We start from the raw sequence: 57,671 nt of genomic DNA on the forward strand, positions 1-57,671 counted from the left end.
GGTATCCCACGATGTTCAAAGCGTGGTACAGTAGGCTAGTGGACATGCCTTGCCCTCCTTCCAAGACTTTTCAAACCCCGGAAGGATCAAGCATGTCCTCTTTTATTTTTCAACTACACGTACGCAAATGCCGGATGAGCCTCACTATGAGCCAAGAGCAGACTTGACCCCTTTGTTTGTCCGGTTGGTATCCCAACTCTCCCCCAGTAGGTCGTTCCGGTGTCGGGGGTCCGAAAAGCTTGTAGCTCTGATAATTGTACAACCAACTGTAGCCCACCTTCTTGTTAGTCACTTCCATGATTATTTGTGGTTTGGCCATCCTATACCTCCTATGGACTGAATGCCAAAATACGTCTGCTCAGCATGAATTGAAATAGCTACCTTGCTAATAACGTCACATCCGCTTACTGAACAATCGTCTTGAATACCCCATAGACCTTGATAGTTTTCGGATTTCTACCATATTCTTCAATCCATTTGGGGTGGGTTGCCTCCTCCACACATTCAAACACGATTCTCCCCTTGATCGTGTCACCTTTGCGATAGACCCGCTTATCCAGAGTCAACTCCTGCTTCTTGGTAGTCCATATCAAGTCACCTTGCGTGACGGCATTGTTATATATTGTGACAGCTTTGTACCAAGTGGAATATTGACACCTAAATATTCCATTTCTAATCTGAACGTATAATTTGTCGGAAAACGATGGTGTAGAGTCATGAATGAGGAGATCGATCGTATTCACATCAAGCAATCTGGCCTTACAGAATCTCATCCTATGCTCGGCCCCGAAAGAGTTAGAAATGCATTTGGCTGTATGCTTCAGCCGAGGCAGGTCCTTTCCCTCTGGCCACATTCCGTCGACGACAAATTGACCGCCATATGGGTAGCTCCACTCATTTGACTTGAAGAACGGATCAGTCAGCTCGGGATCGTAATGAACCTTGGACCGCATCTGATCCGTTTGCCACGGCGAAGGAACCGGCCATTCAGCGCGATACCCATGACCGAGGAGCAAAAAGGCCAAGACCAGAATCACAGCCAGCAAACACTTTGTGACGGCGAGAATTGGTCGAGTCTTCATGAAGAATCTCCGGTTCATGGTGCAAAAGCGCGGGGGCTTACCGCGGAGAGCGCGGAGGACGCGGAGGGAAGAAAGAGAAAATTATTTTCTCTGTGATCTCTGCGGTGAACAGACTTTTCCCCTGCTTTATTCCCGTTCCTGGTTTGTTTTGAAAAATCCTCGTATCCCATAACGACAACAACTCCTTCCAGAGGGATGCCAAGTTGAAAAGCAGTGGTGAAACAGTTAAGATTACGTAGGATCAAGGGGTCACGTCTGCTCTTGGCTCATCTCGACAGGCTTCGGCGGGCACAGCCCGCCTACAAGAAGGATTGCAGCCCAATGGTAACGCGGGCCGTGGCCGCCATTTGTGACTATTAGACGCTGTCATCCGGGATGCCCATAATCTCGCGTTTTTTGGCTCCGCGCTTGTCCAGCCATTCCTGGAAGCCGGCCAGGTAAGAATAAACCACCGGTGTCAGGTAGAGCGTGACCACCTGCGAGAGCAACAGCCCGCCGACCACCGCCAGACCCAAGGGCTGTCTGGATTCCCCGCCGGCCCCGTACCCGATGGCAATGGGCGTCATGCCGGCAATGGCCGCTATGGTGGTCATCATTATCGGACGGAATCGCACCAGAGAGCCTTCCACCGCGGCTTCAAGGGGCGTTTTGCCTTCACGCTCCGCTTCCAGAGCAAAGTCAACGACCATGATGGCGTTCTTCTTTACAATGCCGATCAGCATGAAAAGCCCGACAAAGCCGTATAGATTCAGCTCCATGCCGAACAGCCACAGAGTCAGCAAACCTCCGAAAGCTGCCGAAGGCAGTCCCGCGATTATGGTCAGGGGGTGCAGAAAGCTCTCATACAAGCAAGCCAAAATCATGTAGATGATAAGAAGGGCAACAATTAGCAGCACGGTCAGGCTTTTCATCGTCGCCTCGAAAGCCTCGGCAGTTCCGCCGAACTTGTACATTATCGAATCCGGGAGCATCTGCCCTGCCAAAGCACGCAGAGCTTCCGTGGCCTGGCCGAGGGAGTGCCCGACAGCCGTATTGAATGAAATGGTCACAGACGGCAACTGGCCATAATGATTGACTGTGAGCGGCCCCACATGAGGCGCCACATCAGCTAACACGTCGAGTCGGATCATCTCACCACTATTGCTTTTCAAGTACAGCGACGAAAGCTGGTCCTCGTAGCGCTGGTACTTTTTGTCTATCTCCAAGACAACTTTGTATGTATCCGTTGTTCCGTAAATGTTGGAAATTTCCCGGTCGCCGTAGGCCGAAAACAATGCTTGTTCCACTTCTTCCGCTGTAACACCCAGTGAGCTGGCTTTGTCCCTGTAAATGTTTATAAACGCTTCCGGGTTGTCTATGTAAAGGTTTGAATTGACTCCTGTTAGCTGAGGCATTCCATACATGGCGTAGTTGAGTTTCTGAGCATTTTTGAATAGTGTCCTGGTGTCCGCGGACTGCATGATGAACAGGTAAGGACTGGCCGACATCTCGGTGCTGACTTCTATAAGAGGCGGCACCGTGTAAAAGGCCAGCAATCCGGGCACGGAGTTCACCACAGGCGCCAGGTCAGCCATTATCTTTTGAGCCTGAACTTTGCGAGGAGGCCGATCATTGAGGAAGGCAATGGTAAAACCCTGATTGCGCTGAGGGTAACCCGCTACGTTTAGAACCGACCTCACATTGGGATTGGACTTCACCAGAGGTTCCAGTTCCAGCAGTTTCTGCTCCATAGCCTGCGGTGAAATGCCCTGCCCGCTCACACAAAAGCCGATTAGATAGTTCATGTCCTCAGGCGGCACAAACCCCTTGGGCAACACCATAAACAAGTAAATGCTGGCTGCCAAAATGAACACCGAGACCAACATCGTGGCCCCGCGGTGATGCACGGCCAGGCCGAGCGTCCGCTTGTAAAACTTCAGCATGGCCCCGAATATGGGATCGGATTCGGCCAGCCTGGTCTGAGGCCGCAGCAAACGGCTGCTCAGCATAGGGCTCGCTATCAGGGCCACAACGCCTGAAATGATAATCGCGACGGTTATGGTTACGGCAAACTCGTTCAGAACCCGGCCGTAGATCCCTGCCATGAACATTATCGGCACGAACACGATGGCCAGACTTGACGTCATCGAGACGATAGTGAAGACAATCTGCCTGGCGCCGTCCACAGCGGCCTGAAAAGGCTTCTTGCCCATCTCCAGGTGCCTGACGACATTCTCAAGGACTACAATCGCATCGTCTACGACAAAGCCCACCGAGAGCACGAGGGCCATAAGAGAAAGGTTGTCCAGCGAAAACCCGAACATGTACATGATTGCAAAGGTGAACACTATGGACAACGGAATTGCTATGCTGGCAACGAATGTAGCGGCGACATTACGCAGGAACACGAAGACCACGGCAATCACCAGTATGATTGCCAAAATAAGAGTGAGCTTCACATCGTGCACGGACGCGCGAATGGATTGGGACATGTCGTACACGACTTCGAGCTGGACCGTGGGTGGAAGCGAGGCTCGTATCGTGGGCATAAGCCTTTCGATTTCATCCACGATGTTTATGGTATTTGATCCGGGTTGCCGCTGAACTGCCAGAGCTACACATTTTTTCCCGTTGTAATAGCAGTAGATCTTGTCCGCATAAACGCTGTTCTCAACGGTAGCGACTTCGTCTAATCTGACCGGCTGGCCTTCCACATACGAAACAATTACCGGCTCGTAAGCTTTGGCATCCATCAATTGCCCGGAAGCCTTCAGTGTTCTTGTGTGGTATTGCCCATCCAGGGTGCCCAAAGGAAGGTTAACGTTTTGGGCAACGATGGCGTTTCTTACTTCATTGATACCTATTTGCTTGGTAGCTAGTAGATCCGGATTTATGTATACCCGCACCGTGAATTTCTGTTGGCTGTAATTGAGGACCTGAGCCACCCCCGGAACCAGGGAAAGCGAATTGGAGACGAATGTCTCGGCGTATTCATTCACTTTGTACAACGGCATGGCGTCCGAGTGCATGACCATGTAGTAAATCGGCCTCTCAGCCGGGTTTACCTTGCTGAAAGTTGGCGGGCTAGGCATATTTGGTGGAAGAAGTCCGCTCGCCTTTGATATGGCCGCCTGCACATCCATGGCAGCAGCGTCGATTTTCCGGGAAAGCTCGAATTGAAGATTGATGGTGGTAGTCCCCTGGCTGCTCGTCGAATTCATGGTTCGGAGGCCTTCTATCGACGAGAACTGCTTCTCCAGCGGGGTGGCGACGCTCGACGCCATGGTTTCGGGGTCGGCTCCAGGCAAAGCCGCTCTTACGGAAAGGGTAGGAAAATCCACCTGAGGCAGGGCCGACACAGGAAGGTTGAGATAACCGATGACGCCGAAGAAAATCATGGCGATCATAATGGTGGTCGTCATGACCGGGCGTCGGATGAATAATTCGGTGCCGGTCATGATCCTTGACTATCCTTCCCTCGATTCGTGCGTTTATCCGACGGGGGAGCCTTCTCGGAAGGCGCCTTGCCTCTCATCTTTTCCATTTGTTCTCTGGTGACGATCGTCGCTCCGGGGCTTAACAGGAGCTGTCCGTCCGTCACGACGGTTTCGCCCGCCTTCAAGCCCTCGGACACAACTTCCATGTCTCCGCTTCTTCTGTCGATTTTCACCGGTTGCATGGTCACGGTCTGATCCGGTTGCACCAGCCACACGTAGCGCCCTTGCGGTCCGTCCAGGACTGCTCTGTGCTGAACCAGGATTGCGTTTTGCGTGACAGTCAGCCTCAATTTTATTCTTACAAACTGGCCCGGCCACAACTGCGCTTCCGGGTTTGGAAATGTGCCTTCAATTGTGATCATACCCGTTTTCAGGTTGATGACATTGTCAATCATGGTTAGGGTGCCGGTCTCCGGCTTGTCGCTACCGAGAACGAGCGCTTCTACCGCCAGCGGGTCACCTGAACTGTATTGTCTTATGCGATCGAGAAACTTTCCCGGAACGGAAAATTTTACCTTTATCGGGCGTATTTGCTTGATTGTGACCAGTTTGTCCTGATTGGCATTGACGATATTGAAATTGTCTATGTATCGCTCGCCGGCTTCACCGTCCAGAGGGGATTCAATTGAACAATAGCCCAGGTTGAGCCTAGCGCTTTCCAGTTCCGCTTGATTCAGCTCGACCTGATGCAGCTTCGAATTCATATCAACTTCTTTATTCTCCAGTAATTCCTGGCTTACCGCTTTCTCGCTATAAAGGGCTTTGAACCGCAAGAACTCCCTCTTTGCGTGCTCGAACTGGACTTTCGATTGCTTCAGCTTGGCCTCGCTTTCCTTCACCTTGGCCTGGAACGGGGCCTGATCGATGGTAAAAAGCTGCTGCCCTTTTGTCAGAAAGTCCCCTTCCTTGAAGAAGGTTTTGACAAGCTCCCCGGTCACCCGTGATTTCACGTCCACGGTGTTGTACGCAATAACGTTGCCGATGGCCTCTATAAAAAGCGGCGTGTCTTTCGCAACCACGCCGGCTGTCTGTACCGGAACCGGCGGGCGCTCCTTTTTGTTTGCTTGTTGCGAGTTTCCGCATGCCGTCAGAACAGCGGACAGCACGCAAAGGAGCAGAAGCCACGTCATATGACGGGGTTCGCAAATTCGCCTGGCATGGAGACTTCGTTTCATGATACCCACTCGGTTGGTCAAAAGGTTTTGGGTGATGCCACCGTGCACTGAAAACCAGAAGGGACACCCATTGGATATATGCTGGTGCGGCCACGTACCGGCATGCCGCTACGCGATATGGCCCTAATCAGGCGTCTTTTTTCTTCAAGGCCCTGCTGTCCGGCACAAAGCTGTACAAGATACTGACAATCACCAACGCGGCTACCCCCACGTACCAGAGGGACCGAAAATCATCCGGCCCTGAAAGACGGGACGGCTCCGCTTCTATCACCAAGCCTAATAGCTGCGTCATGACGCCCGCGCCCAGCACCGTGAACAGGTTGACCGCTGTTATCGCCCGAGCGACCATGGAGGGCGGCAAGAGTTCCTTTATGTGGGCGTACATGATTTGGCCGGGAGCTGACATGACCCCCAACACGAAAAAGACCAACAACACATACCACAGCGGAGTGGACGGCGCCAACCACACAAATGAAAGCGTGACAAAACAGGAAGCAACCAGGCTCCCCAGCACGATCTGTTTGCGGGACCGCAGGACGCTGTCGCTGAGCGAGCCGCCGAGCGGCAGGCCGACCATGTACCCGACTCCCATTATCAGCAGAGCATTACTCGCTGCAATTTCCCCCAGACCGAGGCCGTAGATCAGGAACGGCCCTGCCCAGAGGGCTCGAAGCGCGGCAAAATACCCGTAGCGAACGAAGCTGCCTAGGCTGATAGCCCAGTAGCTATACATTTTCGCTAGTTCCGCGAGCCCGCCGAAAAGGGACTGCTTTTCGGATGGGGCGGGGCTGTGCCCCGGGGGATGATCCCTCATCACGAAAAGAAGCGTTCCCACCACGATCGCATTTATCGCGGCAAACACCAGGAAACTTGCCCTCCAACCTATCGAAAGGCTCAACAAAGCAAGCGGGGTGGCAGCCAGGAGGTCGCCGAGGACCCCTACGGCCACGACCAGCCCGCTGAGGAACGCAAAACGGTTGACCGGGAACCAGGTGGCCAGAAGGGCCAAGACCACCATAAGGTTGCCGCTCATACCGATGCCCAGGAATACGCGTGCAACCACCAAATGTGCAGGTGTCGACCCTGTCGCGAACAGCAGAGCGCCACCAACTGCGGCCAAGGCCAAGAAGGCCATGGTGATCCTCGCGCCGACGCGATCCAGGGCCACCCCTATGGGCAACTGGCTCAAGGCAAACGCATAGAAGAAAACAGCGGCAAGATCGCTTAACTGCGCGTTGGTGAATCCCAGGTCATTGATCAGAGAAGGGCTGATAACCGCGGTCGAAACACGGTAAAACATGGACACGACAAAATTGAGGCTCCCTGCGACAAGGATGGCCCAACGTCTCCGACTGCCCGGTGCTGGATCGGCAAACTGTTTTATGACAATTACTCCGTGAGATGAATTTTCCGGGTCCGCGCCAATCGCGAAGACCGGTCAAAGAGGCTAGCGGAAACCGGCGGGTAATTCAACAGGCACGATGCGTCCAATTGCTAACATTCACTGATGCGCACGGAGAGCACCGTTGGTGGCGATTTTGGGGAGTCGTGGGGCAGTCCGCCTCCCGAGAGATCGAGCCTTTGCCAGCCATTTAAATTCGTGCTCGTCATTCCCTGATTGACACCTAACCTCTACTATCCTTTGGGAGGCGGCTTTTTTCGCGGCAGTTTCTCCAATTCCATCTTCTCGATCTGGGCCAATATCCTGTCCACTTCATCGGTGATGGTTTCGCGTCGCAAGCCTTGGGCCTCCAATTGGCCGAGCACCGAATCCACGGCCTTGTCGTAATCATTGCGAAATTGTTTGTTGATCTGTTTCCACGGTATTCCCGACAACATGTCAGCAACTTCTCTTTTGAAATGCAACCGTCCTAACAGCATAAGCACAGCGATTATGGGATAACCCATGTACCCCTGCCAGAACGAAGCATTGTCATTGGACGTGATTCCGCTCAAGTCCTCCGACCATTCCACGAGATACGTCTTTGCTCCGCTGGAAGACACGACTTCCGCTTGCTGATCCCCTTTCGGTGATACTCTGCCATCCGCGATGGCGCTAAGCGCCTCGTATATCTTCGCCTTGGGAGGAATTTTCCACATTGCCACTTTGTCCACCCTTGACACGCGATCTGTCGCGTTCGTGACAATATTGAGGCCCCGGCAAGTCCGGGCCTGAGTCATAGTAGCACCGTTTGGAATCCCACGGCATGCATTTTGGTGCGACAGCTAACCGCAAAATCCAGGAATTCCATGCTAGAGTGATCGCTTAGGCTTTTTTGCATTGACAGTCCGTCAAGAATCCTGACAGTAGGCTTCATGGACAGTTCTACGATGTCTGCCGTGCAGCAAGTTGCGCCCCCGGTTTTGGCGCACCAGGATTCTGTCATCGTTGGCACGGCCATTGCTCCATTCTGGCCTGACAAGCCGACGGCCGCGGTCCGCGATTCGAAAACGGCTCCTGACGAATGGCGTGAACAGGGTCTTTTTCCGACGATCACATGGCATCCGGAGACGACATGACCATGAGAGGCAATGAATGAACGTAGCCGAATCGTCCGTGCGATTCCCGATTACAGTGATTGTCAGAGTATTGCTGGTCATTGTGTTCGGTTACGTTTGCGTCACATTTCTGAGTGTCGAACTCAAGCCGGATACGGAACAGCCTGTTCTCGTGGTCAGCACCAGATTCGCCGGCGCGGCGCCCGAAGAAGTTGAAGGAGAAATAACCACCCGCTTTGAAGAAAACATCAGCGGGGTCTCGAATATGCTCTATACGCAGAGCTTTTCGCGCCACGGTGAGTCTCTCATTGTCATTTTCTACAAGACCGGCACGAATCTGGACCTTGCGGCATCGGAACTTCAGCGGAATATCGACCGTGTCCGGGACCTGCCCAGAGAAGTTGAAAAGCCTCAGATCGTTAAAGCGAGCGACCGTGTCAGCCTTCCTGTTTATCAGTTCGCTCTAACAGGGGAAACTGACCTTGTGACCATGTCCACATGGGCCGACAAGGAGATAGCCCCACGATTAAAGACAATTCCGGGAGTCGGAGACTGCCAATTCGACGGGTATCGAAACCGCGAGATGAGAGTGGTCTTCGATGCGGAACGCCTCAAGGCCAGGCGCCTGACCGTCGCGGACATAAAGCGTTTCATCGATCGAACCAACCTTAACCAAAGCGGAAGCTATTTCACCCACGGAACATGGGAGTGGACAGTCCGTACCGTAGGTGAGCTTCTCACAGCCGAAAGCTTCCGCCGAGTGCGAATTTCAAAACCGAATGAAGCGGTGGTGTACCTGTCTGACGTGGCCACGGTCGAAGACCTGTACGAAAGGCCGGAATCGCTTTGTCGGATTAATGGAGTGCCGGGCATAATATTCAACGTTTACAATCAGGTCGGCGCGAACGTAATCCAAACAATCGACCAGGTTGAAAGCCAACTCAGAATTTTCCAACGCGAATACGGTCCATTAGGAGCCAGATTCCAAAAAATATACGATCAGAGCAATTACATCCGTGACGCGGTGCAAATTGTCAAAGAAAGCCTGATACAAGCCATAATACTGGTGCTCCTGGTATTGTTCGTGTTCCTCAAGAACTGGCGCAGCATTTTTATCGTTGCGACCTCCATACCGGTCTCCATCATCGGCACATTTATCGGCATGTACCTGCTCGGGTATTCCATAAACGTTCTCTCACTTGCAGGACTGGCCCTCTGCATAGGACTGATAGTAGACGATGCCATTGTGGTTCTCGAGAACATCTACCGACACCTTTACCAAGAGAAGAAAACCATAGTGGCTGCCTGTGTGGATGGGACCCGAGAAGTGGGAATGGCTGTTTTCATGTCCACACTGACTACGGCCGCCGTGTTCGTGCCGGTGTTGATGCTCAAGGGAGAAGTTGGAACGCTTTTCGGGCCGGTGGCATTCATAGTTTCGTGTGCGATATTCCTTTCGCTCTTTGATGCTTTCACGGTAGTGCCGATGCTCGCTTCCAGATGGATGAGGGAAGAAAAAGAGCCCGTCGGTTTCGTGAAGACCATCATGTCGCCCCTCAATTGGTTGGACGCAATAGGGCGAACAGCTTCCGAATGGCTCTTGAAAACCCTCCAGTTCTTCCTGAAAGCCGCGGGGCGCAAAGTTCTCCTCATTCTCGCAGTTCTTGTCCTGATGGCCATCTCGTACATCACCTTACCGGGCATGGGCTATCTACCCACCGGAGGAACCAACCTGCTGCGGATTCAGGTCGAAACCTACGAAGGCATCAACCTCGAAGAAAAAAGCCGCCTCATGGAAATCCTCGAAGGCCGATGGAAAGACATACCAGGAGTGCGCCACGTGGTTTCGACTCCAAATCGACACATGCCGCGCAATCAAATATTCCTGGTTTGCGATCAGGAAGAAGACAGTGGTGTGCCGATCCAACGGATCGCGCAGGAGGCCTATTCAAGTTCGAAGGACCTTCCTTTGAAAGCGGTCAATCCGATCCGATTCCCTTTGTTCGGCAACATGTACTCGCGATCAAACGTGGTGGACCTTCGGATCAGAGGGAAGAGCTACGAGATTATAGACGGCATCGTTAACCAGATCATGGAAATAGGCCAAAACACCAGAGGAGTCATTTTCAGGTACACGGATTTGTACCTCCGCAAGCCTCAGGTGGAGGTGCGGGTCAATGATGAGAGGGCCGCGCATTTCGGTTTTGATGTGAAGGACATAGCCGACGCGGTGGAGGCCGCGATTGGAGGCCAACGGACAACGTCTCAGTACGATGTGGAGGGACGCTATTTCTATATTCGGGTTATGGGTCAGGAGAAGGATGTTTCTACCGTGACCGACATTGGAAAGATAATCCTGACCTCACCTCAGGACCCGCGAGTCCAAGTTCCGTTGACCAGCCTCGCGTCGGTGATCACCACCTTTGGGCCGCTCCAGATCAATCACTATAATTCAAGGCGTAATGCCAGGGTCCAGTTCACCATACAGGATCGTCCTTTGGGGGAAGTCTTCGATGAGGTGGTTGCAAGGGTAAATGCATCGGTCGCGTTTCCCATAGGCTACAGCTTCGTTCCATTCGGCGCGGTAAACGAACTGCGCAAGCTCAGGGATGCGATTAAATTCGTCCTCCCCTTGTCGGTTGTGGTTGTCTACCTTTTGTTGGTAATGCAATTCCAGTCGTTCTTGCGGCCGTTGGCAATATTGTTGAGCCTTCCGCTTTCAATAATAGGGGCAAACTTCATCGTCACACTCACTGGTACACCGTTCGATTCGTTCACCATGCTGGGTTACATAATGTTGGTGGGGCTGGTGGTAAAAAATGCCATTATCTTGATAACGTACGCTGTGCAACTCATCGAGGAACACGGTGTGCAGCGAGACGAGGCGCTGGTGCTTGCTAGTCGGCGGAGAATGCGGCCCATATTCATGACCGCGATCGCAATGATCCTCGGTATGCTGCCTCTGGCTCTAAAAAAAGGTGCCGGAGCCGAGATTTACAATGGCCTTGCGATGGCTGTCGTGGGGGGCCTGGCATTTGCGACACTCCTTACACTGATATTCATCCCAGTGGTCTACACTGTTTTGGATGACATCAAGACCCGTTTCTGGAAGGTGCGCCCCATCGTTTTTGAGGACAATCAACACAAATGAGAACTGCGCCTGATTCGTCTTGATTGAACTGATTGAGTCCGATCAAAGGATGGGCTTTTCATGGGCCTCAGGGCTTTCGAGGATGTTTCGCAGCTTAGCCAGTCCGCGGGAGAGCTGCTCCCGGTTGCGTGGAGCGGTCAGCGAAACGCGTATTGCCGCCGGAGCGGAAGCATGGCCCACGGTGAACTGCTCCGCGCCGACCACGGCAATCTGATGGCGGAGAGCCTCGTGCTCAAAAGCGGACGCATTCCAATGGTCAGGCAATTCGAGCCACAGGAAGTATCCCGTCGGCTTGCTCCGGTATCTCAGCCCCGCGAACTGTGTTTCCGCTATAGCATTTCTTTTTCTCGCTTCTTCCCGTTTTGCCCGCAGCACACTCTCGGCGGTTCCGTCCTCGATCCACATGGCGGCAATCTCTGCCGGGATCGGCGAAGACATCCAGATCGTGTGGGTTACAGCGGACGACAGATGGCTGACCGTCCGTGCAGGCGCGGCCAGAAAAGCCACTCGAAGGCCGGCCGCCACTGTCTTGGACAGACTGCCGATGTAGAAAGTGCGCTCCGCAGCGAATGCAAAAAGCGGTCGAGGGACGTCTTCGAGCGTCATGCCGTAACAATCGTCCTCAATTATCCAAAGATCATGCCGCTTGACTATCTCTGCGATTTGTTGTCGCCGCTGTTCGGAGAGCGTGGCCGCTGTTGGATTCTGCAAATTGGGAATCGTATATAGCGCTTTGACGCCTTCCTTGGCGCAAGCTGCTTCCAAAGCTTCGGGGATCAGGCCGTCTGCATCCATCTCTACGGGCTCAAGGCGTAGCCCCAACATTTTGGCCAAGGTCTTCAGGCCTGGATATGTCAACTCTTCCGTAAGAATCCTGTCTCCAGGTTTGAAGAGTGTGCAGAGAATTACGGTGAGAGCGTGCTGCGCGCCCGAACAGATCAGTACGTCATCGGCCTTTACCTGCACGCCCGCTCGAGCCACCCACTTTACGCCGGCCTCCCGATGCCGAGTCATCCCCGCAGCAGGCTGATATTGAAGGAACTCTTGCAAGTGGGCTCGACGGATCATCTTTTCAAGGGCAGCTTTCAAGTCCGGGTCTTGCGCGTACGGCGGAAAGGCCAGGCTCAAATCGACAAAATCTGGCCCCGCACCTTCCTGAAGCGTCAAGAAGTCTCCTGTTCGCACATCAACGGCAATGTAACTCCCTCGCCCCACGTCTCCCCGAACAAGTCCCCGCCGAGCGGCTTCGGCGTATCCACGGGTCACGGTGCCCACGGTCACACCGAGCAAATCAGCCAGGTCACGGTGGGGGGGGAGTCGGTCGCCCGGATTAAGACGACCTTGGTGGACGTCCTCGTCGATTGAGTTGGCGATAGCGAGATATTTCGGCTCGTTCTTGCGGTGTATGTCGGGATGCCAGATTGTCATGGCGACAATAAATACATTGACTACATGATTGTGTCAAGTGTAATCGTGATTGTGTCAACGACATTGACTCACATGGGGAAAAGCTCAGCATCACCAAGAAGCGGCCATTGCATGATCGCATCTGGTGCGCTCGTTATCCTTTCAGCTTGAGGGGAATGGGACATGGGTACAATTGGCCAGTGTATGCGTACACGTTCAAATAGTGCCGAGATGATCACCCGGACTATCGCGATCACCTGCGCCACAATCCTGGTGCTGGCGGGCAAAGCCTGGAGCGCCGAGCCCCTGCGGGTGGGCGTGCTCTTGAGTCTCAGCGGAGTCTTGGAGCAAGAGGGGAAACAAGTCCTCGGCAGTATCCGGCACAGTCACGAACTCCGAAGCATAGCCCTGGGCCGGCCCGTGGAGCTTGTCATTGCAACCGCCGGATCGGATCCGGCTCAAGCAGCTTGCGCCATGTACCGACTCATCGAGCGAGACCGCGTGTCAGCGGTGATCGGCGATTTCATGTCGAGCACAACCACGGCTGCGGCCCGTATCGCAGAACAGAAACGAATTCCGATGATTGCGCCTGTAGGCCTCGTCGATTGCCACCACACAGATCAGGGGTATTTCTTCGCCATCGGCACATGCGTTCGAGAAGAGGCGTTCGCCGCGGCAGATCTGTGCCGCCGCACCTTTGGTTCGGAAAATGCGCTTGTGGTGACGGACATCGCTCAGGAACTCAGCATTGATCTCGCTGAGGCCTTTAGACGTGCTTTCACAGGGATGGGAGGCCGGATTGTGGGAAGCGTCCGTATCAGGACGGGCCAAGGAGCGTTCCACGATGCGCTATCGCGGATCGCAAGTACAAAAGCTGACGTGATTTATGCCCCGGTGTTCGGGTCCGAGTGCATGCTAATCGCGAAACAGATTCGCGGTCTCGGACTGGTCGTTCCCATCGTCTCCGGTCCGGCTGTGGGGTTGGAAGCGATCATGCAAGCGGGCTCGCCTGAAGGGCTGTATGCAGTCTCTTTCAAGGGACCACCCGCAGCCAGAACTGCTATGGCCCCGGCTTATCGTGCGAACTACCGCCGGCAGGGGTACGGTAACGCACTTGCCACCTCCGGAATAGCCTCGGAAGCTTACTTCATGCTCCTGGACGCGGTGGAAAAGGCGGGTTCCGCTGAACCGGAAGCAATTCGCGGCGCTTTGGCCGAACTGCGGAGCGTCAACGAGAAAGACCGGATCGCTGAAGCACTCTCGGCCAAATAGGTCTGGCCGATTTGCACTCAAATGTTGACCGTGAAAACGAGGAGGCATGGCCTCTTCTGCATCAGGGGGAGGCGAGTTGTTCCGTGAAAGCGCCTTTCATCACATGGCCGCTTCGTGAAATCACCCAGTCGAAGATTTCGGGTTCACTTATACGGATCATGCTACCTTGCTGAAGGTCCTTGCGCAGCACCGGGGCGTTCTCCAAATGCCCCTCGATCGAATCTCCTCGCCACGATTCCAAGGAGACCCACATCCATTCGTACGCGCCTCCCGGAGCTGGAAAGCCGACCTTCACCGCATGGACGTTGCCGTCGGCGTCTTTCTTCGTCTGAAAGCTTTTTTTGAACACCGGCAGCTCGCTGAGGGCCTTCTTATGAGCCGCCAGATATTGTTCTTTCAACGCGGCAATCTTTGGATCTACAGGCTGTAACGGTTTCTTTTCCGGCCCCGGCGCCTCGGACCGGCGGCCCGCGGTCACGTGGGAACGATATGCGGAACAAAACATCTTAAGAACGTGTTTGGCGGCATCCGGCCTCTGAAGATCGTAATCAGGCATATGAGGCAGGATCTTGAGACTCCCGGCCGGAAAGTGGCCTTCTTCGTCTTTGGGTCTCGATTCCATAGCAAAAGAAAACGGTGTCGCCGGGATATTCATCTTGGCGCGGAAATCCAATCCTCGGTCTCTGCGCGAGACAAGGGACTCTGCCACCATGATGAGCAAATCTTTTCCCGCTGAGGCCAAATCGGGCGGAATATTTTCCATTTCCAGGTCCGGGAGGCCGAACTTCTGCATGCCATGACTATGAATCCAGACGGTCTCGCCTTCATCGATGATTTCAAGCTGCACGTGCGACTGGATGAGTTTGTCGGCCGGACGTTCCGTGTGGGCTTGCCATTCCGGTGTCCCCCAAAGGATGTGCGAAATCGCGTCCTGGACTACGCCGTGAGTGAGCGAGCGAACCGCTTCCACAAACCGTACCATGAAGGCCAGATAATCCGTCCCCGAAAACCGTTTCAAAGAAAGTCGGAGGCGAACAATCATTTGTGCATCTCTGAGGCGCTGCAGGTCTCCGGACCCCATTTCCCGGGCATTGCGGGGGATAACTTCATCGGGGTAATCGAAGATGTCTTTGGCTTCTTCCCTCAGTATGTACTCCAGCGTCAAATCGTTTCCGGCTATTAGCGATTCCACGAGCTTGAGAGTGCGTTCCCTTTCCATCGTACGCGCGTGCAAATCAGCCAGACGATCCCTCACATCTTCCCATTTTGGGATGTCGCCGGCCGGCGCATAGACCCAATATTCCAGCACTACCGGCAACCTGTCCGGCCGAGGAGGAGCGACCGACCCTCCCTTCTCCGCCGTGGAGGTCCGGGGACTTGCGGACCGGCCGCGACCGGCAATTCCTTGTCCCGGGGCCGTCTTGATCAGGCTGCGAGCTTTTCCGCTTAGTGTTTTGAGCTTTTCCTTCCCAGCCGCTTCCAGCAGACGCGAGAGTGGATTCATCCCGTGGAGGAGCCTGCTGAACCTGCCGCGCGCTCCTCGGACGAGTTGTTTTCGTGCCTGTTTCACCACGGGATTGCGGGAATCGAGGCCGGGATGTGAATCCATCAAGGTCTTTGCCTCCCTGGCGTTTCCAGCGCCGAGCAAGGCCAGCGCCAGACCGGCTATGTCCTCGTCTTCCGCACGAGGCTGCTGGGCCTGCACCAGCGATCCACCGACTTGTACAGCCTCCTCGAACCGCTGATCCGCGAGAAGAATATCCAGGAGGCACCTGAGTATTTCGGGGTCGTCAGGCGATTCTTTTCTTGCTTGCGCCAGGAATTCTTCAGCCTTTTTTTTATCGCCCAAGCCCGCATATCCTATGGCCAGCGCCTTTGCCGCCTGTTCAAGCGGCCCGTAACGGTGAACCAGGGACTCCAGAGCAAGAACCATGTCCCTCCCCACTTCGCGGCCGTTGAGTATCCGACGGGAAAACGCTAGCATCTTATGATGAGCCTCTTCCGGAACGGCCTCGGTGGTTGACGGTGTCCATTCCTTGGGGACTCGGGCATGGCAATGGGGGCAATTAAGGAAGTTTTCAGGTATGGAAAGAAAGCGCTCTTCGGACAGTGTTTGCAGGTATCCGCATTCAGGGCACCTAACCTGTATCATTATCAGCTCCTCACACTGAATCGACTCAAGCCTGCGTAGCCGCAGGATGTTACGGCTGAACACGTGGAACAACTTCCATAAAACGTCTCAACTGTCAAGAAAAACGAGTAAAATTTTGAATAATTGAAGTAATGAATCCCATTAAAAACATAATATAGCGTTATCAATATGATAATTGTCGAAAACAGCATGAGGGTGATTTTGAAGACCGGCTAAGCACGAGTCATCCGACAAATCTGATTTGATTGACTAATGCACCTTGAATGTGCATATTTATACATACGTTCTAGATGAGAGGCACATAGCGATGAGAACCACACTGAACATCGAAGACACTTTGGTCGAGAAAGCTTCGGAGCTGACCGGGATTAAGGAAAAGACAACGCTGGTGAAACTTGGCCTGGAGGCACTAATAGCCAGAGAGAGCGCCAAGAGGCTGGCGAAACTGGGGGGAACAGAGAGGCAATTGAAGGCCGTTCCCCGCAGAAGAACCGCAGAGCGGCGAAAATGATTCTTGTAGACACTTCGGTGTGGGTGCGCCACCTTCGGGAGGGAGATCCGGACCTTGAACGGCTGCTGAACAATGGAGAAGTGATGTGCCACCCGTTCATTATTGGCGAGCTTGCGTGCGGCAATCTCAGGAACAGGCATGAAATCCTTTCACTCTTGCAACTTCTTCCACTGGCAACGCAGGCAAAGCACGAAGAGGTCCTCCACTTCATAGAGCAAAACCATCTAAACGGAATGGGACTCGGTTACATTGACCTCCATCTCTCTGCCTCCGCCGTATTGACGGGTGTACCGATGTGGACCGCTGACAGAAGGCTAAATGAAGCCAACGAGAGGCTTGGCATAAGATACAGGCCTGTGCTACGCACATAACAGGGCAATGCAGCCGGTTCGTTACGCTCGCGGCCGATTGGGACTGACGCTGAAAAAAATCTTAACCCAGGGGGTAAGAAGAAGGCCGGTCATGACATCTGACAGATAGAGCGACCGTAAAGGCCGCGGCAACAAGCAGAGTAGCAACAACAACGGAAATAGAAGGATCAATGTCATGAACAAATTACTATATTTAATTGCATCAATCGCAACATTGGGTATGCTCACCACATCGGTGTTCGCCGGGGACCTTGTAAATGTGGCCGGCGCCAGCGGCATCGCGTTGAGCGGGTACGATCCCGTGGCCTTCTTCACCGACAAGAAGCCCATGTACGGTGACCCCGCCATTTCGGCAACCCATGACGGAGCTATGTATCTTTTCGCGTCCAAGGAGCACAAGGCCGCGTTCGAGGCGGATCCGCAGAAGTATGTTCCGCAGTACGGGGGTTATTGCGCTTTCGGCGTGGCTAAGGGACATTTGTTTCCCGTGGACATTAGCACATGGCAGATCAGGGATGGAAAACTCTATCTCAACTTCAATCAGGCGGTGCTGGATCTGTTCAACAAGGACCTGAAAGGCTACATCGCGGACGCTGAGAAGAACTGGCCCGACCTGGTGAAGAAAAACACCAAGTAATGCGAATGAACGTTCAACGGATGAAGGCAGGGGCGCCGTCCCGCGCCGACGCGGGATCGCCCGCGGGCCAGGCGTGCCTCGCAGTGTTGACTCCAACAGAGTTAGAAGCGGTTTCAAAACCTCGTGGCTAAAAAGACCTCACACTTACCTGTAGCATGCCATTGTCGGCCCTGGCGACAATGGCAGAAAATCATGGGAGTTTTTGGGGAGGGGTCTGGAGACCGTCATTCCTGCGTACGCTAGGAATCGTAGGGCCGGCGTCCCTGCCGGCCAAAATGTGCACCGGCACGGAGGCCGGTGCCTACAAGGTCCCGGCTTTCGCCGGGACGACGGATGCAAAAACGCCCTCCCCGGATGCTCTTCCGGAAAATTCCGGGTTTTGAACCATTATGAGCAATCCCGAGCACGAATGGCCGCAGCGTCTGGCACCCAAAAGCATTGATCGCGAAGCCTCGCTGGGTGAGTTACGCGTCTTCTTGCTTAAAGGCGTCCGCAGCGGGTTGTCCGGCCGCCCCAGAACCGACGAACAATTCATTGAGGACGTGGTCCAGACGGCGCTGGTTCGCATTCTGGATAGTCTGGACAGGTTTGAAGGACGCAGCGCTTTTACTACCTGGGCTCTCGCCATCGCACTGCGGGTCGCATATTCGGAACTGCGGCGCAGGCACTGGAACAACGTCTCCCTGGAAGAATTGAGGGAGAAACGCGGTTTTTTGCCGGACGAAGTCGACACATCGGCCAATCCGTTCGAGGCCATTGCGTTTAACAGTCTGATCGCTCTCATGCATCGGTTGGTCCGCACCAAGCTCACAGAGCGCCAGCGGAACGTGCTGCTGGCCGAGCTTAACGAGATGCCGCAGGATGAGATCGCGCGGCAAATGAGTATCACGAGGAACGCTGTTTACAAACTCTCTCATGACGCGCGCAAAGCGCTAAGGCGAGCCCTAGAGGCTGCCGGCTATGAAGTCGAACAGGTGCGTGATGTTTTGGAGAGTCCGACGAGGTAGAATCCCATGTCACTAACCTTTGATCAAATAAAGCGCCTCGTGCAAGGGCTGAGCATGACGCGGGATCATGAGTTAAACTGTAACGAGTGCCTCGACAAGATGGCGGAGTTTGCAGAGTGCGAGCTTACAAGCAAGCCGATTCCGGACTCGCTTGAAGCAGTGCAACATCATTTAAACATCTGCGGCGAGTGCGACGAGGAATATGAGGCTCTGCTCACAGCCCTCCAACACATGAACAAAGATGAAAGCGGCCCCCAAGAACATGACAATCTCCACGTGGAGGATGACGAGTGAAAGACTATCACATCAACCTGTTCCACAGTGAAGAGGATGAGGGGTACATTGCAGACATACCCGATTTGAAGCACTGTTCTGCTTTCGGCGAAACCCCGGAAGAAGCCCTGCATGAAGTTCACAAAGCCCGGGCCGCCTGGCTTGAGGCAGCACGCGAGCATGGCAAGCCTATCCCAGAACCTCGTTATCGTCCTGTCATTTATCAAGTCGCGTGAGCGGCTGTCAGTGGGTAGGATGCGGTGACCAACGGGAACCGCATCGCTCGCGTTTCGAGGCTCTGTTGCTGCGAGCGATGCGGTTCGCATTGCTCACGACATCCTAGGTGATTGGATGTTTGGCGTAGAGGTCCGAGAACTACCATACAAAACACCATATAAAGGTATGGCATAATCTGCCTGGCGATGATAAACTAGGATTATGATAAGGGCGTATTTCGACTGGGACCTGAACAAGGACCTGGAAAACCAGGAGAAGCACGGGGTCTCCTTCGCTGATGCTCAATACGCTTTCGCAGACCCGCTGCGTGTCATCGCTGAGGACTCGAGTCACAGCGACAGGGAAAAACGCTACTACTGTTTTGGAAAGGTGGGTGGCGGAGTTCTTACTGTTCGGTTCACGTTTCGCGGCGACGTGATCCGCATAATTGGGGCCGGTTATTGGCGGAAAGGTAAGGCGATTTATGAGCGCAAAAATAAAGTACCACGATGAACCGTTGGGCGACGTCAAGATAATCCCTGATTTTCTCCCGTCTCCTTCTGAACTGGCGTTTCGAGAGGAGTCCGTCAAGGTAACCATTTCCCTCAGCAAGAAGAGCGTCGATTTCTTCAAGTCTGAGGCAACGAAACATAATACGCAGTATCAGCGCATGATCCGACAGTTGCTTGACGCTTACGTCGAGGCACAGTCGGAGGCTCGACAGCGTCGGTCCGCAAAGATCGCCGGCAATCGCGCAAATGGGTAGTTGAAAGATGGTGCAACGGCAAAGGGCTTTTCTTGTATTAGTCGTCCTGCGCACGGCAGTTTTTACAGAAACGGGAGCCCCGGAACCTTTTCATCCTCTCATCCTTCACGGGCCGAAGCGTCTCCAGCCTTTCCGGTAGTATTTAACCAAAACTTGATTATCCAGGCGGTTCGCCTGTATTTCCGGAGGGGGTGAGGAGTCCTTGGGGAATGCAAAAAGAGTGGGCAGAAGCTCATTCGTGAGGAATCTCAACTGTATTTCTTTGGACAGGGACAGTTTCTTGGGATCGACCTCGCGGCGGGAGGCCAGCACAAAGCCCCAGTCCCCGAAAGACGGGACATAGGCATGGTACGGATAGACCTTGAAGCGCGCCTCCCCTTCCGGTCCCAGAGGTGCATCGGCCCAGGTACGAACAATGCACCAGAATGCTTCCGCCGCGTAAAATGGACTTGTTGCCTGGGTGACGGCAATTCCGTTTACGCTAAGGTGCTGGGATAGCAGCTTGTAGAAGCTCCTTGTATAGAGTCTGGCCAGGGAAAGGTTGTTGGGGTCGGGCAGGTCAAGGAATATGACATCCCATGAGTCGGCCGACTGTTCGAGGAATTTGCCCGCATCCTCTACATGAACCTTGACCTTGGGATGCAGGAGCGCTTTTTCCGAAAGTTCGGCAAGCACAGGCCGTTCCCTGAAAATCCGAATCATTTCCGCGTCCAAATCCACCAGATCGACAGTCTCGACCCGTGAATACTTGAGGACTTCCCGTGCGGTCATACCATCGCCGCCTCCCAGGATAAGGACCCGCTTGGCCCCCGGCGACGCGGCCATAGCCGGATGAACGAGCGCCTCGTGATACCGATGCTCGTCAACAGAGGAGAACTGGAGGTTTCCGTCAATAAACAACCTTGTGTCGTTGTGCCATCTGGTGACGATGATTCGCTGATAAGGGGTCTGTCGGACCAGAACGATGTCGTCTTGATACAGGAGCGTCTCTGTCAGAGACGCGAAAGCTCCGGAGCCGACAAGTCCTACAGCCAACACGACACCGGAAAAGCAAGCCAGGACCGCGAGAATCCTCTTTCTTCGCAGCATGTAGCCCATAACACGGAGGGCAACCCCAGCGACTGCAACGTTAATCAAACCGAAAACGAAGGAGGTTCGCAATAGTCCTAGATGAGGGACGAGGAGCAGCGGAAAAGCGCAAGACGCAATAAGAGCGCCTATATAGTCCAGCGCCAGCACATTGGAGACGGTCACCCTGAGCGCCTCCTGGCTCCTCAATATTCTGATCAAAATGGGGATTTCCATTCCTACCAGGGTGCCTGTGATGGCAAGCACTCCGATAAGAATCGGCAAGTACGTAGGCAGAACGGAAAAGGCTGCGAGGAGAACCGCGGCGGAAAGTCCTCCGGACAGACCGATACCGATCTGAATTGCTACGAACGCGTCGGCAAGGTCCTTCTTCAGGAACCGGGTCAGGTACGACCCTATTCCCATAGCTGTCAGAAAAACACCTATCACCAGGGAAAATTGGGTGATGGAACTGCCCAGCAGATAGGACGAGAGGGATGCGGCAATCAGTTCGTAGATCAGGCCGCAGACAGCGACCACAAATACCGCGGCAAGAAGAAAGATCCCTGGAAAAGATTGATTCATCAGAGTTGAGCCTTGAGGGCCTTCTCAGACATGAGTCTTAAAGCCCAACAGACTTTATGCTGCAACCGCAGCCGCTACCTTATTGCCGCCTGAATAATTATGGCCAGGGATATGAAAACCGATCCAATGATAATAGCCAGAGCGATGTTCTGGTCCTGCTCTATTTCTTTCCCTATGGAGAAGGGAGTGACCTTCTGCATAATGAAAAGAGCTATCGCAAACACTCCCAGGCCGATGACGGAATAAACCACGGTGCTCAATACAGGCCAAAGCGCCAGATGGTATGAACCTTGTTCCATATTACTCCTCCAACAAAGGGATTACCTGTTGACGACAATCGAGGTCGCGGCTACTTTCCGCCGCGGTACCCCCCTCCGTAATGCGATCTGCCTCCGAGAAAATAAACCCCGTACCCGCGGGTTTGGGCCCTGGTCGAACCGTCCCTCAAGCTGACCGGTTTGTCGAGCTGGCTCGGCAGAAACCAGCCGTGAAACGCGGCCTCATATGCCGTTACGGTCACAGCCAGGAGAAAGCCGGCCACCAGCAGTTTTGCCAGGAAATTCTTCAAACCACCTCCGGGAATCGTCCCGTGACCTTGCACTCAGAAAACAATGTCTCGGCGCAAATGCTCCAACTTACAGTTATCTCGAATTGTCATCGCGAGGAGAGAAACGACTATGCAACGCATTTCCCCTGGGACGGCATCCTGCTGGTGGGACCGGCATCTTGCCGGTCATTCAAATAGACAGGCTGGAAGCCTGTCCCACCAATAGAGATTGCTTCGGACTAACGCCCTCGCAATGACAGTTAGCGCGGCGTCACAGGTTTATCGAAGGTTCATTTCTTTACGGGCAGTCCCAGCGGCGGGGCGTTCGTTGCAAGCCGCTGCTCGATTCTCATGCCTCGCTAACTCTCTCCAGTCGATCATAGTTCGTATCAGTCGTCGTCTCCCGAATCATCATCCCCTGATCCGCTGACGGCAGACCATCGTCGAGTCTCGAAGCTCCAGCGGAGCATCGGTTCTACCAATCCCACCAAAGCCGCAAGGATAAGGGGAATAATGAAATACCAGGAAATCGTATTGTCCGCGGTCAAGCTCAGCTTCACGTTCTCGTTTTTTGAAGGTCCGCTGGTTCCGCTGCCGCCGGTCCCGTGCACGAGCAGTCGATAATTGCCGGCCTTATTAACCCTGAAGTAAGAACCGAACGAAGCGGAGCCTTCAGACCAGGAGCCTTCCGAGTCTTGCCCGTGGTAGTAAGACGACTCGTCATAAAGCTCGGATATCACACGATCGTCAGTGTCCACGAGCGCAAAGTCGAGCGCCAGCCACGAGTTGTTCACCGGAGCCGACCCCGAGAGGCGCAAAATGCTTTTATCACGGGGAACCTTGAAAGGGGCGGTCATCTGTTCCTGGGAATACTGGGCAGAGGTAACGGTTTCCTGAAGGATCGGTGTGGCCTTGCCAGCCATGAGGCTGTAGAACAGCAGGAGGATATTTACCAGTACAAAGATCGCGCCGATCGTTCCTATTCCTTCGATCCACGCAGATGGGGCGTAAGGCTGACAGGAATAAATCCCGCGAGGTTCCGGGAGCCTGGTTTCCTTGGGAACAGCGGCCAGCATTTCGCCGTGATCGACGTAACGCCCCCGGAAAAGCTCCACCTCCTTGCCGGTAATTTCCTGATCGACATATTCCGGCGGCTTGATCATATGCGTGTAACGGGTCGACTGGCCTATTGCGGCGACCCAGGGCAAAGCTCCGTCAACCCATTTAATGGCCATTGTGCCGCTTTCGAATATCTTGAAGGTCTCCGACCCAACCCGCACGGCCATCTTGGCCACCGGAATCGGCGGCACCGCGACCCGTGAATGCACCACGCGGCTTATGGTGAAATGGCCGCTTTCCTCGGACAGCCACAGATACCCCTGCTGCGCATTGTATAGGACATACTCGAAAGACCCGTACTCAAGCCCTTCTTCAACCTCCGCGTAGTAGAGGCGCCCCATAACCTCGTATTTGATCCCTTCCAGGGTGACCGGAGTACCGACATTCAGAGAAAAGCCCGGTTTCTTGCCGGGGTTCTTGCCAACGACCCGAAGCTGTGCTTCATCCAATTGGAGCGCAGATCCACAGGCCGCGCATACCACCATCTTGGTGGATTCGGCCCTGGGTCCCTCGTAAGGCTTTCCGCAGGAGGTGCAGCGTATGATTTCGCCAGTGCGTTCGGCCGGCCCTTCGCGATCCTCCGGTCTTACTTTACTTTCCTTTATGTCGAGGATTTTTCCGATAAACGCGCTCGGCTTCCCTGTCTGAGCATCATATTCGAGCCCGAAAGAAAAACTGCCGTCACCCCCCGCGCCGTCTGCATAAGGATAGGTTTCCCCGATTTCAACCTGGAAGGGGATCTGGCCCTCTCCTCCAAGGCACTGGGCCTTTCCGATTTCTTCCACAACCCCCACCTTGTCGTTCAGGGTGATCTGCATTCCCGGCTGCAGCTCTTCGAAAGGCGGCGCCGGAGTCACCAGTTCCAGTGGAGTTTCGAGAAAGAGTTCGCCCTCGTCCTCTGTGAGCCACATAATTTGCCCGTCTTGCATCTCCACGAACCACTCGTGCCAGACCCCCTGGTCATGAGCATAAGTGAGTCGTCCCAACACAGTGAACGAACGCCCTCTGATCTTTCCGGTCGCGCCGACCTTGAATCGCGCGGATTGGGGAAGATCCATGGACTTGTTGCCCGCTCGTAAAGCCGATTCCTTGTCCCAATAGATCGCGGTCTTGCAGTAATCGCAGATCTTCATCAGGATACCGGGATTGGTAACCTTGTTGGCTCCTCCACAAGACGGACATTGAAATTTTCTTTCCATGGTCTCCGAGAGTCGAAACGGTTTCAAAATCCGGGAGCTTTGAGAATAATTTCCGGGGAGGCCATTTTTGCAAAAAGGGCCTCCCCGGACCCCTCCCCAAAAACTCCCATTATTTTAGACCATTGTCGCCACGGCGACAATGGTGTGTGTAAGAAACTCTGATGTCTTAACCTCGCGGGGCCAACCGCCGCTTGTGTGAATCAGTCCTGAAGAGGGTAGGTCACAGCGGAAGCTGTTGTTGGTGAAGCGGTTTCCGCCGTGCGCCTCTCAAGAAACCCTATATTTCGTGGTTGGCGGCTTCCGCTGCCAGCGGAAACCGCCAACCACGCAGGATATAGAATTTTTTGGAGAGGGGTGCGGGGAGAAACCTTTTTACAAAAAGGTTCTCCCCGCAAAACCCTTCTTCCCCTACTTCTGCTGCGCCAGCTCGTCTCCTCGTCGTGTAGCGGCTTCTACCGCGTCCATGATGATTCCGCGTAATCCGCCTCGTTCTATCACATGCAGGGCGGCCATTGTAGTGCCGCCCGGAGATGTTATACGATCCTTCAATTCACTGAAAGGAACCGTCCCCTCAGCCATTGTTGCGGCGCCCATTACCGTCTCCACGGAAAGTTGTCTTGCGGTGGGTCTATCCATTCCCATGCGGACAGCCGCATCGGTCAGCGCCTCCATTATCACGAAAAGATAAGCCAGGCCGCTGGAAGAGAGGGCTGTTACCACGTTCATCATTTTCTCTTCCAACGCCACAGCGGCCCCCACAGCGCGAAAAAGACCGAGAGCCATTTCCAGGTCTGCCTCATCCGCGATTCCGGCTTTGCACAGAGCCGTTGCGCTCCGGCCGGCCATGGCCGCTGCATTGGGCATGGCTCGGATGACTCTGGCCGGCTTATTCAGACAGGACAATATGAAGCTTGTGGGTATTCCCGCGGCAATAGAGATAACCACCAATTTGTCATGGATCTTGTCAGCCACAGAGCGCACCACTTCGCCGATTGTCTGAGGTTTCACCGCCAGCAGGAGCATTGAGGTGTCAGGCGCCAGAGTGTCTTCCAAAGACGCTACCGCACGAATCCCCAGTTCTTTCTCCAGCGACTGCGATTTAACCGAGTCCGCGTCAAAAACCGATATCATGTTCGCGGCGGCTTGTTTGGAGCGGACCAGCCCGCGGATGAGTGCAGAGCCCATATTACCTGCGCCGATGAAGCTTATCTTATTCACTTATTTCTCCTGCGATCGCTCGGTCTCCAGAGGTCAGCACGATTTCATGTATAGACATGTCCTATAGGTACGTGTATACTCTGAGCAACGAATACTACCACGGAATAACAAGACAAAGGCATAAAATTTGTCCGAAACAGACGTGGCGGATCGGGCATATCTCGCCCACGAATTCGGCTGGGTGACTTTCAGGAGGAGGAAGCGATCATGGCGAACATTCTTACTGTGGACGCAAGGGGCCTTTCATGCCCTCAGCCGGTCCTCGAAACAAAAAGGGTCATCGATGAGCAATTGTCCGATCATTTCAAGGTGCTCGTGGACACCGAGACATCCAGGGAAAACGTGAGCCGTTTTGCCCGCAACAAGGGCTTTCAGGTTGAGATCCGGGAGAATGGTCAGAGCCAATTCGAGATTGATATACGGAAGGCGGAATCAAATGCCGGCCCGGAATCGCAGGAACAGCTTATCCCATGCCCGCTTCCGGAGCCATCCGCTCAGACGCGCAACGTGGTCTACGTCGCGAACGCCTGCATGGGGCGCGGAGATGACGAACTGGGACAGAAACTGATGCGCGGGTTCCTCAGGACTTGGATTGACATTGACCCGAAGCCGTGGCGAATGGTCTTCATCAATTCCGGCGTCAAGCTTACCACTGTTGACGATGAAGCGGTCGAGGCCGTATCCATGCTCCAGGAAAGAGGCGTGGAAATATTGTCCTGCGGAACGTGCCTCCAGTTTTTTGGTCTCGAAGACAAATTGAGGGTGGGTAAAGTGACCAACATGTACGAAGTGATCGAGTCAATGAATGCGGCTACGAAAGTGATTTCCCCGGATTGATAACTGCTTCTGGGCGGTGGTCGCCATTTCCAAAAGGTGGAAAGCCATTTCTGGAATGGTTCTTTTTTATAACAATTACATCTCTACCTGGAGGCCTTCGTACGCTGCTGTTGTGTGAGGGAATTTCTCTCGCGCTTTCTCTTGGATCTCATCCACCAGGCTATCCTGGTTGCCGTGGTGGAAAAGGACCAAATGCTTGACACCGGCTGCTTTGGCGATCTCGACCGCGCCTTCCCAGGTGCTGTGTCCCCAATCGCGGCGGCAGCAATTGTCTTCGGTTCCCAAATATTGCTCGGGAGTGAACATGCTGTCGAAAATGAGAATGTCAGCATTGGCAGCGAGCTTTAGCATGGTTGTGTACAATTCTGCGACGAGTTCCGTATCCGTAGCGTAAACCAGGCTTTTCCCCTCGAATTCAACCCTGAAACCCAGGCTTCCGCCTGGATGACTCAATTCCTCGCTAAACACCATCACATCGCCGATTTGAACTCTTTCCCCTGATTTCAAATCATGAAATGTAATAGACGCGCTCAGCCTGTCCAATGCCACTGGAAAGTTGGGCTCAGACATCTGGTCACGCATCAGCTTCTCAAAAGTGTGGTCCAATTGCTGGGCGGCATAAAGATGAAACTGATTGCCGCTTATGTATGCAGGAGCGAAAAAGGGGAATCCTTGAATATGGTCCCAGTGCAAGTGTGAAAAAAAGATGTGACCCGTGATCCTTTCGTCCTTATCGCCCGATTTCTCGCAGCGTTCGCACAGGTCTTCTCCCAGGTCTCTGATTCCGGTACCGGCATCAAAGACGATAAGCGTCTTGCCACAACGAACCTCGACGCAGGCAGTGTTTCCGCCGTATTTGAGTGTGGTGGGTCCGGGTCGGGGCAGGCTGCCGTGCACACCCCAGAATTTGACCAGCATGAGTTATTCCACGTCCCGACACGATCATCGGGTGGTTGCTGCTTTGTCGGCCGAAACACACAGACAGTGCTTTGAAGCTACGAGTATTATTAGCATATTTCCATCATGAAAGTCAACAAAGACCCTCTCGAAGCCACAGATCCCATAGCAAATCATTTGGACAGGTCCTGCGAACCCGATGTACGGAAATCCGCGAGGAAACCTTAGGTACTTAAACATTGGATCGAACAAGGCTTCCTCGACGCACTGCCGGGGTTATGCGCTTTTCACCATAACGTTTCGGCTGAGATTTTGCGGGAATATTGCAGGATGTTCACAGGTTGCCGAGCTACTTCCGAATTAATCTTGACCACTTTTGGCGATTATGTCATGACAGACATAGGTGCAGATCATTCTTGACTTATTTTTCGTTGCTCAAAAACCGCTGATTTTGATGAGACCCTGATTCCGTGGCGGTCACGGATCTCGTGACGCGTTCTGCCCGGAAAGAGGACCAAGGGTCGGGGACCGTCCGGTTGTCCGCTGAGGCAATCAGTCTCGTCATAGCCGCGTGTTGTCGGGCAGCGCATCCATCCATGCTCTGGAACATCATCGAAAGGAGGTCGTTCACATGGATTTGACTCGCCGGGACTTTCTTGTGATCTCCGGCGCGCTAGGAGCTGGTGTGGCGCTCTCTTCATTAGGGCTGGATCTTGGGCCGGTGAAGGCGTATGCCGATGAACTCAAGATCGACAAAATGAAGAGCGCGAAGAACACCACATCCATTTGTCCGTACTGCTCGGTGGGGTGCGGCCTCATCGTGAGTACGGACACGAAAGCCGGAAAAATAATCAACATCGAAGGCGACCCTGACCATCCAACCAATGAAGGGTCGTTGTGCGCAAAAGGTGCGTCAGTCTTTCAGACCACAGCGGCCAACCCGAACCGGTTGACCAAAGTCCTGTACAGGGCTCCTTTCAGTGACAAATGGGAGGAGAAAAGCTGGGACTGGGCCATCACTGAAATCGCCAAACGGGCCAAGACCACCCGTGACGCCACCTTTGTCGAGAAGAACGCCAAAGGTCAGGTGGTCAACAGAACCGAGGCCATTGCACACCTGGGCAGCTCCAACATCGACATGGAAGAAATCTGGGGCCTGAACGCGATGGTTAGGGCCTTGGGCATCGTTTATATGGACCATCAGGCCCGGGTTTGACACAGCCCAACAGTTGCGGCTCTGGCAGAGTCGTTCGGGCGCGGCGCAATGACCAATCACTACGTGGATCTGAAAAACAGTGATTGCCTCCTGATCATGGGCAGCAATGCTGCCGAAAACCATCCCATCAGCATGAGATGGGTGATGAAGGCCAAGGAAAACGGGGCAACCGTCATTTCCGTGGATCCCCGTTTTACGAGAACTTCCGCAGTCGCGGACATCTATGCCGCGTTAAGGTCCGGCACAGACATCGCCTTTCTTGGTGGGATGATCAACTATATTCTAGAAAAGAACAAGTATTTCAAGGAGTACGTGGACAACTATACGAACGCCTCCTACATTGTTGGAGACAAGTACGACTTCAAGGATGGTCTTTTCTCAGGGTACAATCCCCAAAACCGGAAGTACGACGCGTCCACGTGGGGCTTTAAGCGGGATGCCAAGGGTGTTCCCGAGACGGACCCGACCTATAAGAACCCTCGGTGCGTGCTTCAACTCCTCAAGAAACACTATTCTCGGTACACGCCGGAAAAGGTCTCGGAAATCACAGGGACCCCGGTGGAGGATCTCCTGAAGGTGTACGAGGCGTATTCCTCTACCGGAGTGAGAGACAAAGCAGGGAGCGTGCTGTACGCGCTGGGCTGGACGCATCACACCTTTGGGACTCAGATCATCAGGACAAGTGCGATCATTCAGTTGTTGCTTGGCAATATAGGCATTGCAGGCGGAGGCATCAACGCGCTTCGGGGACAGCCCAACGTGCAGGGTTCCACGGATGGGGCACTTCTGTTCCATCTTATTCCCGGGTACCTCAAGGTTCCCCGGGGGGCGCAGCAGACCCTCGAGCAATATCTCAAGGACAACACACCGAAAACAGCGGAGGTGCAATCCGTCAACTGGTGGTCAAACACGCCCAAGTATACCGTGAGCCTGCTCAAGTCGTTCTATGGAGACAAGGCGACCAAGGAAAACGACTTTGGCTACGCCTGGCTGCCCAAGGCGGACGACGGAGTGACCTATTCCTGGCTCGACATGTGTGACGTCATGTACCAGGGAAAGATAAAGGGCATGTTCCTCTGGAGCCAGAATCCGGCGGGAAGTCACCCTAACACCAATAAAACTCTCAAAGCTCTTGCGAACCTGGATTGGTTGGTACACGCGAACATTTTCAACAATGAGACCGCTTCCTTCTGGCACACTCCGGGGATGGATCCCAAGAAGGTCAAGACTGAAGTATTTCTCCTGCCCGCGGCTTGTTCGGTGGAACGTGAGGGGAGTCTCACCAATAGCGGTCGGCTGGTTCAATGGCGCTACAAGGCGGTCGAGCCGCCCGCGGATGCCATTGCCGACGGAGAGATGGTCAACAGGCTGGTTCGGAAGCTGAAAGAGCTTTACCAAAAAGAAGGCGGCAAGTATCCCGATCCCATTCTCAACCTCAAGTGGGACTACGTGGACGACAAAGGAAAGTTCGACCCCCACAAGATGGCCAAGGAATGTAACGGCTATTTCCTGAAGGATGTGACGCTGAAAGATCCCGCGGGCAAAGATGTCACTTATAAGAAGGGAGATCTGGTCCCGGCGTTCCCCTTCCTACAGGCAGACGGGAGCACCTCCTGTGGAAACTGGCTCTTCTGCGCGAGTTACACCAATGCAGGGAACATGATGGCCCGCCGCGGAAAGGAAGACCCGACTGGCCTAGGGCTTAATCCAAACTGGGCCTGGTGCTGGCCGGTAAACCGGCGAGTGCTTTACAACCGGGCTTCCTGCGATCCCAGCGGCAACCCGTGGAATCCGAAAAGGCCGTTACTTAAATGGGAAGGCGGCAAATGGGTCGGCGATGTCCCGGACGGACCGGCGCCTCCCATGAGCGACAAGGAGAAAGGGAAACTTCCTTTCATCATGAAGCCGGACGGCAGGGCGTTCCTCTTTGGCCCCGGCCTGGCGGACGGACCCTTCCCCGAGCAGTACGAACCCTATGAAAACCCGCTCGGCAAGAACCCAATGTCAGCTCAGGTGATCAATCCCGTGTTTAAGATCTTCAAGAGCGACATGGACAAGGTGGCTTCAGGAGACCCGAAATTCCCTATCATATGCAGCACGAACACCATCACTGAGCATTGGTGTTCAGGTTCCATGACTCGATGGCAGCCGTGGCTCCTGGAGGCTCAGCCGGAGCTTTTCGTCGAAATGAGTCCGCAGCTGGCCGGAGAACTCAGCATCAAGAACGGTGATCGAGTGAAAGTTGAGTCGATAAGGGGCGAAGTGGAATGCGTCGCCATGGTGACACCTCGCATTCGACCTTTCAAGGTGGCCGGCAAGGTCCTGCATCAGGTGGCCTTACCGTTTGCTTTTGGATGGCTCATGCCCAAGTCCGATAAGAACTACTCAACCAATCAGCTCACTCCCGGAGTGGGCGATGCCAACACCATGTGTCCCGAATACAAGGGCTTCATGGTCAATGTCAAAAAAGTTTAAGGGGAGGTGTAAGAGATGTCGCAAGGATATTCAATACTCGTGGACACCTCCAAGTGCACTGCCTGCCGAGGTTGTCAGATTGCCTGCAAGCAGTGGAATCAGTTACCGGCCACAGCAACTAAAAACTGGGGCAGCTACCAGAATCCGCAGGATCTGTCCGCCGACACCTGGAAGCTCGTGAGATTCGCGGACGGAGTTAACGGGAACGGCAAGGTGTACTGGAACTTTTTCACCGATCAGTGCAGACATTGCCTTTCTCCCGGGTGCATGGCTGCTGCAGAGAAGGAAGAAATAGTTCAGGACGAGAAAACCGGTGCGGTTCTTTTCACCCCCAAAACCAAAGACCTTAACTTCAAGGAGACCCTGGAAGGCTGCCCATACAACATCCCTCGGCAGGACCCTAAAACCAAGCAGCTGTTCAAGTGCACCATGTGCTTCGAACGGATCTCCACCGGTCAGATTCCGGCCTGCGTGAAGTCATGCCCGACCGGAACGATGGCATTCGGGGAAAGGGATAAGATCGTTGAGCTGGCAAAGAAAAGGGTGGACGAACTCAAGAAATCTTTTCCCAAAGCCGCGGCCCTCAACGCCGACGACGTAAGAGTGATCTTCATCGTGAAAGACGATCCCAAGAAGTATTACCAGTACGCCGCCGGGAAATGATGTTTGCATGGAAACGGAGAACCGCCCCTGTGGTTTATCAGGGGCGGTTCTCCGCCTATTTCACAACGCCCCGACGGGCGGCCTGAGGACTTCCAGGATGACTGTCAGGCTCCGCTGCAAAGTCTGGATAGAAAACGAAGGCGGAAAGCCCATAATCGGCGAAGGCAGGCTGCGGATTCTCACGGCTGTTCGGCTCACGGGTTCGATAAGCAAGGCGGCACGCAAGCTGAACCTTCCCTTCCGCAGCGTTTGGGCAAAAATCAAGGATGCAGAGCGGCAGGTGGGATTCAAGATCGTAGATACAAATAGTTCCGGCTCAAGGCTGACGGCTGAGGGAGAAAAGCTCTTGGCGCAGTTTGCCGAGCTTCAGAGGAGTTGCACGCGATCAGCCCACGCGAAGTTCAAGAAGGTGTTTGTGGACAAAGGCTAGTCCGGCATGTTTGCGGCCAAGGGCTAGCCGGACGTTACCAGCTCAAACAACCCCGGATAGTTGATTACGGCCCCGGACGCCAATACGCTCAGCGTTCCGGAGTAGCCTACTGTTGGAGCTTCGTATTCGTACTCGGTGGGTCCAATCCGCAAGTAGGTTTGCGGGAGCATCACGAGCCGCATCTCGGGAAACTCTAGATAGGCGGCTGGTGCTTCCGCGCGCTGTCCCACCTTCAGCGACAGACGTCTTAGGGCAATCCTGTTCGTGGCCGGCGTGAAGCCCAGATCAACGTCCACACATCCTCTCACGCTCTTCTTTGAAACGCCGTTGACCTGCCATTCTCCAGCCCCGACCGATCTAATGCTCAGGTCGATGGCCTTCTTGCCCAAAAAGCCCGAAACACTTGCGCTTCGCGTCCTCCACGCCCCGTCCGCAGATACTTCGTAGCGAAAATGACACGGCATCCCTTCGTCCCAGAAGACGGCCGCTCCGGAAAGGCTCCACCCATCGGATAGCTTGAAGAGGCGGCAGCTATCATGGCCGGGGTGGTCCACTTTTCGCCAGAAGAACATGGCGGTTGGCGTCATCATTTTCTGCGCATCCTTCAGGGGCACTTATGGAGGCAAGTTGCCTACAAATGATTATACAGTCCGTAACAGCGTGGGAACACAGACCGTTTCATTCCCCGCAAGGAGTCCCCTCTTCTTCTTCTATTTTCGCATAATATCGTTCATTTCAACCATTTGCCAGTTTCTTCCCGATGAACCTTTTCCGGTTTATGCAGACTGCATGAGCCCCGTCTACGAAGGCTTCATACCGTCTCGCTTTCAAACTGTGAAGGCGTCTTCGCAGCAAAAGCAGCACTGACCTGGTGCCCAGGTCAGTGGCACCCGACAGCCCATCAATATCGGCCCCGGGGGTGCCATGGATCTTGGTCTTGGCAGGTCCGTGTCCGATTCACCGCATTATTCATCGTTTGGCCGAGCAGTGGTATCACGGAGTTTTCCCGCGGAGCCAAGGGATTCTGCCGGGTGCGCAGGGCGTGGGTTTCCGATCAGAGCTAAAGTGAAGTACTAAGGAATTGGTACGGTAATAATCGAATTGTTACAGTCTGGTAAATAACTTTGTTGACAAAATGCATCCAAATTTGATATATTCACACCTGATAATTCTATCTAAACTCATATGGAACGGCTAATACCTCCTGCGCCAGCCGGTTTCCAGAGTAATGGTTAAAGGAGAGGTTCATGACCAGAAAGCGCATCGCTCCGGTTCTGACCATCGCCGCACTGCTTATTGCCGCATGGTCTTTACAGGCTTTCGCCAACATGCAGCCTATGCCCGGTCCCATGGGGCCGCCGATGCAAATGCCCATGAAAGTAGGACCCAAGAAGTGCTCCGCACCTCCCCCGGCCTGCATGCCCCAGGGGTGCGGGCCAGTGGGCTATCAGGCCCCCGGTTGCGCGCCGATGCCGTGTCCTCCTCAGGGCTGCGCACCAGCGCCTTGCCCGCCACAGGCGTGTGCGCCGGCACCTTGCCCTCCGCAGGCTTGCCCGCCGCCAATGTGCCCTCCCCCCGGATGTCCTCCGCCAATGTGCGGACCGGGATTCGGTGGAGGCGGAATGCTGGACAGCCCGAGGGATTGTTTAGGTGCAATTCTGGGGATAATTGGCACCCCGTTTCGTTTGCTCGACAACATTCTTTGCGCTCAGAAGAAGCCCTGCCCGGTGAAGTGCTGCCCGCCGCCCCCGTGTTTCCCCATGGCGTGTGCCCCTCCGGCCAAGGTATCCAAGCGATCCGCGGCTCGGGCGTCAATGCCAAACAGCCCCGGGTTCATGCGATAAGGAGCAATGGCCGATTCTGAGTTGTCTCGTCTTGTGGAAGCCGGAAAGAAGGCTGTAAGATCCCCTGCAGATCGCTACTATGGTCAAAATGTCTAGGCGGGCCCTTTGTAGAGGGTCCGCCTAGACAAATGCTTTTAGGCGAGAAACTACGAGATAGTTGCATAGCCTTTCCCGGCTTTGGCCGGTTCGACCGCAAACAGCGTTTCTCCTTATCCCGTCCTGGAAATCACGCCCGTCTCTTGTCGAAATTGCTCGTGCCACTCATTGAAAAAGATCAGCAGCCAAAGCCTGTGAGTATGATCGGCCCGTCCCAGTTGGTGCTCTTTCCAAAGGTCTTCAACACCCTTTTTGTCGAAAAGACCGTGGGTACTCTCCATCAGCCGCTGTTCGCCCCAACTCTTCAGCCTACCCTTGAACCAGGAGCCAAGAGGTATTTGGAACCCATACTTGGATCGCCCTAGTATCTCGGCCGGGACGCGTCCCTGTGCAGCATCGCGAAGAATCCTCTTGGTCCCGACGCCTCTTATCTTGAACCTCAACGGCATCCGGCCGGCAAGCTCGACAACTCGATAGTCCAGCAGCGGGCTGCGCACCTCCAGGGCGTGAGCCATGCTCATTCTATCCACTTTGGTGAGGATGTCCTCTGCCAAGTATGTCTGAAGGTCGGTCAGCATCATGCGGCTGACTGGATCCAGTCCCATCCATTGTCTCGCGGCTGAGATTACGGGGTCCAAGTCAGCTTGATAGTGCAGACCGGTCAATCCCGCGACTTGTGGAACCGAAAAGGTCCTGGGCACCACTGCTAGAGGGTTGTCACGAATACGTCCGGACGCCTCCACGAAAAGAAGCAACTTCTTGGCCGCGCTGGTTCCGTAATAGTCCGTGGTCGCAGGCAAACTCCGTACCAAGGGTTCTATGACCTTGCGTCTCAGCGCGGTTGGCAACAGATCGTAGATCAGTTGAACGCGGCGGGCCAGATACCTTTCGTACCCGCCAAAGAGTTCGTCGCCCCCATCACCGGACAGGGCCACGGTAACGTGCTGCCGGGTCATTTCGCAAAGGCGCCAGGTAGGGATCGCTGATGAATCCCCGAAGGGCTCACCAAAATGGCGAACCATCTTCGGCAACAGGTCTTCAACACCGTAATCAACCGGTTGCTCGCTGTGATCGGTTGCTAGAGCCTCCGCGGCCAGCCTGGACCATTTAGATTCGTCATGGCTGGTTCCCGGAAAGGATATGCTGAATGTCCGTACCCTGTTGGAAACGTTTTCGCGCATAAGGGCCGTGATCAAGGTGGAATCCAGGCCCCCGCTGAGAAAAGAGCCCAGGGGCACGTCCGATATGAGCCGCAAACGAACTGCATCTTGAAGCAAGTCCAGCAGGGCGCTTCTCTGGGATGGGTAGTCGTTCGATTCCTCAGGAAAAGGGGGCTCCCAGTAACGCCAAACGCGAAATCCCCCGGCATCGAAGATCGCCGCATGAGCAGCGGGAAGTTTGAACACTCCCTTGAAAATCGAGTCCGGAGCCGGGATGAAGTCGTAAAGAAGGTATTCAAAAACCGCCTGATTATTCAGGTCTCGAGGAACGGCCGGATCTCGAAGCAGAGAATAAAGCTCAGACGAAAAGCTGACTCTGTCCTTGGCATGAGTGTAATAAAGCGGCTTCTTTCCTAAACGATCGCGTGCCAGAAACAGTCGTTTCTCGCGATCGTCCCATATAGCGAAGCTGAACATGCCGTTGAGGTCATCCAGCATGGCTTCTTTTTTTTGGAGGTACAGCTCCAACAAGACCTCAGTGTCCGATTGGGTCCGGAACCTATGGCCTTTGCTTTCCAGGAACTTGCGGATTTCACGGAAGTTGTAGATCTCGCCATTGAAAACCACCGCGGTGGTTCCATCTTGTGACAGCATGGGTTGCCCGGCGGAAACGGAAAGATCGATTATTGACAGCCTTCGGAACCCGAAAACACACGCGGGAAAAGCATGAGTCCCGCCCATGTCGGGACCTCGGTGCTTCAGGCTGGAGGTCATAGCCTCAACCGTTCCACTGAACGGTTTCTCTGAGAAGTCAACAATTCCGCAAATTCCGCACATTCGGACGCCCTCGGATGCCGTGGTTCGGCCGGCAAATGGGAAAATATACCAAACCGCGGCTTATTGGAAGCGAAGCAGTCTGTTCCGTACCCAACTGGTGGAATGAGTGGTGCCAATGCGCGGTCAAACAGGTGACAATGGGTGCAGCCGACCCTGGCAGGTCTCTGAAGCGAAGTCAGGTCAGGCGTTCGTAGCGGAGGAGATCTGCCAGGGTCGGCAAGGAACCAACTTTTCAATGGTACTCATTTGAAAGCGCATAGGCACGAGTTCACCGGAATGAACACCGCAAGGCCAGAACTCGCTTCCATCTTCGTTAAACCTTGACTTGATACCGGTCGTTCATTATTCTTTAACGTGTTGAACAAAATACAACATCGTGAAATCGCTTCTACCGGAGACACTCATGGCCGAGCAAGATAAGGCTAAAAGAAAGTCGTTCGCAGCGGCTTCTGAAATGAAAAGACTGATGGCCGATCATTTTCACTCGCTGGATGCAGCGAAAAAGGCCGGCCGGCCCAAAGTTGCCTGGTGCACTTCCGTAGGACCCGCGGAACTCCTCCACGCTATGGGATTCCTCGTCTATTATCCTGAAAATCACGGCGCTCTTTTGGGCGCGACTCGCATGGCCACGGATTTCATTCCGGTAGCCAATTCAATCGGGTACTCGCCGGACATCTGTTCCTACCTCACGTCCGACGTGGGCGCCTACCTCAAGGGACAGACGCCGCTGACCAAGTCCTATGGGTTGGAATCCATCCCAAAGGCCGACATTCTGGTCTATAACACCAACCAGTGCCGAGACGTTCAGGACTGGTTCGCCTTTTACGCGCGTGAATGGGATGTTCCGCTCGTGGGAATACACACGCACCGAAACATTAAGGCGGTCCAACAGTACCACATCACGGATCTGGCAGCTCAGATGAAAGCCATGATCCCCACCCTGGAGCAAGTGTCCGGGAATCGATTCGACGTGGATCGGCTCCGTGAGGTCGTATCGCTTTCCCTGGAATGCACCAGGCTCTGGCGACAAGTCCTGGAATGCGGAGCTGCCAAGCCCGCGCCGTTGACCTTTTTCGACGCCAGTATTCATATGGCTCCGGCGGTGGTCCTCCGAGGATTGCCCGAAGCAGTGGAGTACTATAAGTTGCTCCTGAACGAACTGGACGAGCGCATTGCACAAAAGACCGCGGCAATAGACGGCGAACGCCACAGGATCTACTGGGACGGCATGCCCATCTGGGGGAAGCTCAGGGATCTGAGCGACCAGTTTTCATCGCTCAAAACAAATATCGTCGCGTCAACCTACTGCAATAGCTGGATCTTTGACGCATTCGACCCCGCGGAACCCTTCGAGTCCATGGCCAGAGCGTACACGGAGCTTTTTATCGTTCGAGACGAATCCTATAAAGAGGCGTACATGGACCAATGGATCGAGCGCTTCGGGGTGGACGGCGTGATTTTCCACGACGCGAAAACATGCCCGAACAACTCCAACAGCCGTTACTCCATGCCCCAACGCATGACCAAACGCCTCAAGGTCCCCTCGCTGGTAATCCAAGGCGACCTTAACGACCTGCGATGCTACTCCGAAGAACAAACTAAGACCAATATAGAAGCATTCATCGAACAACTAGACGACCAACGGTGACGCGGGAGGAGGAAGGAAGAAGGAAAAGGGAAGAGAGAAGAGAGAAGAGGAGAAGGATTTGCAGGGGAACCCCTTTTTGCAAAAAGGGGTTCCCCTGCACCCCTCCCCAAAAACTCCATTGTACGTTCCTTGTTTCCAGGCAGGGCCTGGAAACAAGGAACGCTCTTCGTCAAAACGATGAACGGAAACAGAAGTCGGCCCTGGTCAGGGTTTGAAGGCAAATCTGTCGCCGGCCCTCCTTGCGACTGCGGGTTCAGAACGGCGTTGAGGTAAAGTTGGCTGAGAGGGCGAGGAGGCTCCGTGACATCGGCATCATGGCGAAGGCAACGAATTCCTTAAAGAAGATATAGGAGTTTTTGGGGTGGGGTCCGGGGAGGGCGTTTTTGCAAAAACGCCCTCCCCGGCTTCCTCTCTCCTCTCTTCTCCCCATCTCCTCCCTCCCCTTCCCTCACCTCCACATCTCACCCACCCCACAGGTGACACATGGCGCGCGATTTTGGAGGCGGAGTCGATGTCGGCTCCTGCACGACTAAGGCAGTAGTAGTTGACAAAGAGGAGCGCATCCTCGGGAGTCATGTGCTTTATTCCGGCACTGATTTCGAGGTTGCGTCGGAGACCGCGTGGACAGAGTGTTTACGGGCCGCGGGACTCGACCGCGCGGATGTTACGTCCGTAATATCGACGGGATACGGTAGGAGGAGTGTTCCTTTCGCGTCGTCGAATCGGACGGAGATCTCATGTCATGGTCGGGGCTGTCTGCATTTCTTTCCCGGCCCGATCACGGTGGTGGACATCGGAGGACAGGACAATAAGGTCATAAAGCTGGACAAAGACGGGCATCGGGTGAGTTTCAAAATGAACCGAAAATGCGCTGCCGGAACAGGCGCATTCCTTGAAGAGATGGCTTTGCGGCTCCGCCTCCCGCTCCAAGACCTTGACGGACTGGCTCGAAACGCGGACGGTGAAGTCGCTCTGGGAAGTTATTGCACGGTCTTTACAGCCACGGAGGTGCTGGAGAAGATCAAGGCCGGCCATCGAGTGGAACAGATCGTCAGAGGCCTCTTCCATTCCGTGGTGAAGCGAATCATGGAAATGGACGTGTTGACCGACACCGTCGTACTCACCGGTGGCGTGATCGAACACAACCCTTTCCTCGCGGAACTCATCAAACAGCATACCGCCAGCCCCGTCGCCATACCGCCGCATCCGCAAATTACCGGCGCTCTCGGAGCCGCTCTATACGCAGTGGTGTAGTAGTAAGGGAGTAAGAATTGCGGGGAGGACCTTTTTGCAAAAAGGTCCTCCCCGCACCCCTCTCCAAAAACTCCCGTATCATGCTTGCTTTGTGTCTTCCGCCATTGGCGGAAGACACAAAGCAAGTAATAAGCAGGGTTCTTCTAACTGGGGACAAACATCCTCGTGTAAGATGCGGTGAGCAAAGCGAACCGCATCTCTCGAAAAAACCGTAGGGTGCAATGCTTTGGGGTCACCGCGTCCTGGCAGTCTGCACGTTGCCCTGCGACGGAGGCGCTCTTGCCGAGATCTGGCACAGAAGGTTCCGATCACACTCTCTGCTACTTGAGGCCGAGCTTGTCCTTGGGTAGACGAGCCAAAACCGTCGCGGTAAGACTCCCAATGTATAGAAAATCCTTGGTTTCCGTGACTGCGGTATTCTGAGGATAAGTAGTCTGAGGGTCTTGCAGGTCCAGCAGAATCTTGCCGTTGCCGTCGACGGCAATGATGTGGCCGTAAGATTCGGCTTTCGGCCGCATGAAGGACGGCATACGCTGAATCATCTTCCGGGCGAAGGGATTGTCCGAGAGCTTGTCCACGAGCGGATTGCGTGGAGCAACCAATGCCACCCAGTATCGGCCGTCCAGCCCGCGGGTTATGTTGTCCGGAAATGCGGGCAGGGCTTCCACCAACGGCTCGGACGTTCCCTTTCGAGGGCCGGCTATCCAATAGCGGATGACGCGATAGCTGCCCGTTTCATTCACCAGCACATAGGTCTGATCGTGGCTAACCGCAACGCCGTTCGCGAAATCTAGGCCCTTGAGGAGTGTGCGGGCTTTTCGCGTCTCCGGCTCCCACACGAGCAATCTTCCAGTCCCACCGTGTTCCATGATTTCCAGGAGGCTGCCTCCCATGCTGCCGTAGTCTTTGGCTGCGAACTTCGTGGACGCGTCCGAAAAGTAGATCTTGCCGTCGTCTGCCACATCCACGTCATCCGCGTATCGGATCGGAATGCCATCCGCAACCGTCGCCAATTCGCTGATCGAGCCGTCGGGGGCCACTGACAGGAGGCCCCGGTACGCGTCGGCAACTATCAGGTTCCCCTTCGGGTCGAATGCGAGTCCCAAAGGCCTGCCTTTGGTATCGGCCCAGTCCTCTGGGGAGGTCCCATCGGGCTTCAGCCGCACGATGAAGCCCTCGCCGGTGCTCACGTAGATCCGGCCTTGCTGATCCAAGACCACATCTTCAGGGCCGTGGTTTTTTCCTATGGGAAGTAATTGAAGGCCCTTGAGGCGCTCGTTTCGAGCAAACGGGCCGGTGTATCCCGGATTTGGCGGCGATTGCCATGCGACCGGCTCGATAGGAACAGGCCACACAAGGAAATAAACGCACACGATCCCGATAAATAACGCCAAAACCGCCAGTATCTTCTTGAGCATAGCCCCCTCCTTTTAGTCTCACCGAATCCGGATTTCCATCACCAGCCCAACATATCAGATGGTTGACTGGAAGAACATACATTTTTGTGACTTCATGAAAAGAGTAAGTTACACATGAGGTAGGCATCTCCCATGAAGATGTCGGAGAATTGTGGGGCAGGCTGGAATCCCGCGGCTCGCGGGACTGCCCCACAAAAACAGCCCTGCCTCTGAAAGACGGAATACGCACGTTGGCACCCCGAAGAATCCCAAATCCGTAAGGGAGAAACCTTCTTGCCTCAGAGCAGTTGGCCGAGTATGGTTCTCCCTGGAAAGTATCGTCTAATGAGATCGTATGACACACGGAATCTTGGCCCGGGAAACTTCTGGGTCGGCGCGGCCGCAATGGCTTTCTTTGGTGGAGCTTCACTTCTGGCCGGTTATTGGGGTCTTGAAGAAATCCATCTGGAGTGGCTCCTTGGCCGCGAAGGCATTTCCATCACCGGCATCGTAGTGGGAAAGACCTCTGAGGACTGGGACGATCCGCCTTCCCGAAATTATTATCTGCTGTATACGTTCCGGGCGGACTCCAAGACCATAACCAAACGAGCCTCCGTGGATGAGGACTTGTGGCTCGGAGTCAAAGAAAAAGGCCCGATCAGCATCATCTACGTTCCCGGGAAGCCTGAGCTTAATCTTCCTGAGCCGCTGGGGAGATACACGGCAGCGAGCTTCCTTTTCCTGACAACGATGCTGGTGGCAGCGGGCGTGCTTTTTACCGCGATCCTTGTCCTAATGATATACCGAAAGAGCATGGGACATTACAGGGCCGCGAAATGGTTTGTCACCGCGGATGATTTGGCCAAGCACAGAGAAAAGGCTTCATGAGGAGGAGTGACAGTGCGAAAGAAAGACCGAGAGATTACCGATCCGGCGATCCTGAAATCCATTATGTTAAAAGCGCAGGTTTGTCGTGTCGGTCTGAGCCTGAACGATGTTCCATACGTTGTGCCGGTAAATTTCGGTTTCAAGGACAATCGAATCTATTTTCATTCTTCGCTCAAAGGAATGAAAATTGACATCCTGCGGCAGAACAGCAACGTTTGCTTTGAAATGGAATGTGACGTGGAAGTGGTTCATGCTGAAGCCGCCTGCGACTGGACCGCCAAATTCCTCAGTATAATCGGCTTCGGAAAAGCCCACATTGTAGAAGACTTCTCCGAAAAATTAGAAGGCCTCGCCATCATCATGGAGCACTATTCGCCTTCCCTTAGCTACGAATTTCCCGAAGAAAAGGTAAACAAGGCCGCCATCATCAGAATCGACATCGAGAGCATGACCGGCAAGAAGCTTGGATACTAATTGGCTGGCTCGACCCTAATATCAGATTGCCGCGCGTACACCCACGCCCTGGAGAAAAATGACCTCCGGCCTTTTGAACCGCGACCCGTTCGCGGCCTAGTGCTGATCCAAGTCACCGGATCTCATCCGCTTGTAGCTTGAGGTCCGGTGCTCGCTCGCTTCTGGACAAGTCGGGCTCTCCACGACCGAGCAAACCCGGATGGTCGCGGGAGACGCAAAGTGTGTTTTCATAGTACCGAAAATTCCTTGACTCGTTCCATGAAGGCAGCTATTTAGATGCTGGAGCCGCGTCTCGTCGGAGTGGCCGTTAAGTAAGTCCATTCCCTCGGCTCCACCCCGTTTAAGGCAGCCCGTGTTTTCCATGTGTACGCGTCCACAGAAAGTCAGTTAGCCGCCCCATTGCTTCCACACTAGCCAGTTCGAGTATAACGTCACGTATGAATGCCAAATGTGGCTTATATGGATAGAAAGGTTTAGTCATAAACCTGGGGACCGAAAAATTGTAGGACACCACTTTTGCACTTAAGTTGATCCGTTCTCTCTGGTACCCAAGGTACACCTGAAGCCTTTCCTTTAGGCCACGAAGTTCGGCAGCGAATGCCCTAAGAGCCGAAGGCCTGTCGATGTCTTTACAGTCCACATATATGTATTTAAGCAGTTCGCGTAGGCGCTTAGGCCCCTCAGACTCGCGCAACTCCAAGGCCATGTTTATTATGTTTTCACCACCACCTCCGAACATACTGTGCTCGTATTGGCGCAACACATAACTCAAGAACGGAGGCATCTCCACATCAAACGTCTGAATTCCAAAAACATTGTCGTCCTTTTCGTTGCAACTTTGCCAGAAACGCCGAAAGAATCCATTCATGTCATTAAGATAGTTTCGCTCTCTAATATATTCTTCATAGCGCCTGTCCCGCTCAGGGGGGAGCTGCGCGGAATGAAGTTTAATTTTTCTCGTGTTGGGGTGGTTATCATAAAGAATGCATTTGGCGTTATACATGTTTCTCAAGGGGTGTGGCATGTAGTCACAACCCAGCAACTTGCCTGCTTGTCTATAGTAAACGGTTCGAATTGCAGACCAGGCAACAGCTTTCGCAAGGCCCACCGTCGCGCGGTTATAGGCCTTTGGCGAAAATTCTCGCAGGTTCTGAGATTCATCCCCCGACTTGGGCAGAAATTGAATTAGAGACCTTGTTACTGTGTTATTGTACTTGTTTTCGACGCCAAACGCTTTGAGCACAAGGAATGATTCAGATCCTCTCCAGGCGTGGCGAAAAAGTATCGCCATGTCATTGAACAATTCCGCAAAGTCCGTTGCCAGATGTTGGCCTAAATGCCAATTATGGACGTGGGCTCTAGCGTGCTTCAACATCCGATTACTTAAGGGCTCGGGTATGCTCTCAAAGCTGACAAAGTCATAGGGAAGCCAGGCCTTTCGTTCTTCACTGAATTCCGGTTTGTAATCATCTAGTATGTATATCTCATCGGAGATTATGAGGTTGTCGATAAGCACCCTGAGCGCACTAACATCCAGGTCAAAGAGGTCTCTGTTGGGGTTCGGTATCAATCCGATTGCCCTAAACGCAGCCGTGAGGGTAGAGTTATCAAGAAGCGCCCTCATTTTTCACCTCTCGCATGGAGATATGATTCACTAAGTTTCCTGGTTACACACCTCAGTACCGGACTAGAAATCGGATTTACGCAGTGCTTCTCCTCTCTTGCGAATCGCTCAGTCCGGATACCGTCGCTTGATTCGGGTCTGTTCGCGAGCAGACCTCCCAATGGTCTCATACCACTCTGCACGCTGCGATAACCACCATCATGTGCAGAGCTAGACCTCATATTCCCGTTTCCCACCATACCGATCGGCAGATGAGCCGTCAACCACATAAGCTACCGAGCAGCAATGGACGGGGCCAGGTCCGTGGCGCCCAAGGCTTGCACTTCACGTTTGTGAGTGATACATTGTACGTACGATGACCCAACAGGGCCGGAGGATTCAATGATCAAGAAGCTCACCAAGCACGGCAACAGCCTGGCCTTAATCATTGATCGGCCTGTGCTGGAATTGCTCAAGATTGATTCCGACACGCCGCTGGAGATTTCCACCGATGGACAAGTGTTGCTGATCAGTCCGGTAAGAGATGAAGAGCGTCAACGCAAGTTCCGAAAAGCGTTGGGTACAGCCAATCGAAAATATGGCCGAATGCTCCAACGCTTAGCGGAATAAAACGTGGACATCGTCTTTCTAGGCCTGGACGAAATACTGGATGTCCATCGCGATCAGATTCGGCGCTACGGCGGTTTAAGCGGCGTTCGCGATTTAGGACTTTTGCAGTCGGCAATTTCCATGCCCAGTTCCATGTTTGAGGGGACTTATCTGCACCAAAGTCTGTCCGAGATGGCCGCAGCCTATCTGTTCCACATCGTTAAAAATCATCCATTCTATGATGGCAACAAGCGAACGGGCGCGGTGGCAGCAATAGTTTTCCTGGAAATGAATGGGGCTGAACTCCAAACGGATGAAGAAGCCCTTGAGAAGCTGATTCGCGATGTTGCCGAAGGCAAGGCTGATAAACGCGCTGTTGCTTCGTTCCTGGAGCAAAATGCCCGCGGATGTTTTCAAAAGTAGCAAACCGCACCACAAATAGCTTGGTGGAGACAGGCGTCTAGCCCGTATTTCGGTGACAAGGGGATTCTGCCTGAGACCCTTCGACGCCACGGTCTTGTTGGGCACGGCACGCCGTGCCCCTACAACCGGGTTCAGGGCCTCGTTTTGGCGTAGGGGCACGGCGTGCCGTGCCCTCTTTCGTGTTCCGCAAAACTGAATGCGCGTCACTATAGCAATCGGCGGGCACAGCCCGCCCTACCCTTGCACGAGGCCCATCCTGTAGGGCGGGCTGTGCCCGCCGTCTTATGTATTTCAATAGTGGATAGGGCGAGGAGCCTGCTGGATGCCACGGACCCGCGCGCCGCACCATTGTCGGCCTTGGCGGCAATGGTGTGGCGAGTCGCGAGAGTTTTTGAGGAGGGGTCTGGGGAGGGACTTTTTGCAAAAAGTCACTCCCCAGAAAAATCCAGCCTGCTACCTGATTCTTACGCCCCAGCCACCCCTTGGACCGACACCAACGGCCACGCCACCGGCGCGAACCGCCACACCGCCACCGGGCCCGACTCGCACTCCAACACCGGGGCCACCGTAAACGCCATACCCGTAGCGCCGATAAGGATAATAAGGGGTGCGGACATAAGTGCGGACCACCGGAGACGGCTCGACGTAGGTTACAGCAGGAGCGGGAACGACGACTCCCGGCACGTAAACCGTCGCACTACGCCGAATCTGAGACCCCGTGACCCATCCTTTTGCAGGCAGGTCGATCTCGGCCCAGTTGTTCTGACTCCACGCGCCGGTCAGTTGCAGACGCTCCCCCATGCGTACGCATCCCACGATTGGATAGCTGGTGCCCGGTCCGCTTCTGACCCTGAGGCAATTCTCAGGTCTGTCTATGGAGACAACCACCGCGCTCCGGTACGTCTGGGCTTGGGCTTCGGAGAAAGAGGCCGCGACCAACAACAGTGCCAAGCAGCTTATGATCGTTATCGAATGCCCTGGTCTCATGCCTTGATACCTCCTCATGATGGCGCTTGCCGCACCCGGTTAGCCGCGTTCCCTTGGGGGGCAATAAAGACACTTCCGATTCGCTCGTCCGTTCTTTTTAGACTCTCCCTAATTGACAGACGTTAATCAGTATTTCAATGTTCTTTTTTGGGGTTTTAAAGGCCTGCGGTTGGGCAACGAGCTTCTGCCGCGCTCTACCTACGACTCGCCTTCTCTTGTTCTATGCGGATTACACGTTCCCGTGTGTCGTCTTTGGCCAATCTGCGAAACAAGTGGTAGCAGTAAATCGCGTATATCTCGCGAGCTTGCGTTCCCTTCTCGAAAAATTGCTCCTCGGAGAGCTTGCCCCAATAACGCTCGGCAAAATAACCGTTGATTTGCTGCAGGAGTTCCCGAAATCGTTCGACCGCGTGCAGTAGGGCTTCAGGGTCGGCCCCGTCCTTGGGACCGAGGCCAATAACGTCCATGTCCACTATCAACCTGCCGAGCATCAGGTCGTCGTAATCGTACCTCTTCACTCCGTCGCGTAGCTCCGGCTTTATGATGCCCCAGTCTTCGAATTTCTGAAGCCATTTGGCCCCCAGCCCGGTCGCTTCCCTGAAGTTCTCTTCTCCTGCTATTCCTCTCGTGAGCAGGTGAGCCCTCGGGCTAAGGTACTTGGTCTGAATGCGGAATAATGAGCGCTCTAATCTCGATACTTTGCGCTGTCTCCTGATGATCTGCTTAATCACTGAAACCGGCAGGTCGTGGTTTTCCTGAAGGTCTTTGATAAATTCGATTTCATCTATATAGCTTTCGCCGTAGTCTGCGAGCTTCTTCCGCTTCAGAGGAGGCTTCGGAAGGAGACCTTCCCGAAGGTAAAACTGAATTGTGTGCTTAGGAACATTGGTCGCTTTGGCGAGTTCACTTAACTTCAATGTCTTCTCCTGTAACCCGTACTGTCAAGCACCCCGGTCCTTCGGTGGTCGCTCGAATGAAGCCCGGTTCCAACGCCATCCATGATCCGGAGCACACCCTTCGCTGCAAAACTCTCCGGAGAGGCCCACGATTCCCTGGCACAAACACGGCGATCCTCGGCCCCTTCCTCGGAGGTGCACCACATCTTAAATGGAGACGTGAGGAGGGAGCGGCATTGGGATGGAACACTTCCATGTAGGCCTCATCACAATGGGTCGTCTGCGAGGGCGATGGGTTTCCGTTCGAGAGCATAATCCCGGGGGGGGCTTGTGTCAATAATAAACCAATAACGAACCAACGTTAACCTTACATATCAATATGTTGCAAATGGTAAATTGATCACTTGTCTATTTTGCTTGACAGCTTTCAGGTGACGAGTATAACCTCATGCGGTACCCTTGATTCTCGGCACTAGCCGAGGCACAGGGGCAACACTTGACAGTAGCCTGGATAAGGTACCGCGACCGACGACGCATGTTACATCGTCAAGGACGCTTAAACATTGGACCGCGGTCCAGGCTCGAATCTCATAGCGATTCACGTAACAGACATCTATCGCATGGAGGTTAAATGGCTGATTTTACCCTGGACGAGGATCAACGGCAGATCCAGGACATGACCCGAAAGTTCGCGGCCAAGGAACTCAGGCCGATTGCCCGGAATTGCGACGAAGAGGCCCAATTTCCGGCCGAACTCCTGAACAAAGTATGGGAACTGGGCTTTTGTGCCAACGCAATCCCCGAAAAATACGGCGGATATGAACTGGGTCGTTCCGCGGTTACTACGGCCATAATGGTCGAGGAGTTGGCCTGGGGCGACGTAAGTCTCACCCTGGGGGCCCTTTCTCCTCTCTTAATGATGATACCCATCCTCGAATTCGGTACCGAGGAACAGAAGGAAGAGTGGCTGCCAAAACTCTGCGGGGAACAATTCTTCCCTGTCACGGCAGCCTTAATGGAGCCGAGGATAACGTTCGATCCGATGGATCTTCGCACCATCGCACAGACCAAAGGAGACGAGATAGTCCTCAATGGCGTCAAGTGCATGGCGCCTATGGCCGATCAGGCCGAGCACATATTGGTTTACGCCTCAGCGGCCGAAGGTGCGGGGCCCGGCTCGGTAAAAGCCATAATTGTGGACAAGGGCACACCGGGTCTCAAAATTGGTGAGCGGGAAAAGAACCTGGGGCTCAATCCTCTGCCCTTGTTTCGAGTGACTTTTGAAGACTGTGTAGTGCCCAAATCGCGGTTGGTGGGCGGGGACCGGGGGATTGATTACATGAGGTTAACCAATCTCTCGAGGTCGGTCCTTGGCGCCATGGCGGTTGGAGTTGCCCGTGCTTCGTACGAGTACGCCCTGGACTATGCCAAAGAAAGGTATGCATTCGGGGAACCCATTGCCAGCCGCCAGTCCATTGCTTTCATGCTGGCCGAGTCTGCCATGGAGGTAGATGGTATGCGTATGCTGGCATGGCGCGCGGCTTGGCGCCTGGATCGAAACGAGGACGCCACACGAGACGCAGCTCTGGCAAGGATGTATTGCGCCGAGCAGACTATGAAAGTTGTCGATTACGGCGTGCAGATCCTGGGAGGCCACGGGTACATCCGTGAGCATCCTGTGGAGATGTGGTTCCGGAACGGCCGAGGGTTTTCCACCATGGAAGGTCTGGCCATAGGCTGAAACGGGCCGGCGACCATAGCAACGACCGATTCTGCGCTGAACAATCGAGCCGTTTCAAAAGGAGAACTGGATGATAGACTTTGAACTACTACCGGCAACCGAACAAGGCCGACAAATGGTCCGTGCTCTTGCAGAAGGTGTGTTCAGGCCGGTGTCTCGGTACTATGACGACCACGAGCATGATAAGGTGCAGCAGCTATATGACGTGGTCGAGAGGATGGGCCTCAAGACCTTCAAACAGGGCAGTGGAAGCAAGCCGGACGCGGATGGAAAAAGAACCTCCGAACCCAATGTCTCCCTGGTGGTAAACATGGAAGAGCTTTCCTGGGGCGACGTCGGGATCATGCTCGCCTTTCCCGTTCGCGGTTTAGGCAATTCGGCCATTGACGCAGTTGCCACCAAGGAACAAAAGGCCCGATTCGGGGCAAAGTTTACCGCAATGGCCATCACCGAACCGGGCGCGGGTTCGGATACCGCCGCGATCACCACCACAGCCAAGCTCGACCCTGAGACAAACGAGTGGATTCTTAACGGCGAAAAGATATTCGTTACATCGGGTTTTCACAGCGAAGCCGTCGTGGTCTGGGCCACCCTGAACAAAAGCAAGGGTCGGGCCGCAATCAAGAGCTTCGTCGTAGAGAAGGGCACACCAGGGATAACGGTTACCAAACTGGAGCACAAATTAGGTATCCGCGCGTCCGACACGGCCTCGATTGTTTTGGAGGACTGCCGCATCCCCTATGACAACATCCTGGGCAGCCCGGAGGTCGCAGAGAGGCGAGAGGGCCTGGGCGGAGCAATGGCCACTTTTGACGCCACCCGGCCGGGTGTGGCTGCCATGGCCATCGGCGTGGCCCGAGCCTCGTTGGAGTTCACCAAAGAGAAGCTGGAAGCCGAAGGCTACTCCTTCCCCTACGACGTTAGCCTCCACAAACTCAATTACGTGCAAAAGACAATGATGGAGATGGAGGCCAATCTTGAAGTCGCGCGGTTGCTCAACTGGCGCGCGGCATCCATGCTGGACGACAAGCTAAGGAACAGCTTGGAAGCCTCCATAGCCAAAGCCAAAGCCGGCCGCGCGGCTACTCTGGTTACTCAGAAGTGCGTGGAACTCCTCGGGCCGCTCGGTTACTCGCGAGAATGGCTGGCCGAGAAGTGGATGAGAGACTCGAAGATCACCGATATCTTCGAGGGCACCGGCCAGATTCAGATGCTGGTGATCGCGCGCAACATTCTGGGCTTTTCGCGTGACATGTTGAAGTGACCGAAAGCTCGGTAGATCCTCGTTCCCAGGCGGAGCCTGGGAACGAGACAAGTTATTTCCGATATTCGTAACCGCGTGACCCACGCCCGCGTTGGCGTGACGCTTAGCATCAAATAGAGAGGAGAACAGACATGGCACTCAGTACCGTTACCGAAGTATTCGAAAACATGTCACAGGTTTTTAATGCAGCAGCAGCGGCCGGCCTGAACATGGTTTTTCAATTCCACATCACGGGTGATGAAGCAGGAGACTGGAACATCGTGGTCAAGGACAGCACGTGCCAGGTGAGCAAGGGCGTTCACGAGAGCCCTACCGTGAGCCTCACCATGGCGGACGCGGACTGGCTGGCCATGTGCAACGGCACCTTGAACGGCATGACCGCTTTCATGACCGGCAAATTGAAAGCCTCCGGGGACATCATGGCCGCTCAGCGAATTCAGACTCTGTTCCCTTTGAGGTGATCATTGGTGCCGGTTGAAAGCTGAATCAGTACAAGCAATTTGATTTCTCATGTGCCTTATCGGCAACCATGATACGGCGGGCACGGCCCGTCCTACAATTGGGCGACACGCTTTCTGTGGGACGGACTGTGCCCGCCGACTGTTTTGGTTGATAACACCTTGACAGCGCTGTCTGGTTCCCAGGCGGAGCCTGGGAACCAGACAGCGCGCACCCATTGTGGTGGACAGCCTCATCCAGCCCTTCCGTACGTCTTTCCTTTCCTCGCGGTCGGAGTCCCTCACGCCGGCGTTTCCCTGTCTCCTGGTCATGATGCGGAAATGGGCTTGCCCCGAAGTCTTATGCTGCTATAATTCGTGGTTCAATCCAGGTAAACGCCCACAAATGGCGAGTTCAGAGACAAGAACAGATGGATTTCCAGGGCAAACCAAAGGAGTTCTAGAAAGACTATGACATTCACATCTCCTGCTCAAAACCGCTATTTCGAGGATTACGTTGTCGGAGCCGTCCACGAGTTCGGCTCGGTTACCATTGAGGAGGGCGAAATTATCGAATTCGCCAAGCGCTTCGATCCGCAGCCCTTTCACACAGATCCGGAGAAGGCAAAGGAGTCGGCCTTTGGCGGATTGATCGCCAGCGGGTGGCACACCGCGAGCCTGGTCATGCGGCTTCTGGTTGACCATTACGTTTCACGGGTGGCCAGCTTGGGTTCGCCCGGTGTAGACGAGCTGCGTTGGCGCAAGCCTGTTCGTCCCGGCGACACCCTTTCGGTTCGCGTGACTGTGCTCGAATCCAGGGTCTCTCGGTCGAAACCCGATCGAGGAACAATTCGGTCGTACATCGAGGCGCTGAACCAGCATCGCGAGGTCGTGATGACCTGGAAGGGAATGGGTATGTTTCGGTGCCGGAAGGGGACGGAGAAGAACCCTTGAAGATCCGAGAGTACTTCGGTGGGGCCCACCCAATAGCGAATTCAGCCCATATTCCTGCCACGGGAGTGGTGCTTCTGGTCTTGTTGTGTCTGCTCTGGGGCGGAAATATGGTGAGCATCAAGATCAGCAACCAAGGGGTCCCTCCGATTCTGGCAGCGACCATAAGGTCGGTTGTGTCCGCGTTCCTTTTGTGGATCTATGCAGCATGGAACGGGAAGAGCGTATTCCTTGCCGCGGGCGATCTAAAGCACGGCGTGGCTTTGGGGGGGCTTTTCGGAATCGAATTCCTCGTGCTCTATTATGGACTTGACCTGACAAACGTTTCTCGAGCCATCATTTTTCTCTACACCCAGCCTTTGTGGACTGCGATCGGGGCACATTTCTTTCTTTCAGCAGAGCGTTTGAGCCTGACCAAGAGCGTGGGGCTAATCCTTTCGTTTGCCGGCCTGGTTACGGTTTTTGCCACCAGACCAGCCACCTTGGGCCCTCTTTATTGGGTAGGCGATCTAATGGAAGTGGCTGCAGCCGCGCTCTGGGCCGCGACCAACATTTACCTCAAACGATTCATGCTGAACAAGCCCATAACCCATTATCAGACCCTATTTGTGCAACTTTTCTTTTCTGTTCCCGTACTCGCGGCAGGATGGCTGGTCTTCGAATGGGGACGGCCCGTGAGGTTGGACGGGCTCGTCGTCGGGTCCCTGGTGTACCAAAGTGTTGTAATCGCGTTTGCCAGTTATCTCCTGTGGTTCTGGATGATCCACAGGTATCAGGTGAGCCGTCTGGCTGCCTTCACCTTTCTCACGCCGCTGTCCGGGGTAATACTTAGCGGCCTGCTGCTCAAAGAAGAGTTGACCTCTTTTCTTCTAGCGGGCCTCGGTCTGGTGGCTGCCGGTCTTTACCTGGTGAATCGACCCGAAAGAGTCACCGGCAAGAGCTAGGATCATTCCTTCGGCCGCACACCTTCATGCCGCTCCAGAGAACCACGATCCCAGTCTCCCAGATTTGCCGCAGCTCCATATGTGCTTTGAAGAAAGCTCAGGAGCGTCTCATCCGGGTCTTCGGATTTACGCACTACATCGTACGGCAAGACAAACTCGCTGAGTTCGAGACTGTAGAACGCCTGTTCAGGGCTGACCGGGGCTTGTTTGAAACCGACGGGCTCGGGATAAGCATAGGCATAAAAAGCGGGTTCCGGAACTGCCCCGCCTCCGGGCCAGAAGCCGCAACTGCTCACCTCGTGTGAATACGCCTCTCGCACTACAAAGTCAGCCAAAGCAGGCACTCCCCCCGGATGCTCGGGAGCAAGCCGCCCGGAAAACCGGGTTACCGCCATGTCAAATGCGCCCCAGAACAGGTGCACAGGGCTGCATTTCCCTATGAAGCCGGACCGGAATCGCTTCAGCACACGGTCGGTCTGAACCATAATGCGCCAGCAGCGCTGAGCGTACTTTGGGTCATAGGATGCGTGTTGGTCGTCCTCTTCAAACGGGATGCGTTGCTCGACCTCCACTGGTGTCGTCCAGATCTTGATATCAATTCCCAGCGAACGAAGCGATTCCACAAGTTCCCGATAAAAATCGGCTACGGAATGAGCGGTCAGACCAAAACCGCGAGTTGCGCCATCACTGGTGCGCAGAGTTAATTGGTGGTCGACGAAATCGAAATCAATCTCGAACGTCCGCCGGCCGTAAGGGATGGGAGAAGTCGTCAATCCTCGCGCAGTCACGTACAACACGACCTGCCACCAATGATTGACGTGGGCGCTCTGCATGAGCTTGAGCTTGCCCACAATCTGGGTCCACATATGAAGCGTGGTGTAAGTATCTTGCCATTCATGGAGGGGTAATTCCGGCCATGCGCTCAATTCGATGCTACTTTTCTCCGTCTTGGACATGGAAACCTCCGTTGCGCTAAAATTCGTCTCTGGTATCAGTGCAGCGCGGGCGAAATTCTGCCCAAAATCATTTTATTGCACTGTTCCCTATTCAAAATGTCTACAAGTGGTTGCAAAACCTCTCTGGCCTGCGTAGTTACAGTAGGGGCGCTTCGAGAAGCGCCCAGATTTCGGGCGGTTCCCGAACCGCCCCTACAAAGACCGGAAACCGGTACACGTGTTGTCTGGGTTTTGCAACCAGTTGTAGCCTGTGGGCTATTTGTTCCTTAATCGCCGTAAAGCTCGCTTTATTCCCATGTGGCGAAGACAATACCAGCCAGAATCAATATTCCGCTCAGGACGTGAACAGCATTTATCGGTTCACCCAACAATAAAAGGGCCTCTCCGCCGCCGAACAACGGCAGGCAGTAATAGACAAGAGCGGCTCGGCTCGGACCAATTATTGCAACCGACTGGTTCCAAAACAGGTACGCCAGTAGCGATGGGCCAATGCCTAGATAGAGGATCGCCCCCACAATTGTTGGAGAAACTTCTATCGCTTTTGTTCCGGACAATTCCCAAGCAAGCCAGGGAAGCAGCACAATCAGGCCCAGCACGAACAGCGAAAACAGAAATGTCAGCGGATGCAGCTCCGCAGGTTTCATGCGAACGAGAATGCTGTACAGAGCAAACGAAGCTGCCTGACCCAACATCCATAGGTCACCGTCGGAAAAGGTCAAATGCGCCAGACGGGCTGGCTGACCGTCGGTGATGAGGAAAACAACTCCCGACATGGCAGCAATAAGACCGATGATTCTCCGAAAAGTCAGAGTGTCGCCGAGGAAAAGCCGAGCAAATATAAGAGTGAACACAGGCGAACAGATGGCGATCAGCGTGAGGTTCAGGGCCGTCGAGGTCTCAGCCGCGACATAGACGAGCGTATTACACACCGACAACCCTAAAAATGCCGTCAAGGCAAGGTAGCCGAGATGCTTATAAATTATGGTGATCTCGTCTCGCAATGGGCGCATCACAAAAGGCAACAGAACAATTGCTGCTATGGCGGAGCGCAAAACCACCAAAGTTACCGGCGGCACTGAATGCGCGAGGACTCTGGCGACGATGAAATTCCCCGACCAAATCGCGGTTGCGGCCACAACGAGCGAATAGCCTTTGACGAACTTGTACTGCCTGATAGACAATGCCTTCGAGTCCCCGCATCATAAGCAATTCAGAAACCGATCCTATCATGTGACAGCGTGAGCCTCAACTCGCTGCATGTTCTGGTGTGGTGTGATGAACGGTGGACCGGGTCAAGTGGACCGGGTCAAGTCTTCTCTTGGCGCATCTCCGGTTTCATGATACCGGACGGTAGCCTGAAATGAGCCAGGAGCAGACTTGGCCCACAGGCGTGACATCATCGCTTCCTGGAAACGGTCATTTCCATCATCTTCTCTTCCTTGCCCCCTTTGGAGGTGAAGAACATTTCATACTCCATGGTGTTGTCATCCACGATCTTGGTCACGCTGCGCCATACTGACGGGCCTCTGACCGGATCGTCGTAGGTACATGTCTGCGTGATGGTCTTACCGTCCTTGCTTGCGGTGCCTTCAAAATAATAGATACCGGTGCTCATCGAATCGAACCAGATCGACACATACTTCTTGGTATAGTTGTCGTACCCGATCACGTTGATGCCGGCGAACGGACTCCCCATCATCTTGCTGGCATACTCCTGCTGCAGGTAACGCCCGCCAAAGAGCATTTTCTGTTTGCAGGTCCCTGTGCTTTCCATTGGGGGTTTGTCGGGTTCCATCCATCCCTTGGTCTTGGTGGTCCAAGATCCCACCAGCTTCGCAAGCATCTTGTGGGGTTTACCCGGGATTGCCAGCTTCTGGTACACTTCCATCATCGCCTGCATATCCATCTCGCCTTCCTTTTTAGCTTTCTTGGCCATGATAAACCTCCTTGTCGTTGTGTTCACCTGCAAGCCGCGTTCGGGCTGAGTTTCGGTGAACCTGATTGCCGTGGAAACGGTTTCTCTTTCATTTTTCCGGTACCGACGCCCGGACCGTGCAAAGTTTCATTCACATCCTTAATATAAAATTTAAGCATGAGACTTTATTCCTGGCGATACGCTTTCGACCTCTTTATACGTTTCCCTCAAATGCCCGCTTGAGAGCTTCAATATCGAATTTCTTCATTTTGAGAAATGCTTGGGTTACCCGGTCTATTTTCTTCCGGTCCTTGTCCTTGAGCATCTCGTTCATGACGGTTGGAACAATTTGCCATGAGAGGCCATACTTGTCTTTTAGCCAACCGCACTGTTCAGCTTGTGGGTCAGCGGAGAGCTTCCCCCAGAAGTAGTCTATTTCTTCTTGAGTATCGCAGTGCACCATGAACGAAATGGCTTCATTGAAAGCAAAGTCATGAACATGCGCGCTGTCCATGGCCGCAAACGCCTGGCCTTCAAGCGTAAAAGCAGCGTGCTTTATTGTTCCTTCTTTATCGGGTTCTTCACCTTTGCCGTAGCGTACGATGTCCCCGACTCTTGCATTGTGGAACACCGACACGTAAAAATTGATCGCCTCTTCCGCTTTTCGGCATTGCTTGCCCACAAACATAAGCGTTGGGGTAATTTTCTGCTTTACCTTTCGGTCGCCGATGAACATCAATTGCCACGAAAGGCCATACCTGTCCTGGATCCAACCGTATTTTTCGCTAAACGGATATTCGCCAAGCTCCATAAGCGCCGACCCCCCTTGTGACAGTTCATGCCATAATGCATCGACTTCTTCTTTCGTGTCGCAGGCAACAAGAAGTGAAACGGCTGGAGTGAACTTGAAAAACGGGCCGGCGGAGATCAGAGTAAATTCTTGGCCGGAAAGTTCAATGGTAATGACATCCACCGTGCCTGAAGGGGTGTTATGAATGGTTGCCGCGTAGCTGACCTTTGATTCTCTGAAGATGGAGGTGTAAAATCGGGCCGCTTCCTTAGCTTCTTTATCGTACCATAAATGTGGTGTGATTTTTTGCATAATGTATAACTCCTTTGATTCTTCACCCGCTGTCCTTAACGAATTGGAGGTCATCAAACTCGATCGTGATGACTGTTATGCGTGCCTTCATTGCTGACCTCCATCCTTGCTTGATTTTAGAAGATCCTTTCCTTCGGCGGTGAACTTCCACCACGGCACAGCTTCGCCGCTCTTAAGAAAATGCTTTACCGACATTAGCGTATAGAGCACACAGGGATCGTGGCGATGGCCCATGACTTCTGACAGTGCACGAAACACGGCAATGGGTTCACGTTCGGCAAGTTGATCGGGCCTGAATATTCCAATACGCCGAAGATCGGCCGCAATAGATTTGCCAATGTTTGGCAGGTCCTCCAGTTGCGTGGGTTCGTTTAGTTTAGACCGTGGTATTGTCAGGGCCTTTCTCATTTTGAACCTCCCCTTACTTGCCTCTTTTCGGCTGCGACGATTCAAGAGCCGAGCCGGTCCGATCTGACTCACACTGAACCGCCCGATGCTCCAATCGCAGCACTACCGACGATTGCGTCAATGCTGACCTTTCTCTTTTGGCAAACACCACGCGTCTTTGATTTTGCAGAGTCTTGCGAGCATCTCTTCGTACTCTTTGTTAATTTTTGCTCTTTCCGTCAGGTCGATGCCATGGATCATGAATCCGTGGGGGCCGGGCATTATAACAAAAGGATGCATTACATTAGGTCCGGGTTTCACGCCGCCTATGTCTTCATTCGAAGCATTAGGCGCATAGTACATAACGTGAGGAAAATTTATTGTGATGACACTATCAATTTCTTCCCCGCTTTTTTCCGGGTCGAGGTACGTTCTCAGCACTGGAGACAGCATGTATGAGATCCCGGCTCGTTCCGGCGCTTTGTAGTATCCTGATTTGAAACGATCTTGGATGATCTTCTTTAACTCGCCGGGAGGAGTGCCCTTGGCCTGCATCTCTGCTGCGTCAAAGAAGACTCGCATGTGTGCCTTGACGCCCGCTTGATCAAAGGAAACCGGGTAGAGAATATCATCTCTATATTTCGTGAAGGGCCAGGAGCCTCTGAACGTATCATCGCCGGTTCGAGCAACAAAGGCGTGGAATCCGTTAGTGCCCTTGCGTGCAACTTCAAAACCCTTGGCAGGGTTTAAAACATATACTGTTGCATTGTCTCTGAGGTGCGGCGGCAGTGCGCTAAGCGCAAGTTGAATTTCCAAATCGCGCGGTAGGGGATCAATTTTATTCCCCTGCTTATTTTCCGCGCTCGCTGTAAGCGAGAGCAAGAGACCTACAATCGCCACAATTGTCTGAAACGTTCTCATCTTGCATTTCCTCCTTACTTGCTTGTCTTAGGCTGCTGGGCTCTGAAAGCCGCGGAGGTCGGATGTAAAACCGGTTCGACCTCATGATTATTTTTCCTCAAGCACGGACAGGAAGTTGCCGGCAGGGTCTTTAAACCACGCTATTTTCATGCCTTCACCGCGGAAAATACCGCGTTCGTCTGTTTTAAGGTCGCCTTTACTGTAGACCTCAAAGTGCACGCCTCGCTTGGTCAGCTCACCTACGGCTTCCTCAACATTGTCTACGGGAAAATTAAGGATCGTAAACGTTGCCGGAACGTGGTTGGGTTTGGGATATGCGAATACCCTGGTGCCGCCCGCAATATGCAGTTCCAGCCCCTCAGGCATTTCAGAAATCTCCAGGCCGAGTGTCTGGCCATAGAATTTTTTCGCTTCCTGTAAATCGTTTACCGAAAAACTGCTAAATGCTTTTGTATGTTTGAACATACGCTTACTCCTTTGTTTGCAGTTCGAGTAGGTAATCGCCCAATCGATCGAGGCTCTCCTCCCAAAAACTGCGATAGCGCTCGACCCAGTCGGCGACTTCCTTGAGCGGCCCCGCCTGGAGCCGGCAGGGTCGCCGCTGCGCATCTCGACCGCGCGCGATCAGGCCCGCGCGCTCCAACATCTTTAGATGCTTGGAAATGGCAGGAAGGCTCATCTTGAAGGG

55 protein-coding genes and 1 pseudogene (1 of these 56 running past the window's edge) are annotated in these 57,671 nt (G+C 54.0%); 26 read left to right on the top strand and 30 right to left on the bottom strand.

Annotation, left to right across the window (positions count from 1 at the left end; translation table 11 throughout):
- Positions 1–109: 109 nt before the first annotated feature.
- The 6 genes from HY913_14500 to HY913_14525 all read right to left on the bottom strand — a co-directional run bounded on the left by HY913_14500 (position 110) and on the right by HY913_14525 (position 7,833).
- Positions 110–319, bottom strand: a complete 210-nt coding sequence (locus tag HY913_14500) for a hypothetical protein (GenBank protein MBI4964485.1) — start codon at positions 317–319, stop codon at positions 110–112.
- An 85-nt stretch (positions 320–404) separates the two neighbouring features.
- Positions 405–1,082, bottom strand: coding sequence for a hypothetical protein (locus HY913_14505; GenBank protein MBI4964486.1), 678 nt, complete (start codon positions 1,080–1,082; stop codon positions 405–407).
- Between the two features lie 356 nt (positions 1,083–1,438).
- Entirely contained in the window at positions 1,439–4,519 is a 3,081-nt protein-coding gene (locus tag HY913_14510) for an efflux RND transporter permease subunit (GenBank protein ID MBI4964487.1), read from the bottom strand.
- Positions 4,516–5,733, bottom strand: coding sequence for an efflux RND transporter periplasmic adaptor subunit (locus tag HY913_14515; GenBank protein MBI4964488.1), 1,218 nt, complete (start codon positions 5,731–5,733; stop codon positions 4,516–4,518). Before HY913_14515 ends, HY913_14510 begins: the two co-directional genes overlap by 4 nt.
- Before the next feature lie 127 nt (positions 5,734–5,860).
- Complete coding sequence (locus HY913_14520; protein ID MBI4964489.1) at positions 5,861–7,039, bottom strand: MFS transporter; 1,179 nt, start codon at positions 7,037–7,039, stop codon at positions 5,861–5,863.
- 329 nt (positions 7,040–7,368) lie between these two features.
- Positions 7,369–7,833 carry a hypothetical protein gene (locus tag HY913_14525; GenBank protein ID MBI4964490.1) on the bottom strand — a complete coding sequence of 155 codons (465 nt, stop codon included), beginning with the start codon at positions 7,831–7,833 and terminating at the stop codon, positions 7,369–7,371.
- A gap of 216 nt (positions 7,834–8,049) precedes the next feature.
- On the opposite strand from HY913_14525, the gene HY913_14530 reads away from it, so the two are divergent.
- Positions 8,050–8,253 (top strand): hypothetical protein, encoded by a 204-nt coding sequence (locus HY913_14530; GenBank protein MBI4964491.1) that lies wholly within the window; start codon positions 8,050–8,052, stop codon positions 8,251–8,253.
- Between the two features lie 16 nt (positions 8,254–8,269).
- Entirely contained in the window at positions 8,270–11,383 is a 3,114-nt protein-coding gene (locus HY913_14535; protein MBI4964492.1) for an efflux RND transporter permease subunit, read from the top strand.
- A 42-nt stretch (positions 11,384–11,425) separates the two neighbouring features.
- Here the strand turns inward: HY913_14535 and HY913_14540 are convergent, their stop codons facing one another.
- Positions 11,426–12,811 carry a PLP-dependent aminotransferase family protein gene (locus tag HY913_14540; GenBank protein ID MBI4964493.1) on the bottom strand — a complete coding sequence of 462 codons (1,386 nt, stop codon included), beginning with the start codon at positions 12,809–12,811 and terminating at the stop codon, positions 11,426–11,428.
- A gap of 162 nt (positions 12,812–12,973) precedes the next feature.
- Between HY913_14540 and HY913_14545 the strand changes: the two genes are divergently transcribed.
- Positions 12,974–14,062 (top strand): ABC transporter substrate-binding protein, encoded by a 1,089-nt coding sequence (locus HY913_14545; GenBank protein MBI4964494.1) that lies wholly within the window; start codon positions 12,974–12,976, stop codon positions 14,060–14,062.
- Positions 14,063–14,123: 61 nt separating this feature from the next.
- Here the strand turns inward: HY913_14545 and HY913_14550 are convergent, their stop codons facing one another.
- Positions 14,124–16,214 (bottom strand): DUF2314 domain-containing protein, encoded by a 2,091-nt coding sequence (locus HY913_14550; protein ID MBI4964495.1) that lies wholly within the window; start codon positions 16,212–16,214, stop codon positions 14,124–14,126.
- A gap of 307 nt (positions 16,215–16,521) precedes the next feature.
- On the opposite strand from HY913_14550, the gene HY913_14555 reads away from it, so the two are divergent.
- The 8 genes from HY913_14555 to HY913_14590 all read left to right on the top strand — a co-directional run bounded on the left by HY913_14555 (position 16,522) and on the right by HY913_14590 (position 19,995).
- The gene (locus HY913_14555; GenBank protein ID MBI4964496.1) at positions 16,522–16,725 is read left to right on the top strand and encodes a type II toxin-antitoxin system VapB family antitoxin; all 204 of its coding nucleotides are present in this window, start codon (positions 16,522–16,524) and stop codon (positions 16,723–16,725) included.
- Positions 16,722–17,096, top strand: a complete 375-nt coding sequence (locus tag HY913_14560) for a type II toxin-antitoxin system VapC family toxin (protein ID MBI4964497.1) — start codon at positions 16,722–16,724, stop codon at positions 17,094–17,096. The genes HY913_14555 and HY913_14560 overlap by 4 nt, the downstream gene beginning before the upstream one ends.
- Positions 17,097–17,271: 175 nt before the next feature.
- Positions 17,272–17,733 carry a hypothetical protein gene (locus HY913_14565; protein ID MBI4964498.1) on the top strand — a complete coding sequence of 154 codons (462 nt, stop codon included), beginning with the start codon at positions 17,272–17,274 and terminating at the stop codon, positions 17,731–17,733.
- A 389-nt stretch (positions 17,734–18,122) separates the two neighbouring features.
- Positions 18,123–18,740, top strand: a complete 618-nt coding sequence (locus HY913_14570) for a sigma-70 family RNA polymerase sigma factor (GenBank protein MBI4964499.1) — start codon at positions 18,123–18,125, stop codon at positions 18,738–18,740.
- Between the two features lie 6 nt (positions 18,741–18,746).
- On the top strand, positions 18,747–19,034 hold the full coding sequence (locus tag HY913_14575; GenBank protein MBI4964500.1) for a hypothetical protein: 288 nt from the start codon (positions 18,747–18,749) through the stop codon (positions 19,032–19,034).
- A complete protein-coding gene (locus HY913_14580) occupies positions 19,031–19,249 on the top strand; it encodes a type II toxin-antitoxin system HicB family antitoxin (GenBank protein MBI4964501.1) in 219 nt (72 codons plus the stop codon). The genes HY913_14575 and HY913_14580 overlap by 4 nt, the downstream gene beginning before the upstream one ends.
- Positions 19,250–19,451: 202 nt before the next feature.
- On the top strand, positions 19,452–19,742 hold the full coding sequence (locus HY913_14585; protein MBI4964502.1) for a BrnT family toxin: 291 nt from the start codon (positions 19,452–19,454) through the stop codon (positions 19,740–19,742).
- Complete coding sequence (locus HY913_14590) at positions 19,714–19,995, top strand: CopG family transcriptional regulator (protein ID MBI4964503.1); 282 nt, start codon at positions 19,714–19,716, stop codon at positions 19,993–19,995. Before HY913_14585 ends, HY913_14590 begins: the two co-directional genes overlap by 29 nt.
- 105 nt (positions 19,996–20,100) lie before the next feature.
- Here HY913_14590 and HY913_14595 read toward each other — a convergent pair whose 3' ends face one another.
- From HY913_14595 to proC, 5 genes are all read right to left on the bottom strand, one after another.
- Entirely contained in the window at positions 20,101–21,648 is a 1,548-nt protein-coding gene (locus tag HY913_14595) for a polyamine aminopropyltransferase (GenBank protein MBI4964504.1), read from the bottom strand.
- Positions 21,649–21,722: 74 nt separating this feature from the next.
- Complete coding sequence (locus HY913_14600; protein ID MBI4964505.1) at positions 21,723–21,947, bottom strand: DUF350 domain-containing protein; 225 nt, start codon at positions 21,945–21,947, stop codon at positions 21,723–21,725.
- Positions 21,948–21,997: 50 nt separating this feature from the next.
- Positions 21,998–22,216: a hypothetical protein gene (locus HY913_14605; protein MBI4964506.1), complete on the bottom strand. Its 219-nt coding sequence runs from the start codon at positions 22,214–22,216 to the stop codon at positions 21,998–22,000.
- A gap of 368 nt (positions 22,217–22,584) precedes the next feature.
- The gene (locus HY913_14610; GenBank protein MBI4964507.1) at positions 22,585–24,513 is read right to left on the bottom strand and encodes a DUF4178 domain-containing protein; all 1,929 of its coding nucleotides are present in this window, start codon (positions 24,511–24,513) and stop codon (positions 22,585–22,587) included.
- 408 nt (positions 24,514–24,921) lie between these two features.
- Positions 24,922–25,731 (bottom strand): pyrroline-5-carboxylate reductase, encoded by an 810-nt coding sequence (gene proC / locus HY913_14615; protein MBI4964508.1) that lies wholly within the window; start codon positions 25,729–25,731, stop codon positions 24,922–24,924.
- A 207-nt stretch (positions 25,732–25,938) separates the two neighbouring features.
- Between proC and yedF the strand changes: the two genes are divergently transcribed.
- Positions 25,939–26,568: a sulfurtransferase-like selenium metabolism protein YedF gene (gene yedF / locus HY913_14620; GenBank protein MBI4964509.1), complete on the top strand. Its 630-nt coding sequence runs from the start codon at positions 25,939–25,941 to the stop codon at positions 26,566–26,568.
- A gap of 75 nt (positions 26,569–26,643) precedes the next feature.
- Here yedF and HY913_14625 read toward each other — a convergent pair whose 3' ends face one another.
- A complete protein-coding gene (locus HY913_14625; protein ID MBI4964510.1) occupies positions 26,644–27,486 on the bottom strand; it encodes an MBL fold metallo-hydrolase in 843 nt (280 codons plus the stop codon).
- 610 nt (positions 27,487–28,096) lie between these two features.
- On the opposite strand from HY913_14625, the gene fdnG reads away from it, so the two are divergent.
- From fdnG to HY913_14640, 3 genes are all read left to right on the top strand, one after another.
- Entirely contained in the window at positions 28,097–31,156 is a 3,060-nt protein-coding gene (gene fdnG, locus HY913_14630) for a formate dehydrogenase-N subunit alpha (protein MBI4964511.1), read from the top strand.
- Between the two features lie 15 nt (positions 31,157–31,171).
- Positions 31,172–31,819, top strand: coding sequence for a formate dehydrogenase (locus HY913_14635; protein MBI4964512.1), 648 nt, complete (start codon positions 31,172–31,174; stop codon positions 31,817–31,819).
- A gap of 97 nt (positions 31,820–31,916) precedes the next feature.
- Entirely contained in the window at positions 31,917–32,249 is a 333-nt protein-coding gene (locus HY913_14640; protein MBI4964513.1) for a LysR family transcriptional regulator, read from the top strand.
- A 23-nt stretch (positions 32,250–32,272) separates the two neighbouring features.
- Here HY913_14640 and HY913_14645 read toward each other — a convergent pair whose 3' ends face one another.
- The 3 genes from HY913_14645 to asnB form a co-directional block, all read right to left on the bottom strand.
- Complete coding sequence (locus HY913_14645; protein MBI4964514.1) at positions 32,273–32,839, bottom strand: putative glycolipid-binding domain-containing protein; 567 nt, start codon at positions 32,837–32,839, stop codon at positions 32,273–32,275.
- Positions 32,840–33,420: 581 nt separating this feature from the next.
- A complete protein-coding gene (locus HY913_14650) occupies positions 33,421–33,639 on the bottom strand; it encodes a hypothetical protein (protein ID MBI4964515.1) in 219 nt (72 codons plus the stop codon).
- Positions 33,640–34,302: 663 nt separating this feature from the next.
- Positions 34,303–36,186, bottom strand: a complete 1,884-nt coding sequence (gene asnB / locus HY913_14655; GenBank protein MBI4964516.1) for an asparagine synthase (glutamine-hydrolyzing) — start codon at positions 36,184–36,186, stop codon at positions 34,303–34,305.
- 403 nt (positions 36,187–36,589) lie between these two features.
- Between asnB and HY913_14660 the strand changes: the two genes are divergently transcribed.
- A complete protein-coding gene (locus HY913_14660; protein ID MBI4964517.1) occupies positions 36,590–37,834 on the top strand; it encodes a 2-hydroxyacyl-CoA dehydratase in 1,245 nt (414 codons plus the stop codon).
- Between the two features lie 253 nt (positions 37,835–38,087).
- Here the strand turns inward: HY913_14660 and HY913_14665 are convergent, their stop codons facing one another.
- Positions 38,088–38,264, bottom strand: coding sequence for a hypothetical protein (locus HY913_14665; protein ID MBI4964518.1), 177 nt, complete (start codon positions 38,262–38,264; stop codon positions 38,088–38,090).
- Between the two features lie 53 nt (positions 38,265–38,317).
- Here HY913_14665 and HY913_14670 point away from each other — a divergent pair, with 53 nt between their 5' ends.
- Entirely contained in the window at positions 38,318–39,088 is a 771-nt protein-coding gene (locus HY913_14670; GenBank protein ID MBI4964519.1) for an ATPase, read from the top strand.
- A gap of 320 nt (positions 39,089–39,408) precedes the next feature.
- Here HY913_14670 and HY913_14675 read toward each other — a convergent pair whose 3' ends face one another.
- Positions 39,409–40,506, bottom strand: coding sequence for a strictosidine synthase family protein (locus HY913_14675; protein MBI4964520.1), 1,098 nt, complete (start codon positions 40,504–40,506; stop codon positions 39,409–39,411).
- A 324-nt stretch (positions 40,507–40,830) separates the two neighbouring features.
- Here HY913_14675 and HY913_14680 point away from each other — a divergent pair, with 324 nt between their 5' ends.
- Both HY913_14680 and HY913_14685 read left to right on the top strand, forming a co-directional pair.
- On the top strand, positions 40,831–41,373 hold the full coding sequence (locus HY913_14680; GenBank protein MBI4964521.1) for a hypothetical protein: 543 nt from the start codon (positions 40,831–40,833) through the stop codon (positions 41,371–41,373).
- 12 nt (positions 41,374–41,385) lie between these two features.
- Entirely contained in the window at positions 41,386–41,847 is a 462-nt protein-coding gene (locus HY913_14685; GenBank protein ID MBI4964522.1) for a pyridoxamine 5'-phosphate oxidase family protein, read from the top strand.
- Between the two features lie 340 nt (positions 41,848–42,187).
- Here the strand turns inward: HY913_14685 and HY913_14690 are convergent, their stop codons facing one another.
- The gene (locus HY913_14690) at positions 42,188–43,471 is read right to left on the bottom strand and encodes a hypothetical protein (GenBank protein ID MBI4964523.1); all 1,284 of its coding nucleotides are present in this window, start codon (positions 43,469–43,471) and stop codon (positions 42,188–42,190) included.
- 381 nt (positions 43,472–43,852) lie between these two features.
- Here HY913_14690 and HY913_14695 point away from each other — a divergent pair, with 381 nt between their 5' ends.
- Positions 43,853–44,080 (top strand): AbrB/MazE/SpoVT family DNA-binding domain-containing protein, encoded by a 228-nt coding sequence (locus tag HY913_14695; GenBank protein ID MBI4964524.1) that lies wholly within the window; start codon positions 43,853–43,855, stop codon positions 44,078–44,080.
- Between the two features lie 9 nt (positions 44,081–44,089).
- Positions 44,090–44,482 (top strand): type II toxin-antitoxin system death-on-curing family toxin, encoded by a 393-nt coding sequence (locus HY913_14700; GenBank protein MBI4964525.1) that lies wholly within the window; start codon positions 44,090–44,092, stop codon positions 44,480–44,482.
- Between the two features lie 453 nt (positions 44,483–44,935).
- Here HY913_14700 and HY913_14705 read toward each other — a convergent pair whose 3' ends face one another.
- Positions 44,936–45,469 (bottom strand): SH3 domain-containing protein, encoded by a 534-nt coding sequence (locus HY913_14705; GenBank protein MBI4964526.1) that lies wholly within the window; start codon positions 45,467–45,469, stop codon positions 44,936–44,938.
- Positions 45,470–45,663: 194 nt separating this feature from the next.
- On the bottom strand, positions 45,664–46,386 hold the full coding sequence (locus tag HY913_14710; GenBank protein MBI4964527.1) for a MerR family transcriptional regulator: 723 nt from the start codon (positions 46,384–46,386) through the stop codon (positions 45,664–45,666).
- Positions 46,387–46,996: 610 nt separating this feature from the next.
- Here HY913_14710 and HY913_14715 point away from each other — a divergent pair.
- The 5 genes and pseudogenes from HY913_14715 (at position 46,997) to HY913_14735 (ending at position 51,702) form a co-directional block, all read left to right on the top strand.
- Positions 46,997–48,106 (top strand): acyl-CoA dehydrogenase family protein, encoded by a 1,110-nt coding sequence (locus tag HY913_14715; GenBank protein ID MBI4964528.1) that lies wholly within the window; start codon positions 46,997–46,999, stop codon positions 48,104–48,106.
- A gap of 70 nt (positions 48,107–48,176) precedes the next feature.
- A complete protein-coding gene (locus HY913_14720; protein MBI4964529.1) occupies positions 48,177–49,370 on the top strand; it encodes an acyl-CoA dehydrogenase family protein in 1,194 nt (397 codons plus the stop codon).
- Positions 49,371–49,501: 131 nt separating this feature from the next.
- The gene (locus HY913_14725; GenBank protein ID MBI4964530.1) at positions 49,502–49,831 is read left to right on the top strand and encodes an SCP2 sterol-binding domain-containing protein; all 330 of its coding nucleotides are present in this window, start codon (positions 49,502–49,504) and stop codon (positions 49,829–49,831) included.
- Between the two features lie 447 nt (positions 49,832–50,278).
- Complete coding sequence (locus HY913_14730; protein MBI4964531.1) at positions 50,279–50,761, top strand: MaoC family dehydratase; 483 nt, start codon at positions 50,279–50,281, stop codon at positions 50,759–50,761.
- A 41-nt stretch (positions 50,762–50,802) separates the two neighbouring features.
- Positions 50,803–51,702 (top strand): annotated as a pseudogene (locus tag HY913_14735) (DMT family transporter).
- 2 nt (positions 51,703–51,704) lie between these two features.
- Here the strand turns inward: HY913_14735 and HY913_14740 are convergent.
- The 8 genes from HY913_14740 to HY913_14775 form a co-directional block, all read right to left on the bottom strand.
- The gene (locus HY913_14740; protein ID MBI4964532.1) at positions 51,705–52,658 is read right to left on the bottom strand and encodes a hypothetical protein; all 954 of its coding nucleotides are present in this window, start codon (positions 52,656–52,658) and stop codon (positions 51,705–51,707) included.
- Positions 52,659–52,945: 287 nt separating this feature from the next.
- Positions 52,946–53,833, bottom strand: a complete 888-nt coding sequence (locus HY913_14745; GenBank protein ID MBI4964533.1) for a DMT family transporter — start codon at positions 53,831–53,833, stop codon at positions 52,946–52,948.
- Between the two features lie 221 nt (positions 53,834–54,054).
- Positions 54,055–54,594, bottom strand: coding sequence for a DUF1579 domain-containing protein (locus HY913_14750; GenBank protein MBI4964534.1), 540 nt, complete (start codon positions 54,592–54,594; stop codon positions 54,055–54,057).
- Positions 54,595–54,787: 193 nt separating this feature from the next.
- Positions 54,788–55,675, bottom strand: a complete 888-nt coding sequence (locus tag HY913_14755) for a VOC family protein (protein MBI4964535.1) — start codon at positions 55,673–55,675, stop codon at positions 54,788–54,790.
- Positions 55,676–55,762: 87 nt separating this feature from the next.
- Positions 55,763–56,083: a helix-hairpin-helix domain-containing protein gene (locus HY913_14760; protein ID MBI4964536.1), complete on the bottom strand. Its 321-nt coding sequence runs from the start codon at positions 56,081–56,083 to the stop codon at positions 55,763–55,765.
- A 117-nt stretch (positions 56,084–56,200) separates the two neighbouring features.
- Entirely contained in the window at positions 56,201–56,983 is a 783-nt protein-coding gene (locus tag HY913_14765) for a hypothetical protein (protein MBI4964537.1), read from the bottom strand.
- A gap of 87 nt (positions 56,984–57,070) precedes the next feature.
- Positions 57,071–57,448, bottom strand: a complete 378-nt coding sequence (locus HY913_14770) for a VOC family protein (protein ID MBI4964538.1) — start codon at positions 57,446–57,448, stop codon at positions 57,071–57,073.
- 4 nt (positions 57,449–57,452) lie between these two features.
- Positions 57,453–57,671, bottom strand: partial view of a winged helix-turn-helix transcriptional regulator gene (locus tag HY913_14775; protein ID MBI4964539.1) — the 3' portion only. The gene runs 111 nt beyond the window's last position; the window shows 219 of its 330 coding nt (coding positions 112–330); the start codon falls outside the window, past its right edge; its stop codon occupies positions 57,453–57,455.

This window comes from Desulfomonile tiedjei (assembly GCA_016212925.1).
Classification (GTDB): domain Bacteria; phylum Desulfobacterota; class Desulfomonilia; order Desulfomonilales; family Desulfomonilaceae; genus JACRDF01.

Coding starts and splice junctions, on each gene's coding strand:
- HY913_14635 (MBI4964512.1), top strand. CDS start 31,172: ATGTCGCAAGGATATTCAATACTCGTGGACACCTCCAAGTGCACTGCC.
- HY913_14535 (MBI4964492.1), top strand. CDS start 8,270: ATGAACGTAGCCGAATCGTCCGTGCGATTCCCGATTACAGTGATTGTC.
- HY913_14575 (MBI4964500.1), top strand. CDS start 18,747: ATGTCACTAACCTTTGATCAAATAAAGCGCCTCGTGCAAGGGCTGAGC.
- HY913_14690 (MBI4964523.1), bottom strand. CDS start 43,471: ATGAGGGCGCTTCTTGATAACTCTACCCTCACGGCTGCGTTTAGGGCA.
- asnB (MBI4964516.1), bottom strand. CDS start 36,186: ATGTGCGGAATTTGCGGAATTGTTGACTTCTCAGAGAAACCGTTCAGT.
- HY913_14505 (MBI4964486.1), bottom strand. CDS start 1,082: ATGAAGACTCGACCAATTCTCGCCGTCACAAAGTGTTTGCTGGCTGTG.
- HY913_14545 (MBI4964494.1), top strand. CDS start 12,974: ATGGGTACAATTGGCCAGTGTATGCGTACACGTTCAAATAGTGCCGAG.
- HY913_14625 (MBI4964510.1), bottom strand. CDS start 27,486: ATGCTGGTCAAATTCTGGGGTGTGCACGGCAGCCTGCCCCGACCCGGA.
- HY913_14695 (MBI4964524.1), top strand. CDS start 43,853: ATGATCAAGAAGCTCACCAAGCACGGCAACAGCCTGGCCTTAATCATT.
- HY913_14600 (MBI4964505.1), bottom strand. CDS start 21,947: ATGGAACAAGGTTCATACCATCTGGCGCTTTGGCCTGTATTGAGCACC.
- HY913_14670 (MBI4964519.1), top strand. CDS start 38,318: ATGGCGCGCGATTTTGGAGGCGGAGTCGATGTCGGCTCCTGCACGACT.
- HY913_14715 (MBI4964528.1), top strand. CDS start 46,997: ATGGCTGATTTTACCCTGGACGAGGATCAACGGCAGATCCAGGACATG.
- yedF (MBI4964509.1), top strand. CDS start 25,939: ATGGCGAACATTCTTACTGTGGACGCAAGGGGCCTTTCATGCCCTCAG.
- HY913_14730 (MBI4964531.1), top strand. CDS start 50,279: ATGACATTCACATCTCCTGCTCAAAACCGCTATTTCGAGGATTACGTT.
- HY913_14680 (MBI4964521.1), top strand. CDS start 40,831: ATGAGATCGTATGACACACGGAATCTTGGCCCGGGAAACTTCTGGGTC.
- HY913_14555 (MBI4964496.1), top strand. CDS start 16,522: ATGAGAACCACACTGAACATCGAAGACACTTTGGTCGAGAAAGCTTCG.
- HY913_14610 (MBI4964507.1), bottom strand. CDS start 24,513: ATGGAAAGAAAATTTCAATGTCCGTCTTGTGGAGGAGCCAACAAGGTT.
- HY913_14755 (MBI4964535.1), bottom strand. CDS start 55,675: ATGCAAAAAATCACACCACATTTATGGTACGATAAAGAAGCTAAGGAA.
- HY913_14660 (MBI4964517.1), top strand. CDS start 36,590: ATGGCCGAGCAAGATAAGGCTAAAAGAAAGTCGTTCGCAGCGGCTTCT.
- HY913_14540 (MBI4964493.1), bottom strand. CDS start 12,811: ATGACAATCTGGCATCCCGACATACACCGCAAGAACGAGCCGAAATAT.
- HY913_14525 (MBI4964490.1), bottom strand. CDS start 7,833: ATGTGGAAAATTCCTCCCAAGGCGAAGATATACGAGGCGCTTAGCGCC.
- HY913_14500 (MBI4964485.1), bottom strand. CDS start 319: ATGGCCAAACCACAAATAATCATGGAAGTGACTAACAAGAAGGTGGGC.
- HY913_14770 (MBI4964538.1), bottom strand. CDS start 57,448: ATGTTCAAACATACAAAAGCATTTAGCAGTTTTTCGGTAAACGATTTA.
- HY913_14720 (MBI4964529.1), top strand. CDS start 48,177: ATGATAGACTTTGAACTACTACCGGCAACCGAACAAGGCCGACAAATG.
- HY913_14705 (MBI4964526.1), bottom strand. CDS start 45,469: ATGAGACCAGGGCATTCGATAACGATCATAAGCTGCTTGGCACTGTTG.
- HY913_14645 (MBI4964514.1), bottom strand. CDS start 32,839: ATGATGACGCCAACCGCCATGTTCTTCTGGCGAAAAGTGGACCACCCC.
- HY913_14595 (MBI4964504.1), bottom strand. CDS start 21,648: ATGAATCAATCTTTTCCAGGGATCTTTCTTCTTGCCGCGGTATTTGTG.
- HY913_14585 (MBI4964502.1), top strand. CDS start 19,452: ATGATAAGGGCGTATTTCGACTGGGACCTGAACAAGGACCTGGAAAAC.
- HY913_14640 (MBI4964513.1), top strand. CDS start 31,917: ATGACTGTCAGGCTCCGCTGCAAAGTCTGGATAGAAAACGAAGGCGGA.
- HY913_14765 (MBI4964537.1), bottom strand. CDS start 56,983: ATGAGAACGTTTCAGACAATTGTGGCGATTGTAGGTCTCTTGCTCTCG.
- HY913_14560 (MBI4964497.1), top strand. CDS start 16,722: ATGATTCTTGTAGACACTTCGGTGTGGGTGCGCCACCTTCGGGAGGGA.
- HY913_14740 (MBI4964532.1), bottom strand. CDS start 52,658: ATGTCCAAGACGGAGAAAAGTAGCATCGAATTGAGCGCATGGCCGGAA.
- HY913_14570 (MBI4964499.1), top strand. CDS start 18,123: ATGAGCAATCCCGAGCACGAATGGCCGCAGCGTCTGGCACCCAAAAGC.
- HY913_14750 (MBI4964534.1), bottom strand. CDS start 54,594: ATGGCCAAGAAAGCTAAAAAGGAAGGCGAGATGGATATGCAGGCGATG.
- HY913_14510 (MBI4964487.1), bottom strand. CDS start 4,519: ATGACCGGCACCGAATTATTCATCCGACGCCCGGTCATGACGACCACC.
- HY913_14565 (MBI4964498.1), top strand. CDS start 17,272: ATGAACAAATTACTATATTTAATTGCATCAATCGCAACATTGGGTATG.
- HY913_14675 (MBI4964520.1), bottom strand. CDS start 40,506: ATGCTCAAGAAGATACTGGCGGTTTTGGCGTTATTTATCGGGATCGTG.
- HY913_14590 (MBI4964503.1), top strand. CDS start 19,714: ATGAGCGCAAAAATAAAGTACCACGATGAACCGTTGGGCGACGTCAAG.
- HY913_14760 (MBI4964536.1), bottom strand. CDS start 56,083: ATGAGAAAGGCCCTGACAATACCACGGTCTAAACTAAACGAACCCACG.
- HY913_14530 (MBI4964491.1), top strand. CDS start 8,050: ATGGACAGTTCTACGATGTCTGCCGTGCAGCAAGTTGCGCCCCCGGTT.
- HY913_14665 (MBI4964518.1), bottom strand. CDS start 38,264: ATGGGGAGAAGAGAGGAGAGAGGAAGCCGGGGAGGGCGTTTTTGCAAA.
- HY913_14550 (MBI4964495.1), bottom strand. CDS start 16,214: ATGATACAGGTTAGGTGCCCTGAATGCGGATACCTGCAAACACTGTCC.
- HY913_14515 (MBI4964488.1), bottom strand. CDS start 5,733: ATGAAACGAAGTCTCCATGCCAGGCGAATTTGCGAACCCCGTCATATG.
- HY913_14725 (MBI4964530.1), top strand. CDS start 49,502: ATGGCACTCAGTACCGTTACCGAAGTATTCGAAAACATGTCACAGGTT.